The following is a 57671-nucleotide window of genomic DNA, read 5'->3' as shown; positions in this document are numbered from 1 at the left end:
CGACGGAGCAGGCGAGCGGAGCCTCGGGCAGCACGTCGACCTCAGGCGGCTCGTCGTCATCGAGCAGCGGCGGCCTGGCAGAGACCGGTGACAACAGCAATGGCGCACTGAGGGCGCTGGGTCTGGTGGCGGGAACGGCGATCCTGCTGGGCGGCGCGGTGTTCACCTTCATGCCAAAACGAAGGACGCGATGAGAAACCCAGGGGTGCGGGGAACCGCGCGCTCAGCCCCCACAGACCGTTAGCCGAAAACGCAAGAGGGCCACCGGAATCCAGGATCCCGGTGGCCCTCCGTCAGAAGACGATCAGTGAACGTCTCCCATGAGCTCCCGAACCTTCTTCCGGTACATCCACACCGCCGCACCGGCCAGCACCGCGAGCGCCGCCTGGAGTGCCACGATCCCCGTCTTGTTGAGGTCGACACCCGCGATGGACAGCAGACCGGTCGTCGCGTCACCCGCGGTCACCGCGAGGAACCACACGCCCATCATCTGGGAGGCGTACTTCGCCGGCGCCATCTTGGTCGTCACGGACAGACCCACCGGAGAGAGCAGCAGCTCACCCACGGTCTGCACGAAGTAGATCCCGACCAGCCACATCGCCGCGGCCTTGTGACCACCGTCCGCGATCGACAGTGGTGCGAGGAACAGGAAGAACGAGGCACCGATCAGCACCAGACCACCGGCGAACTTCACGGCAGTGCTCGGCTCCTTGCCGCGCCGCGCCATCGCCAGCCACGCCCAGGCGAACACCGGCGCGAACGCCATGATCATGACCGGGTTGACGGACTGGTACCAGGAGACCGGGAAGTTCCAGCCGAAGATCGTGTTCTTGGCGGACGCGTCGGCGAACAGCGAGACGGTCGAGCCGCCCTGGTCGTAGATCATCCAGAAGACGGCGGCGGCCACGAAGAACCAGATGTACGCGCTCATCTTGGACTGCTCGGCGCGGTCCAGGTCCTTGTCGCGCTTGATGCGGGCGATGACGAGGACCGGGATCAGCAGACCGGCGATGGTGATCGGGACCAGCAGCCAGTTCAGCGTGTAGACGCCGGAGACACCCACGACGACGTAGAAGACCGCGGCGACGGCGGCCCAGAAGCCGGCCTTCGTCAGCGTCGACTTCTTCTCCGCGGCGGACAGCGGCGTCGGCACGATGTCCGAGCGCGAGTTCAGGTGGCGGGTGCCGAGCAGGAACTGGGCGAGACCCAGCGCCATGCCGACCGCGGCGAGCGCGAAGCCCAGGTGCCAGTTGTAGTTCTCGCCGACCGTGCCGATGACCAGCGGCGCGGCGAACGCGCCCACGTTGATCCCGATGTAGAAGAGCGTGAAGCCACCGTCGCGGCGCGGGTCGTCCGGGCCGTCGTACAGGTGGCCGACCATCGTGGAGATGTTGGCCTTCAGCAGACCGGAACCTATGGCGACCAGGCCGAGGCCCGCGAAGAAGGTGCCGGCGCTGGGCAGCGCCAGCGTCAGGTGGCCGAGCATGATGATCGTGCCCGCGACGGCGACCGTTTTGCGGGGACCGAGCACACGGTCGGCGAACCAGCCGCCCGGCAGGGCGAGCAGGTACACGAGCGACAGGTAGACGGAGTAGATCGCCGTCGCCGTGGCCGCGCTCATGTGCAGGCCGCCGGGAGCGACCAGGTACAGCGGGAGCAGGGCCTTCATGCCGTAGTAGGAGAATCGCTCCCACATCTCGGTCATGAAGAGGGTGGCCAGTCCGCGGGGGTGGCCGAAGAAGGTCTTCTCGGAACCGGGGGTGCCCGGTCGGACCGAGTCCTTCGTCAGGCTGGACGCCATGGGGTCGTTCCTTGCTGGTCGGGACGCGCGGTGGGGCTGTGCGCGCCCGTGGGGGGAGCGGCCGGCACCGGCGGGTCGGACCGTCCACCCCACGCCCAGGGGGAGCCCGCCCCGGATCACGGGGCGGCGGACGGCGACCACCGGGATCCACGCCCCGTGACGCTGTGTCGCGTCCGGGGCCCGGCCAGAGGTCATTCCTTTCAAGGCTGGCAGGCCAGCCCGCACACAAAAGAGACCTTCAGCGTCGAGATGCCCACCAAAGGTCCCCGGGTGTACTACAGGCGTTCACGTCACTGTACGTCAGGACACTGGCGGATATGGAAGGACTTGAGACGCGGATCACAGGTGTCGGGGGAACCTCGCACCCGGTTTCGAAGGTCCCTCCTACGATCGCACCTCTCGCTCACAGGTTCGTACCACTGTGCCCCAAGGTAAGAATCCCTGGTGCCGATCACACTCCAGTACTGCGCGTAATCGGACTACCATCACCCCATGACCCGTGTACTGCTCGCCGAGGACGACGCGTCCATCTCGGAGCCGCTGGCCCGCGCACTGCGCCGGGAAGGTTACGAGGTGGAGGTGCGCGAGGACGGACCCACCGCGCTCGACGCCGGGATGCAGGGCGGCGTCGACCTGGTCGTGCTGGACCTCGGGCTGCCCGGCATGGACGGCCTGGAGGTGGCGCGCCGGCTGCGTGCCGAGGGCCACGCCGTGCCGATCCTCATCCTGACCGCGCGGGCCGACGAGGTGGACACCGTCGTCGGTCTCGACGCGGGCGCCGACGACTACGTCACCAAGCCGTTCCGCCTCGCCGAGCTGCTCGCCCGGGTGCGGGCGCTGCTGCGGCGCGGTGCCGCGGAGCCGGCGCAGCCGCCGGCCACGCACGGGGTGCGCATCGACGTCGAGTCGCACCGGGCGTGGATGGGCGACGAGGAGCTCCAGCTCACGGCGAAGGAGTTCGACCTGCTGCGGGTGCTGGTACGGGACGCCGGCCGCGTCGTCACGCGGGACCAGCTGATGCGGGAGGTCTGGGACACCACGTGGTGGTCGTCGACCAAGACGCTCGACATGCACATCTCGTGGCTGCGCAAGAAGCTCGGCGACGATGCGGCGAACCCTCGGTACATCGCCACGGTGCGTGGTGTCGGGTTCAGGTTCGAGAAGAGCTAGGTCGGCTACGCGCGTCGCGCCGTGGTGGCTCGGATAGGTTCGCGACCTGCCGTCGTGTGTGGCTGGTCGCGCAGTTCCCCGCGCCCCTGAAGGGGCGCTGAAGTCGCCGTTTTCCGGAGAGTGCTGTGCGTCGTCGTCTGATCCAGTCCACCCTCGCCGTCGTGCTCGTCGTCATCGCCGTCTTCGGTGTCTCTCTTGTCATCGTCGAGTCGCGGACCATCAGCAACAGCGCCCAGGAACGCGTCGACTCCGAGGCGCTGCGGCTCGCCAGCATCGTCGACAGCCGGATTCTCGGGGACGAGGACATCACCGCCGACATACTGCGGAGCCAGGTCGGCAGTGAGCAGTACGCCGTCATCCGGATCCCCGGCAAGGCGCCGATCGAGCTCGGGGTCAAGCCCGAGGGCGATGTCATCCACTACACGGCCGACGGTGAGGAAGGCGAGACGGTCACCGTCCAGGAGCCGCGGTCGACCGTGACCCGGGAGGTCGGCCGTACGCTGCTGATCATCGGCGCCGTCGCGCTGCTCGCCGTGATCGCCGCCGTGCTGCTCGCCATCCGGCAGGCCAACCGGCTCGCCTCCCCGCTCACCGACCTCGCGGAGACCGCGGAGCGGCTGGGGTCCGGCGACCCGCGTCCGCGGCACAAGCGGTACGGCGTCCCCGAGCTGGACCGGGTCGCCGATGTGCTGGACTCCTCCGCGGAGCGGATCGGACGGATGCTCACCGCCGAGCGGCGCCTCGCCGCCGACGCCTCCCACCAGCTGCGCACGCCCCTGACCGCGCTGTCCATGCGGCTCGAGGAGATCACCCTCACGGATGACCCGGACACCGTGAAGGAGGAGGCGAACGTGGCGCTCACGCAGGTGGAGCGGCTCACGGACGTCGTGGAACGGCTGCTGACGAACTCCAGGGACCCGCGCACCGGCTCCGCCGTCTCCTTCGACCTGGACGAGGTCATCCAGCAGCAGCTCGCCGAGTGGCGGCCCGCCTACCGCAGCGCGGGCCGGGCGATCGTCAGCTCCGGCAAGCGCCACCTGCGCGCGGTCGGCACCCCGGGTGCGGTGGCGCAGGTGCTGGCCGCGCTGATCGAGAACTCCCTGATGCACGGGGGCGGCACCGTCGCCCTGCGGACCCGGGTCACCGGCAACCAGGCCGTGGTCGAGGTGACCGACGAGGGGGCCGGGGTGCCGGCCGATCTGGGCAACCGCATCTTCGAGCGGACCATCAGCGGCCGCAACTCCACCGGGATCGGGCTGGCCGTCGCGCGGGACCTCGCGGAGGCCGACGGAGGCCGTCTGGAGCTGCTCCAGGCCCAGCCGCCGGTGTTCGGCCTGTTCCTGTCCCGCACCCCACCGCCGCACAAGCCGGAGGACGACCTGCCGACGGTCCGGTGAGGAATCGCTAGCGGACCCGCTGCGCGGGCTGCCCGGTGTCGGCGGCCCGCTCCAGGATGGCCTCCGCGTCGGCGACCGCCTCACGCGCCGGCAGCGCCTTGAACACCCACGTGCGGTACGACCAGAAACGGAACAGGGTCGCCACGCCGATGCCGACGAACTTGAAGACGTTGCTCTGCAGCGGGCTGTCCCAGCCGAAGCTGTAGGTGGCCAGGTACAGCAGACCGTTCTCGATCACCAGGCCGACCGCGCTGAACAGCAGGAACAGGGTGAGTTCCCTGGTGCGGCCGCTCTTCTCGCGGTCCCGGTACGTCCAGTAGCGGAAGCCGAGGTAGTTGAAGACGATCGCGACGACCGTCGCTATGACGCTCGCGCGCACCACCGGCAGGTCGGTGACGTGCCGGACCAGGTTGAAGACGCCGAGATTGACGAGAATGCCGGCCCCGCCGACCGCGCCGAATTTGGCGACCTCGCGTACGAGCCTTTGCAGCCCCGAGGAACCACGTTCCATGGTTGTGAGGGCTCCCGTCCGTAGGTATTGCGACCCAGCCACTCTAACGACCCAGTATCTCCGATGCCTCCGGATGGCGACACAGGACGGGAAAGGCTCGGGAAGAGCTCCGGAAAGGCGCGGGAAAAGCGGGGCAAGAGGAGCCGAAGGGGCGGGTAAGAGCGCTGGTCGCGGGCTCGGAAACCGGCCACCCCGGAGTGGCCGATACTCTAGGGGCGTGACGTTCCCGGTAGTCGGCATGGTCGGCGGGGGTCAGCTCGCGCGTATGACGCACGAGGCGGGCATCCCGCTGGGCATCAGGTTCAAGCTCCTCAGTGACACTCCCCAGGATTCCGCGGCCCAGGTGGTGAGCGATGTCGTCATCGGCGACTACCGCGACCTGGACACGCTGCGTGCGTTCGCGCGCGGCTGCGACGTGATCACCTTCGACCACGAGCACGTGCCGACCGAGCACCTGCGGGCCCTGGAGGCGGAGGGCATCCCCGTGCGCCCGGGCCCGGACGCGCTGGTGCACGCCCAGGACAAGGGCGTGATGCGGGCGAAGCTCACGGAGATCGGCGTGCCGTGCCCGCGGCACCGGATCGTGACCGACCAGGAGGACGTGGTCCGGTTCGCGGCCGAGGGCGACGGCTTCCCCGTCGTCCTGAAGACCGTGCGCGGCGGCTACGACGGCAAGGGCGTGTGGGTCGTCGAGACCGCCGAGGAGGCCACCGACCCCTTCCGGGCCGGCGTGCCGGTCCTCGCCGAGGAGAAGGTCGACTACGTCCGCGAGCTCGCCGCCAACGTCGTACGCTCCCCGCACGGCCAGGCGGTCGCCTACCCCGTCGTGGAGTCGCAGCAGGTCAACGGCGTCTGCGACACCGTGATCGCGCCCGCACCCGACCTGGACGAGTCCCTCGCCCTGCAGGCCGAGGAGATGGCCCTGCGGATCGCCAAGGAGCTGGGCGTGGTCGGCCACCTGGCCGTCGAGCTGTTCCAGACCCGCGACGGCCGCATCCTCGTCAACGAACTGGCGATGCGCCCGCACAACTCCGGCCACTGGAGCCAGGACGGCGCGATCACCAGCCAGTTCGCCAACCACGTGCGGGCCGTCCTCGACCTGCCCCTCGGCGACCCGCGCCCGCGCGCCAGGTGGACGGTCATGGTCAACGTCCTGGGCGGCGACTACCCCGACATGTACTCCGCGTACCTGCACTGCATGGCCCGCGACCCCAAACTGAAGATCCACATGTACGGCAAGGACGTGAAGCCCGGCCGAAAGGTCGGCCACGTCAACACCTACGGCGACGACCTGGACGACGTTCTCGAGCGCGCACGTCACGCTGCCGGCTACCTGAGAGGCACGATCACCGAATGAGCCCCCTTGTTGGCATCGTCATGGGTTCGGACTCCGACTGGCCCGTCATGGAGGCCGCAGCCAAGGCCCTCGACGAGTTCGAGATCGCGTACGAGGTGGACGTCGTCTCCGCGCACCGCATGCCGCGCGAGATGGTGACGTACGGCGAGCACGCCGCCGAGCGCGGTCTGAAGGTGATCATCGCGGGCGCGGGCGGTGCCGCCCACCTGCCCGGCATGCTCGCCTCCGTCACCCCCCTCCCGGTCATCGGCGTGCCCGTCCCGCTGAAGTACCTCGACGGCATGGACAGCCTCCTGTCCATCGTGCAGATGCCGGCCGGCGTCCCGGTCGCCGCCGTCTCCGTCGCCGGTGCCCGCAACGCGGGCCTGCTGGCCGCCCGCATCCTCGCCGCCCACGACGAGGACCTGCTGCAGAAGATGCGCGACTTCCAGCAGGACCTCAACGACCAGGCAACCGAGAAGGGCAAGCGGCTGCGGGCCAAGGTCGAGGGCTCGAACGGCTTCGGCTTCGGCAAGTAGGACTCCGGGAAGTAACACGCAATGACGTCCCTCGATGAAGCCCGGTCCCTGCTGCGCGAGTTCCCGGTCGTCGACGGCCACAACGACCTGCCGTACGCACTGCGCGAGCAGGTCCGCTACGACCTCGACGCCCGTGACATCGCCGCCCACCAGAACGCCCACCTGCACACCGACATCCCGCGGCTGCGCGAGGGCGGGGTCGGTGCGCAGTACTGGTCGGTGTACGTCCGCTCGGACCTGCCGGGCGCGGTCCCGGCGACCCTCGAACAGATCGACTGCGTACGGCAGCTGATCGCCCGTTACCCGGCCGACCTGCGGGCCGCGCTGACCGCCGCCGACATGGAGGCGGCGCGCGCGGAGGGCCGTATCGCCTCCCTGATGGGCGCGGAGGGCGGCCACTCCATCGACAACTCGCTGGGCACCCTGCGCGGTCTGTACGAGCTGGGCGTGCGCTACATGACGCTCACCCACAACGACAACAACGACTGGGCGGACTCGGCTACCGACGAGCCGAACGTCGGCGGCCTGTCGGCCTTCGGCCGCGAGGTCGTGCGGGAGATGAACCGGCTGGGCATGCTGGTCGACCTCTCCCACGTGGCGGCCACGACCATGCGCGCCGCCCTCGACACCACCGCCGCCCCGGTGATCTTCTCCCACTCCTCCGCCCGGGCCGTCTGCGACCACCCCCGCAACATCCCGGACGACGTCCTCGAACGCCTCCCCGGCAACGGCGGCATGGCGATGGTGACGTTCGTGCCGAAGTTCGTGCTCCAGGCGGCGGTCGACTGGACGGCGGCGGCCGACGACAACATGCGCGCCCACGGCTTCCACCACCTCGACACCACCGAGGACGCGATGAAGGTGCACCGCGCCTTCGAGGAGAGCAACCCGCGTCCGGTCGCCACCACCGCCACGGTCGCCGACCATCTCGACCACATGCGCGAGGCCGCAGGCATCGACCACCTCGGCATCGGCGGCGACTACGACGGCACCGCCTTCACCCCCGACGGCCTGAACGACGTCTCCGGCTACCCCAACCTCGTCGCCGAGCTGCTGGACCGTGGCTGGTCCAGGTCCGACCTGGCCAAGCTGACCTGGCAGAACGCGGTCCGGGTGCTGGGCGCGGCGGAGGACGTGGCCCGCGGCCTCCAGGCGACGCGGGGACCGTCCCACGCGACCATCTCCGACCTGGACGGCTGACCCGGCAAAGGCCGGTCGGACGGGCCGGGCGTTCGGGGCGTACCCCCGAACGCCCCGTCCACCAGGAACCCTCCCGGCCGGGCGTGCGACGGTGAGCTACAGCCCCTTCACGACGTAGCTCACGACGACGTACGGAGCCCTTCATGGCCGACCTCCAGCACGACATCCACACCACGACCGAGGTCGGCAGGGAGGACTACCTCCCGGACGACCCGTTCCCGATGGAGCCCGGCGCCGCGTTCCTGGAGCGGGCCCACGCGCTGCTGGAGGCGCATCCGGTCGCGGACGGCTACTGCGGGCTGCCCCGCGCGCTCGGGGCGCTGCCCTGGTACGACCTGGAGCTGGGCGAGACGGCCGTGGCCACGGACGTGCCCCGGCTGCGTGAGGGGCACGTCGGCGCGCTGTTCTGGTCGCTGGACCTGCCGGCGCAAGAGTGGGGCGACCGGGCCGTGGGCGCCACCCTGGAGCAGCTGGACCTGGTGCGCCGGGTGGTCGAGATGCACCCGGAGGGGCTCCGCCTGGTGCGCACCGCCGGGCAGGTCATCGACGCCCGCAACTGCGGCCGGGTCGCCGTCGTCCTCGGCCCGGCCTCCGCCGCCGCCGTCGGCGACTCCCTCGGCATCCTGCGGGTCCTTCAGTCCCTGGGCGTGCGCGTGCTCTCCCTGGCCGGTGCCGTCTGGGCGGGCGAGGCGGGGCTGAGCCGGTTCGGCGAGGAAGTGGTCCGCGAGATGAACCGGCTCGGGGTGCTCGCCGACCTCTCCGGCGCCCCGGAGGCCGCCCTCGCCCGGACGCTGGCGCTGTCCAAGACGCCGGTCCTGTGCACCCGCTCCGCCGCCGCGGCCGTACGCCCGCACCCCGCCAACCTCTCCGACGAGCTGCTCGGGCAGCTGGGGGAGCACAAGGGCCTCTGCATGGTGCCGCTGAGCACCGAGCAGACCGGGCCGACCGTCCCGGACGTCGCCGACCACCTCGACCACGTCCGCGATCTCGCGGGCCCCGAGTGCGTCGCCCTGTCCGGCACCTTCGACTCCGGCGCCGCCCACCCCCGGGACCTCGACGACACCTCCCGCTACCCCCACCTGATCGTCGAACTGCTCCGCCGCGGCTGGTCGGAGACCGAACTGTCCCTGCTGACCTGGGGGAACGTCCAGCGGGCGCTGCGCAGCTCCGACTTCACCGCCCGCGCCTCGCAGCGCCGCAGGGACCCGAACCCGCCCCGCCCGGCCGACACCGAGGCCTGATCAGCCGATCCGGCAGAGGCAGAAGGGGTGCCCGGCCGGGTCGGCGAACACCCGGAAGTCCTCCGCCACCGGGTCCTCCTCCCGCCGCAGCAGCCGGGCCCCGAGGGCCAGCACCTTCTTCTCCGCCGCGTCGACGTCCTCCCAGGCCGGCCCCGCGTCGAAGTCGAGATGCACCTGCTGGGAGCCGTGGTCGGCGCGCGGCCACTCGGGCGGGGTGTAGCCCTCCGCCAGCTGGAAGCACAGCCGCAGCCCGTCCGGCAGCCGCAGCACGACCCAGTCCTCCTCCTCGGCCACCGGGGTACCGCCGGCGACGGCCGCGTAGAAGGCGGCCAGCGCGTACGGGTCGGGACAGTCGAGAACCACGTTGCGCAAGCGGGCGATGGACGCCATGGATCCTCCTCGGTCAGCGGGCACAGGGCCGGTCAACGGGCACGGGAACAGTCAGCAGGTACAGGGACAGTCAGCAGGTACAGGGACAGTCAGCAGGCGCAGAGACAGAACGGGTGCCCCGCCGGGTCGGCGTACACCCGGAAGGTGCGCTCCCGGTCCGCCGCGTCCAGCGGCTTCGCGCCCAGCTCCAGCACCCCCTTCTCGGCCGCGTCCAGGTCGTCCACCATCAGGTCCAGGTGGAACTGCTGCGAGCCGTCGGGCGCGGGCCACCGCGGTGCCACGAATCCGGTTGCCCTCTGGAACGCCAGCGCCTGACCGCCGGGCAGCGCCAGGTCCACCCAGTCCCCGTCCCCCTCGGGGCTGCCGCCCAGCACGCCGGCGTAGAAACCGGCCAGCGCGGACGGGTCGGGGCAGTCCAGGACGACGACACCGAGCTTGGCGAGAGCCATGACTTCCTCCTTGAAGCGGGAGCTACCTCAAGGACTTCCTAACCAAGTTCAGCGCGCCCAATCCGACGGGCGCCGCTCTGTTGGGAGTTGGTTTCCCGCAACGCCGGAACGCGCCGGCCTCGACGACCCGGCGGCGTGTTGGCTTCGAGGGCCCGGGGGCTCGTGTGCTTATATCGTGGCGGCTCGAAGGCGAAATTAATCGGGCGGTGCGTTCTTGTAATTCACCACCGACCTCTCCCGTTCATGTCATGGCGGGGAAACAGATCTCGGCCATTCGGGCGACCGGTAATCCGATGCCGGACGACGGCTGACATCTGTTCCACAGTGAGGGAATCATGACAGACGGAAACGAGAATGAGCGTGCGGGGGGATCGCGAAGAGCCTTGAACAGGCGACGCGTTCTCCAGGGGACGGCGGGTACTTTCGGTGCCGCTCTGGCATCCGCCGGCATCTACAAGATGATCGACGCGATCGCGGAACCGCCGGACCGCCCGGCCGCCTCCGGCGGTCCGCCCGTCCAGGAGCAGTACATCCTGCCGAACGAGCGGGTGGTCATGGTCGACAACTCGGCCGTACAGAGCAGCAAGGGCACGATTGCGGTCCGGGTGCCGGCCCTGCACGATCACGTCATCACCGCGAAGCTGAACGTTCCGGCGAATGCCAAGGCCTTGCAGGAGGCGCAGCACCATCTCGAATCCGCCCTCGTGGCCCTGGAACGCGAACATCCGTCCGATCCGTCGGGAGTGGGCGTCACGGTGGCCTGGGGGATTCCCTATTTCCACCACTACATCCCGGCCCTGGGCAAGGGGTCGGAATTCTTCAAGGCGGGAACGCGTTATCCGGCCTATCTGCCGGTCGACCTGATGACCTCCAAGACGGAGGGGCGTACCGTCTACGCATTGCAGGACGCCAGGACGTTTCCCAGCGACCAGCCGCCGCCCGGTTTCGGGCCGGTCCGCCTGGAACAGAACGACGTGGCGGTGCTTCTCCGCAGCGACTCGATCGCCAATATCAAGGCGGCCACCGACGCGATCTTCGGGTCCGGAAGCAACCAGGCGGGCAGCCTGTTCACGGTGACGAGTATCCGCCAGGGCTTCTCCGGGGGCGGGTTCTACGGGCAACAGGGCCTGCCGAGCAAGCTGGCGCTGGCCGCGAACATCCCCGGCGCGCGGTCGATTCCCCCGCAGTCGCAAGGCTTCCTGGGCTTCGCCACCACCCTGGTGTCGAACATGGGACCCGACAACATCCCGAGTCTCGAGACCCTGCCCGGTCTCACCGACCAGTGGCCCAACGGTTACTTCAAACAGGGCACCACCATGCATCTCTCGCACCTGTACCAGGACCTGGAGGCCTGGTACGACAAGACCTATCCCCTGTACGCGGACCGCGTCCAGGCCATGCTCCAACCGGGCCTCAACCCCGCGCCCGCGCCGGGTACGTTCGCCCTGCAACCGCCAGGGCCGACCGAGGCCCAGGTGGCGGAAGGGGTCAAGCGGTACCACTCCTTCGGCCACACCGGGAGCATGTCGCCGGTGGACAGCACCCCCAAGCAGGAGACCACCAACTACGGGAAGTCATATCCCTCGGGGACCACCATCCCGGTGCGCGGCGACTTCGACACGCTGGACAACCCGTTCCACTACACGTCCGATCCGGCGGGCGACCACTACAGCACCAGGCCGGCGGCCGGACTGCACTTCATCATGTTCCAGCCGACGATCGGAATCTTCAATACCGTGCGGCTCGCCATGGACGGCCACTATCCCGACAAGACGCTCCCCCTCTCACCGCGCAGCATCCACGCCGGCATCAACTCGGTCCTGACCACGACCCACCGGCAGAACTACCTGATTCCGCCGCGCCGCCACCGTTCCTTCCCGCTGGCCGAGTTCCTCGCCTCCTAGCGGTGGGTGTATTCGACCGCCGCCCGTTCCGCGAAGGCGTCCAGCTCCGGCAGGTTCACCACGACGGGATCGACGCCGGAGCGCACGACGACCCAGACCGTCTCCGCGTCCGCGGAGGCGTTGATCTCCTGATGACTGACGTGCCCGGGGATGAACACGAAGTCCCCGGGGCCCGCCTCGGCCACGTTCTCCAGCCTGTCGCCCCACCGGAAGCGGGACGTGCCGCTGACGATGTAGAGAATCGTCTCCTGGTCGCCGTGATGGTGGGGGCCGGTGGCGGCGCCGGGCTGCACGGTGCTGCGGAATGCCGACAGGTGCAGCGCGCCGGGGTTCCGGCTGTCGAAGGCGGCTTCCCGGAAGAGGCCGGGAGTCTGGGGCGTATCACCGTCGAGCCGGTCCCCGTGCACGACCCTGACCTGAGCACCGGAATGCGTTTCGGCCATGAATTCTCGCCTCCAATATCTGCTTAATGCGGAGATCGGGCGGCTCTCGAAAGGCATGTCCTGTTATCGGCGTCAGAATAACAGTGGAGAAGGAAAGCGGCGAATGCGCCGGCCCGGGCGCGCTCAGGCCCCCGGACCGCGCCGGCCCCGACGCGTCGGCACCGGGCCAAGGACCGGTAAGGCACAGCCGGTTCACCGGATGTGCACGTGCCGCGTGGTGCAGAATGCAAGAAGACACCGGTTCGGCCGACTGAGCCTCGGCCGAACCGGTGTCGTTCGCGCGCAGGCTCAGGCGGTCGGACGGCCCATCGCGCGATACGTCCAGCCCGCCCGCCGCCAAAGCTCCGGCTCCAGCGCATTGCGCCCGTCGAGGATCACCTTCTCCGCGGCCGCCTCTCCCAGCGCCGCCGGGTCCAGCTCCCGGAACTCCCGCCACTCCGTCAGATGCAGCACGACATGCGCCCCCCGCACGGCTTCCACCGCAGCCTCCGCGTAGCCCAGCGTCGGGAACAGCCGCCGTGCGTTGGCCATGCCCTTCGGGTCGTACACCGTCACCTGGCCGCCCTGCAGATGGATCTGCCCGGCCACGTTCAGCGCGGGCGAGTCCCGGACGTCGTCCGAGTCCGGCTTGAACGTCGCCCCGAGCACCGCGACCCGCTTCCCGAGGAAGGACCCGCCACCCAGCGCGTCCCGGGCCATCTCGACCATCTGGCCGCGGCGCCGCATGTTGATGGAGTCGATCTCACGCAGGAACGTCAGCGCCTGGTCGGCGCCCAGCTCACCCGCACGGGCCATGAAGGCGCGGATGTCCTTCGGCAGGCAGCCGCCGCCGAACCCGATCCCGGCACGCAGGAACTTCCGCCCGATCCGGTCGTCGTACCCGATCGCCTCCGCCAGCCTGGCGACATCGCCTCCCGCGGCCTCGCACACCTCCGCCATCGCGTTGATGAAGGAGATCTTCGTGGCCAGGAAGGAGTTCGCGGAGGTCTTCACCAGCTCGGCCGTCGGGAAGTCGGTCACCACGAACGGCGTACCCTCGCCGACCGGCGTCGCGTACACCTCGCGCAGCAGCTTCTCGGCGCGTTCGCTGCGCACGCCGACCACGATCCGGTCCGGGTGCAGGGTGTCCTGGACGGCGAAGCCCTCGCGCAGGAACTCCGGGTTCCAGGCCAGCTCGGCCTCGGCGCCGGCCGGCGCGTTCTCGGCGAGATAGGCGGCCAGCCGCTCCGCCGAGCCGACCGGCACCGTCGACTTGCCGACGACCAGCGCGGGCCCGGTCAGATGCGGGGCCAGCGACGCGATCGCGGAGTCGACGTACGACATGTCGCAGGCGTACTCGCCGTGCTTCTGCGGGGTGTTCACACAGACGAAGTGGACGTCGCCGAAGGCGCCCACCTCGGCCCAGTCGGTGGTGAAGCGCAGCCGCCCGGAGGAGCCCTCGAAGCCCGCCACGTGCCGGCGCAGCAGCTCGTCGAGCCCCGGCTCGTACATCGGGGTCTCGCCGCGCTCCAGCAGCGCGATCTTCTCGGGTACGACGTCGAGCCCGAGTACCTCGAAGCCGAGCTCCGCCATGGCCGCGGCATGCGTGGCGCCGAGATAGCCGGTGCCGATCACAGTGATCTTGAGGCTCATGGAATGCTCCAGCTCGGGGACATGGGTGCTGCTGCGGGGCCGAGCATAACCGGGCCCCCTTGCGGGCAACTTTCCCGCTGTCGCGTACCTCACGTCACCGTTCCGTGGGCCGCGCTCTAAACTTTGAGTTACTTAACAGTAATTAGCGTCAGCACCACTGCGTCTGGAGTGAGAGACCTTGGCCGGATCGGCTGACTTCGACCTGTACCGCCCGTCCGAGGAGCACGACATGCTCCGGGACGTCGTTCGCGCGCTGGTCGAGGCGAAGATCGCCCCGTACGCCGCCGCGGTCGACGAGGAGGCCCGCTTCCCGCAGGAGGCGCTCGACGCCCTGGTCGCCAACGACCTCCAGGCCGTGCACGTCCCCGAGGAGTACGGCGGGGCCGGTGCCGACGCGCTCGCCACGGTCATCGTGATCGAGGAGGTCGCCCGCGCCTGCGTCTCCTCCTCCCTCATCCCGGCCGTGAACAAGCTGGGCTCGCTCCCGGTGATCCTCTCCGGCTCCGAGGACCTCAAGAAGAAGTACCTCACGCCGCTGGCCAAGGGCGACGCGATGTTCTCGTACTGCCTCTCCGAGCCGGAGGCGGGTTCCGACGCGGCCGGTATGAGGACGAAGGCGGTCCGCGACGGCGACCACTACGTCCTCAACGGCGTGAAGCGCTGGATCACCAACGCGGGCGTCTCCGAGTACTACACGGTGATGGCCGTGACCGACCCCGAGAAGCGCTCCAAGGGCATCTCCGCCTTCGTGGTCGAGAAGTCCGACGAGGGCGTCTCCTTCGGCGCGCCGGAGAAGAAGCTCGGCATCAAGGGCTCGCCGACCCGCGAGGTCTACTTCGACAACGTCCGCATTCCCGCCGACCGCATGATCGGCGCCGAGGGCACCGGCTTCGCCACCGCGATGAAGACCCTCGACCACACCCGCATCACCATCGCCGCCCAGGCCCTCGGCGTCGCCCAGGGCGCCCTCGACTACGCCAAGGGCTACGTCCAGGAGCGCAAGCAGTTCGGCAAGCCGATCGCCGACTTCCAGGGCATCCAGTTCATGCTCGCCGACATGGCCATGAAGATCGCCGCCGCCCGCGCCCTCACCTACCAGGCCGCGGCCGCCTCCGAGCGCGGCGACGCCGACCTCACCTTCCAGGGCGCGGCGGCCAAGTGCTTCGCCTCCGACGTCGCCATGGAGGTCACCACGGACGCCGTCCAGCTCCTCGGCGGCTACGGCTACACCCGCGACTACCCCGTCGAGCGCATGATGCGCGACGCGAAGATCACGCAGATCTACGAAGGCACGAACCAGGTCCAGCGCATCGTGATGGCGAGGAACCTGCCGTAGCGGGGTGTGGGCGGGCCGGCTGACCGGTCACCCGGATGCGCGGCCGGTCCGGCCGCGCATCCGGGTGCTCATGGCACTCTCCGGTCCTACCTGCCGCCGTACACCGCGAGCTCGCTGACCGCCATCTGGCCGCCGGTCTGGCCGCCGGAGTTCGGGCGGTCGGCGATGACCCGCACGTAGCGGGCGCTGACGGGCGTGTCCAGCCGGACTCCGGTCGTGCCGCCTGCGCTGTCCGTGCGGTGGGCGACCGTCCAGAACGTCGAGCCGTCGAGGGAGACGTCGATGTGGAAGGCGGTCGCGTACTTGTCGGCGGGCATCACAATGGACACCACGCCGACCGTCCGCGCCTGCTGGAGGTCGACCTGCAGGGTCCACCGGTAGCGGTTGGTGGCCTGCGCGTAGGTCGACGGGTTGCCGTCGTCGCCGAGCGCCGGGGTGGAGTTCGGCTGCATGTCGGCCTGGGTGCCGTCGATGAACAGGGCCTGGGCCGGCGCGTTCAGCGCGGTGTTGCTGCTGCCCGAGGCGGGCGGGGCGTACGCACCGAACTCGCTGATCGCCATCTGGTCCCCGCGCTGGCCCGAGTCGTTCGGCCTGTCGGCGACGACCCGCAGGTAACGGGCGGTCACCGGCGAGGGGAAGGCGACGGGGACGGTCCCCCAGCCGCTGCTGCCGACCGTGCCGACGGTGGTCCAGCTGGTGCCGTCGGTCGAGGCGTCCACGTGGAAGTCGGTGGCGAAGTGCGGCTGGGGCATGCCCACCGTGACGTAGCCCAGGCTCTGCGACTGCTGGAGATCGACCACGAGCTGCCAGCGGAACTGCCCGCTGGCCTGGATGTACGTGGCGGGATCACCGTCCGTGGCGTAGGTGAGCTGGGACTCCGGCTGGAGCTGGGCGGTGCTGCCGTCGACGAACTGCGCCACGGCCGGCTTGTGCGCCGCGAGGTTGGCCGGGGCCGTCCCGGCCGGCGGCGCCGCGATGCCCGCGTACGCCGCTTCGAGGCCGGCGCCCGTCAGCACGGACGCCGGTACGCCCACGCCGGCCGCGGTGACCTGGGTGTTGCCGCTGACGTTGGCGTTGCTGGGGTTGCCGCAGACCCAGTTGGGCGTGGTGTTCTCGAAGTAGTTGCCGGTGAAGGAGAAGTCGCCGTAGGGGGTGGTGGTGCCCTCCTTGCAGCCGCCCATGGAGGAATTGTTGTTGTTGTAGGCGGCGTTGCCGGTCATCGTCACGTACTGGCTGCCGCCGTCGGTGTAGATCGCGAACCCGCCGCCACCGGCGCCTTCGTCGTGTATGACGTTGCCGCTGATGACCAGGCCGTCGGCGAGCGAGGTGCCCTCCTGGCCGAGGACGTAGACGCCGCCGCCGTCGCTGCGCTGCTGCATGTAGTCGTAGACGAGGTTATTGGTGATCTTGTTGCCCGTGCTCTTGGTGGCGGTGCGCCCCCAGCCCCAGTTCGAGCTGATCCCGCTGTAGGGGACGTTGTTGACCTGGTTGTGCGTGATGGTGTCGTTGCGGGTGTAGCCCTGGAAGATGCCGACACCGCCGGTGTACTCGACGGCGACGTTGTGGACCCAGTTGTCGGCAATCGTGTTCCCGGAGGGCATGACGGACACGTCGGCGGGGTCGGCGTCGGTGCCGTTGCCGATCTCGACCCCGTTCGAGGAGATGTCGGTGAAGACGTTCCCGGTGATGGCGGAGTTGGCGACGCCCTGACCCAACTGGAGCCCCGCGGCGCCGAGATGCGTGAACGTGTTGCCGGTGAGCTTCAGCCCGTCGGTGTAGCGGAAGTTCACGTTGCCCGGGGTCATCGTCCAGTTGCCGTACGGGCAGGTGCCCGGGTCGGTGGTGGAGAAGCGGTCGCACGAGCCCTGGTACTGCCAGGCGCTCGCACCGGTGAGGCGCATGTTGGCCTGCACCTCGGAGAAGCCGTCGGCCGTGTTCGGGGTGGTCCAGGCGCCGTACTCGACGGTGATGCCGCTGAGGGAGAGGCCGCGCAGCGGGTTCGCCGCGGTGCCGCTGCCCTGGATCAGGTTCTGCAGGTGCGGTATCTCGGCGTCGGCGGTGCTCATCTGCTGGCCCGGGCGCGGTAGGTAGTAGAGGGTGTGGGCGGGCTTGTCGAGGTAGAACTCACCTGGTCTGTCGAGCAGTTCCCTCGCGTTCTCGACGGTCGTCGGCAGGTCCGCGTTCACGCCGTACTGCTTCTTCGTGGAGTTGTCGAAGCACGCCTGCTTCATCGTCACCGTGGTGCCCGACACCGACGCGACGCCGCAGCGCATCTGCGTCCATTCGACGCCGTACACGAACTCGACGTCGGAGATGTTCCCCCAGCCGGCCAGCGTCGTGTTGGAGGTGGTGTAGCCGGTGGCGGTACGGGTGAAGGTGGTCGCCACCGTGCCGGACGCGCGGTTGGCGCGGACCCCGTCGACGTACAGCTGCCGGGTGTCGGTGCCCGCCGGGACCGAAGCGCTCCACACCCCGCCCGCCCCCTGGGTCCACCCGGTCACCTGCTGCCCGCCGCTGAGCACCGGGTGGGCGCCGGGTGCCGCCTGGTAGCTGACCGTGTGACCGCCGGTCGCGGAGTCCCCCACCGCCGAGTCGAAGAAGAGCGGGGCGTCGAGCTGGTACTTCCCGTCGGCCAGGACGACATCGATGTCAGTGGCCATCGTGCTCGTCGCCGCCCGGACCTTGCTCTGTGCCGTCAGCAGCCCGCACGGCGCCGCGGCCGAGCAGCTGGACCCCGTGCCGTTCGGCGCCACGGAGTAGACGACGGGGTCGGTCGCGGCCGAGACGGGAGCCGCACCCACGGCGACCGCGGCGCCGGTGAGGAGTGCTGTCAGCAGGCCGATGGCCGTCCGGAACGAGGCCGGGCGCTGGAAATGTCGCTGCATGGATGCTCCGAGGCGTCGTTGGTGGAGACGGACATGCCGGCGTCGGCGGGTACGCGGTCCACGCCGTATGTCCCCCAGGAGGAAATGAATGAGGTTCATAACCTCTTTGGGGGACACGGCGAGTCACTATGACAGTGATGTGTCGTGGGGGGAAGACCTCTATCAAATCCCTTCCGGGAGCGGCACTCCGGCACTCCAATGGCCCACCAGTGGCCACCAGTTGCCATAGCCGCACTGAGGGGGCGTCGATGTATGTGCCTGATCAGGGAAGATGAATAAGACTCTTTCCGTGGCCCCGTCCAGCCGAAGGTCTCCCGCTTCGGAGCAGTGGGCAGAGGTGGTGGCCCGGGTGGCGCTACCGGGCGGTCGGGCTTAGGAACGGAAACGTACGGGGCCTGCTGCGGGCCCTCTCCCTTCCCCTGGAGGAGCCATGACCCAGACCGGACCCATGACGGCCATGTCCAAGCAGATGCAGGAGTGCGTCAACATGTGCATGACCACCCACACGATGTGCGAGGAGACCCTGAGCTCCTGCATGTCGATGGAGGGCGGCCAGGCCCACATGCGCATCATGCGCGCGCTCATGGACTGCTCCGAGGCGACCCGCATGTGCGCCGACATGATGATGCGGCGTTCGCCGCTCTCGCCCGAGATGTGTGCGATGTGTGCAAAGGCGTGTGACATGTGCGCCGAGGCGTGTATGTCCATGCCCGACGACCCGCAGCTGAAGCGCTGTGCGGAGGCGTGTCGCCGCTGCGCCGAGATGTGCCGCTCCATGGCGACCATGCCCATGTGACGCTCGTCGCGACCGAGCACGGCGATGGGGAAGGGCCCGGGCCCTTCCCCATGTGGTGCCGCTCGCCGCCGCCCCGGCCTAGTTGCCGCTGACGGTGACCTTCTGGTCGTTCTTCAACTCGTCGACCAGCGTCTTCACCTTCGCCTTGTCCCAGACGAGGTTGCCGCCGGTGGAGCCGGAGACCGGCATGTTCATCGAGGTGCCGTTGCCGCCGTTGACGTCCTTCATCGCGAAGAACATCGACGCCAGGTCCCACAGGCTCATGTCCTTGTCGACGGTGAGGGAGTCCAGGCCCGCGCCGAGGGTGGGGTAGAGCTTGAAGGGGTTCAGGATCGTCGACGGGGTGGCCACCTGGTGGGCCAGGGCGGCCAGGAACTTCTGCTGGTTCTTGGTGCGCTGCAGGTCGGACGCGGCGAAGGCGTGCCGGGTACGGACGAAGGCCAGGGCCTCCTCGCCGTTCAGGGTCTGCTTGCCCGCCTTGAAGTTCGCGCCCGAGTAGCTGTCCTTGAAGCCCTTGTCGATGGTGATCGTGACACCGCCGACCGCGTCCACTATGTCCGCGAAGCCGGCGAAGCCGATCTCCACGTAGTGGTCGATGTGCAGGCCGGTGTTGTACTCGACCGTGCGGACGAGGAGGGTCGGGCCGTCCTCGGCGTAGGCCGCGTTCAGCTTCGTCTGGCGGCCGGTGTTCGGGTAGACCTTGCCGGACGTGGACCCCTTGTAGGAGGGGATCACCACGTTCGAGTCACGGGGGAGCGAGACCAGGGTGTCGCCGTTGTCGCCGACGTGCAGGATCATCATCGAGTCGGTGCGCTGGCCCTCGGCCGACCCCGTGTGCAGCTTCTTCTTCTCGTCTGCCGACATGCCCTTGCGGCTGTCGGAACCGACGATCAGGTAGTTGGTGCCCTTGCCCGCCGCCGGCCGGTCGATCACCTTGGACAGGTCGACGTCCCGGTGCAGCTTGGAGTCGGCCCAGAAGTAGGTCGCGACGGATGTGACGACCAGCACACTCACCACGACGATCGCGGTCCACTTGATCCGCTTGCGCCAGTTGGGAGCCGGACGCGGTTCGCGCTCACGCGTGCCGGAGGGGCCACCGCCCCCCGGGCCGCCGCCGTAGACCTGGCCGGTGTTGTAGCCGCTGTCGAAGCCGTCGTACCCGCCACCGCCGTCGTACCCGTCGTTGTACGACGGCTGCTGCGGGACGCCGGCGTACCCGCCGCCGCCCTGCTGCGGGGCGCCGTACGGCGGCGCCGACGGCTCTCCGCGCCGTACCTGGCGCATCACGCGGGCGCCCTCAGGCTGCGCGCCCGCACTACCGCGGCCGTATTGGTTGCCGCGGTTGCCGTCCGACCATCCCTCGGGCCATTCGTTCATGGGCCCCAGTGTGCAGGCAGCCACTGTGCCTCTTACAAGGGCCGTAGGAAAATCAGGGCACCGCTGTTGCGAACCCGACACAAATTCCGCGATTGCCGCCTCGGCATAAGGTGGGGGCCATGACAGACCAGGCCCCCGAGGCGGAATCCGATATACCCGGCAAGCCGACGTCCGCGTCCCGGACCACGCTGAGCCACATCATGACCCACAGTGACACCAACCTCCTCGGGACGGTGCACGGCGGTGTGATCATGAAGCTCGTGGACGACGCGGCGGGCGCGGTCGCCGGGCGCCACTCGGGCGGTCCCGCCGTCACCGCGTCCATGGACGAGATGGTGTTCCTGGAGCCGGTCCGCGTCGGCGACCTCGTCCACGTCAAGGCCCAGGTCAACTGGACCGGCCGGACGTCGATGGAGGTGGGGGTCCGGGTCCTCGCCGAGCGCTGGAACGAGTCGACCCCCGCCACCCAGGTCGGCTCGGCCTACCTCGTCTTCGCGGCGGTCGACGCGGACGGCAAGCCGCGCCGGGTACCGCCGGTCCTGCCGGAGACGGACCGGGACCGCCGGCGCTACCAGGAGGCCCAGATCAGGCGCACGCACCGGCTGGCGAGGCGCCGGGAGATCCGTGAGCTGCGCGAACGCAGGGTGGCGGAGGGGTACGCGGACTAGGGCGGCGGTCGTCGGCCGGGTGCGGCGCCGTCGTGGCTGGTCGCGCAGTTCCCCGCGCCCCTGAAGGGGCGCACTGCAGCGCCCCTTCTTTTAGGGGCGCGGGGAACTGCGCGACCAGCCCCCACCGGCCGGCAGCCGAAACACGACCCCTCAGCAGACCTTCTCGTCCCCCCGGATGACAGAAGCGGCTCCCTGCGGTGCCGGCTCGTCCACCCGTACCTTCCGCACCGCCCCCTTGAAGTCCGCGCCCACCGTCACCCGCAGCACCGGGCCGAGCCCCGGCACGGCCCGCAGCTCGCTGCCCGGGAGCGCCGCCGCCAGGGACCGGGCCGAGCGGTCCCAGCGCGGGTCGAAGGAGACCACCGTCCGCTTCAGGTCGCGGTGCGCGGCCGCCACCGGCCGGTGGTTCGTCGCGAAGCCCGTCGCCGCCAGCGCCGCGTCCATCCGCCGCGCCACCCCCGCCGTGGCCGTGCCGTTCTCCACCTGCACCCGGATCGTGGCCGGCGCCACCTCCACCGTCGCCGGCGGCGGCCCCTGCGGCTTCGGCGACGCCGCGGGCGCCGGCGCCGGTGCGGGTGCGAGCGGCTGGTCGTCGCGCAGGGACCGGAACAGCCGGTCGGACCCGGCCCGGTCCCACTTCAGCGTCGAGCCGATGCCCTTCACGGGGTACGCCAGCTGCCCGATGGGGACGGTCGTGAACTCGGACGAGGACGGGGAGAAGTTGCGCATCGCCCGGCCGAGGTCCAGCAGCTCGTCCGTGCCGAACCCGGTGTCCGCCCGTACCGACCCCAGCACCGCCCGCGTCACGTCCCGGAACCGGATCGGGTTGAGCAGCACCCCGCTCGACGTCGCCCGCTCGATCAGCGACGCCAGGAACCGCTGCTGCCGCTTCATCCGGCCCAGGTCGCTCGCCGCGTCGATGTGCCGGGCGCGGACGTACTGCAGGGCCTGGCCGCCGCCCAGGGTGTGCGTGCCGGGGGAGAGGTTCAGGCCGGTGTAGGAGTCCTTCAACGGCAGGGCGGTGCAGACCTGGACCCCGCCGAGCACGTCGACGGTCCGCATGAACGTGATGAAGTCGACCTCCAGGTAGTGGTCGATCTTCAGGTGGGTCATGTCCTCGACCGTGCGGACGGTCAGCTGCGGGCCGCCCTCCGCGTAGGCCGCGTTCAGCTTGATGGGGTGGGCCGGGTAGGTGCGGTGCGTCGTCTCGTCCACACGGGCCGGGATCTCGGCGTACGAGTCGCGCGGCAGGCTGACCACGGTGGCCCGCTCCCGGTCCGCCGAGATGTGCACGATCATGATCGTGTCGGTGCAGTGGCAGGGCGCCCCGCCCAGCCGGTACTTGCGCCGCTCCCGTTCGGTGATCTTGTCGCGGCCGTCGGTGCCGACCAGCAGGACGTTCATGCCGTGGCCGGCGGCGGGCCGGTTCTTCATGTCCTTGAAGGGGTCGACCCGGGCGATGTCCGCGTCCAGGCCGGCCATCACCGAGTGTCCGATCCCGGCCGACGCCAGCACCACCACCGAGAGTGTGGTGACCGCCCGCATGGCCCAGCGCGGCCGCCGGGGCCTTGCGGGTCGTACCGGCGGCCGCGGGGCCTGACGGGTGGGCTGCGGTCTGCGCTCCGGCGGGGCGGGCCGGGCGGGGGACCGGGGCGGGCTGGCGGACAAAGGACACCTCCGGACGAGGCCGTACGTGGGATCCGTGAGCACGGTAGGCCGATACGACCTTCAGCCCGCGGTACCGCCGATGCGGCGCGCACCGGTGTCCCCCGTTCGCGGTAACGTGAGCCTCCTATGAACGCCAAGCCCGACGTGCGGCACCCCGCAGTCTCTGTGATCATGCCCGTCCTCGACGAGGAGCGGCATCTGCGCGGGGCCGTCCAAGCGATCCTCGCGCAGGAGTACGCCGGCGAGCTGGAGGTCGTCATCGCCCTCGGTCCGTCCAGGGACCGCACGGACGAGATCGCCGCCGCGCTCGTGGCCGAGGACCCGCGCGTGCACACCGTCCCGAACCCGACCGGGCGCACCCCGGCCGCGCTGAACGCCGCGATCAAGGCCTCCCGGCACCCGATCGTGGTCCGCGTCGACGGCCACGGCATGCTCTCGCCGAACTACATCGCCACCGCGGTGCGGCTCCTGGAGGAGACCGGCGCGATGAACGTCGGCGGCATCATGCACGCCGAGGGCGAGAACGACTGGGAGCACGCGGTCGCGGCGGCCATGACCTCGAAGATCGGCGTCGGGAACGCGGCCTTCCACACGGGCGGGCAGGCCGGTCCCGCCGAGACGGTCTACCTCGGTGTCTTCCGGCGCGAGGCGCTGGAGCAACAGGGTGGCTACAACGAGGAGTTCATCCGCGCCCAGGACTGGGAGCTGAACTTCCGGATCCGCGAGGCCGGCGGGCTGATCTGGTTCTCGCCGGAGCTGAAGGTGTCGTACCGGCCGCGGCCGAGCGTGCGGGCGCTCGCCAAGCAGTACAAGGACTACGGCCGTTGGCGGCACGTCGTCGCCCGCTACCACGAGGGCTCCATCAACCTGCGCTACCTCGCCCCGCCGGTGGCGGTGTGCGCGATAGCCGCGGGGATCGTCGTCGGGGCGCTGGTCACCCCGTTCGGCCTCGTGGTCCCGGGCGGCTATCTCGCGGCGATCGTCGCCGGGTCACTCCCGGCCGGCAAGGGGCTGCCGCTGAAGGCACGGCTGCGGATTCCGGTCGCCCTCGCCACCATGCACATGTCGTGGGGGTACGGCTTCCTGACCAGCCCCAGGTCGCTGGCGAAGCGGGTCATCGCGTCCCGCCGGCCCGCGGTGCTCAGCCCGTCCGCCACGAACTGAGCACCGGCATCCCGGGCTTCACCAGGTGTAGTCCGGGTCGACGTGCATGCACGCCGTGGTGTCCGCGGCGTTGAGGGCGTTCGCCGACTCCGGGGTGGTGTCGTCGTCGGCGGTGTACTTGCTGCCCGAGCGCCAGTCGGCGCCGACGACCAGCGTGACGCCGTCGACGGCGGTGGACTTCTTCACCTGGCCGGTGGGGATGCCCAGGACCTTCGCGACCCGCTGGGCGTCGCCCGCGAGGTCCGCGCTCGGATAGCGCACCAGCGTCCGGTCCTCGCTCAGCGGCGCCGAGGTGTCGGCCGCCGCCTTCGTGAAGCCCTTGCCGACGAGCAGTTCGGTGACGGCGGCGGCCCGGCCGGTGACCGCGGACCCGGTGCCGCTCTCCGTGCCGTTCTGCACCTGTACGGCGATCCTGTCGTCGGCGGCCGCCTTGTCGGTGACCTGCGTCGTGGCCGTCGTCGTCTTCTTCTTGTCCTTGCCGTCCAGCGCGACGTCCTCGCGGACCAGCCGCCACAGCTTGGCCGCGTCGGTGGGCTTGGGCAGGACGCGGTTGCCGTCGGAGGAGTACACGAACGGCATCGTCGTCATGGTGATGCGGTCGGTGGGGACCTTCTTCAGCTCCTTGCTCAGGTCGTAGAGCTTGGTGACCGAGCCGAGGCCGGTGTCGACCGTGAGCGCCTTGGTGGCGGTCTCGGCGAGCCCCAGGAGCTTGTCGGGGTTGGAGAGGGTGGCGTTGGAGCGCAGCCGGCGGACCATCGAGTTCATGTACATGTGCTGGGCCTTGGTCCGGGCAATGTCGCTGCCGTCCTCGAAGCCGTAGCGGGTGCGCAGCCACTGCAGGGCCTGCTTGCCCTTGACGGAGGTGGTGCCCTTCTTCAGCTTCAGACCGGAGCCGTGGCCGGTGGAGGTGTGCGAGTAGATGTTGGCGTCCACGCACACCGGCACCCCGCCGATCGCGTCCGCCATGGACACCACGCCCGAGAAGTCGACCATCATGAAGTGGTCGATGTGGATGCCGGTGAGCTTCTCCCAGGTGGCCACCGTGCAGCCGGGACCGCCGCGTTCCAGCGAGGCGTTGGTCATCGTGTCGTCGGTGGCCGCGTACACCTTGCCGGTCTTGGCGTCGGTGCACTTGGGGATGTCCACCAAGGTGTCGCGGGGCATGGACACCACCGACATGTTGGTGCGGTCGGCCGACACATGCAGCAGCATCTGGACGTCGGCGCGGGCCGCGGTCCCGATGTCCCGGGCGCCGCCCAGCTTCTGGTTCTCTGCGGTGTCCCGGGCGTCGGAGCCGATCAGCAGGATGTTCAGCGGGGTCTGACCGGCCGCGTTCGCCTTTGCCTTCGTGGCGCGGTCCTTGGCGTCCCCGATGTTCAGGGACTCCTTCTTGATGTTGCCGTTGAGGTGCTCGTAGTACAGGTACCCGGCGGTGGCGGTGCCGGCCAGGGCCAGCGTCAGGACCGAGGCCGACCAGCGCACGACCCGGCGTCTGCGGCGCCTGCGGTCCCCGCTCTCCGCCCCGCGTCTGCTCCGCCGGGCCCCGCCGTCCCGGGGCTCGAGAGACGTGGTGTCCTCGACCGACACCACGTCGGACACCTCCCCCCGCACACTGCTGCGCACCACCTTGCCCGCCCTCCCGCTCGCACCCGCCACCGCACCCGGAACTCCCGGGCACCGGGGCACGGCGGCAGTGTCATGCAGAGGTTTAGGAGTCAGCTGTGCCTGCCTGTGCGGACCTGTGTGCTCCCGCTACCAGCGATAGGGCGCGTACACGTCCATGCACTGCTTGGTGTCCGAACCGTTGATCGCGTCGGTGTTCTCCGGCAGGTCACCGGCCTTCGGTGCGGACTGCTTCGGGTACGCCGTCCCCTCCCGCCAGTCGGCGCCGACGACGAGCGTGACCCCTGACACATCGGTGGTCTGCTGCACCTGGCTCGTGGGGATGCCCAGCGCCTTGGCGGCCGCCTGGGCGTCGCCCTCCAGGTCCGCGCTCGGGTACTGGACCACCGTCTTCTCCACCGACTCCGCGGCTCCCGAGGTGTCCGCCGCCGCCCTGGTGTAGCCCTTGGCGGCCAGCTCCTGGGCGAGCGTCCGGGCCCGGCCGGGGACCGCGGCCTCGGTGGCGGTACCGGTGGCGTTGCGCACCTGCACGCCGAGGCTGCCCGCGGAGACGGACGGCTCCTTGGTGGGCTGGGTGCTCGCCGTGGTCTTCTTCTTGTCCTTCTCGGCGCCGCCGTTCTTGTCGAACGCCACGTCGTCGCGGAGCATCTGCCACATCTTGTCGGCGTTGGCGGTGTCCGGTACGAGGTGGTCCTTGTTCTGCGGGTCCTGGAGGTTCGGCATCGTGAGCGAGGTGATGCGGTCCGTCGGTACCGACTTGAGCTGCATGCCCAGGTCGTAGAGCTTCTTCGGGGTGCCGATCTCCTCGGAGACCGTCAGCGACTTGGTGGCCGCCTCGGCCAGGTCCATCAGCCTGCCGGTGTCGGTGAAGACGTTCTGCCCCTTCAGCGTCCGGATCATCGAGTTCAGGTACATGTGCTGGGCCTTGGCCCGCAGCGGGTCGCTGCCCCAGGCGTGCCGGGTGCGCAGCCACTGCAGGGCCTGCTCGCCCTTCACCTTGTGCGTGCCGGCCGTCATCTTCAGCCCGGAGCCGCCGGACACCGCGGCCGTCGGCCGGTCCCACACGTTCTGGTTCACACAGACGTCGACGCCGCCGATGGCGTCCGCCATCTTCACCACGCCCGCGAAGTCGATCGTGATCCAGTGGTCGATGTAGACCCCGGTGAGGTTCTCCCAGGTGGCCAGCGTGCAGCCGGCGCCGCCGCGGGCCAGCGACTCGTTGATGATGGTGTTGGTCGCCGGGTACACCTTGCCGGTCTTCGGGTCCGTGCACTTGGGAATGTCGACGCGGGTGTCCCGGGGGATGCTCACCATCGCCGCGCTCTTCCGGTCCGCCGACAGGTGGATCAGCATCTGCACGTCGCCGAGCGGCGGGCTGCCCCGGTCGTACTTGGCGCCGCCGAGCTTCACGTTCTCGTCGGAGTTACGGCTGTCGGAACCGATCAGCAGGATGTTCAGCGGCGTCTGACCGGCCGCGTTGGCCGCCGTCTTGCGCGCCTTGGCGTCGCCGATGTCGCGCCGGCCCTTCTGGATGTTGCCGTTCAGGTGCTGGTAGTAGAGGTAGCCGGCGCCGGCCGTACCGAGGATCACCACCGACAGCACGGTCGCCGACCAGCGCAGCACCCGCCGGCCGCGCTTCCCCCGGCCGCCGTTCGGGCCGCCCCTGCGAGACCCGCCGCCGGTGCCGCCAGGCGCGCCTGGTGCCTTCGGTGCCCTGTGTGCCTTCGGTGCGAGGGACATCGTGTCCTCGACCGCAGGCACCTCCCCCCGCACATCGCTCTGCGTCAACGCCCTGCCCTCCCCACCCTGCGCCCTGCGCGCACGGGCCCGCCGCCACGCCCCCCCGTCGGACGTCACACGGACCACACGGGTCCGCCCCGCGCCCGGTTAGACGCGTGACGGACCCATAGGGTTACCTGCTTATTCGCTGTTACTTGACGCACGCGCGGCGTAACTCACCGTTGCACCGACCTACTTGGCGCAGGTCACCTTGTCCGCCGTCGTCTTGCTGTCCACGTCCGGCGCCTTCGTCGGAGTGGTGAGGGAGACCCCCGCCCCCTGGAAGTCCTTGCCCAGGGTCAGGGTGATCGCGGGCAGGCCCTGGGAGTTGACCACGCTCTTGCCGGGCTTCATGGCCGACCCGGACAGCCCCATGAGACTGGCCAGTTCGCGCGCCTGATCGGCCTGGTCGGGCGCGTACTCCAGGGTGGTCTTGCTGAGTTCGGCGTCCGCGTTGCCGGCGTTCTCCGACTTGAGGACGCCCTCCTGGTTCTGCAGCCAGCTGAGGGTCTCCTGGGCGCTGCCGGGCGGGGCCCCGCCGTTGAGGATCCGCACCCGCACCGCGGAGGCCGCGGACTTGCTGCCCTCCAGGCGGGCGGCGGCCGCGTCCTTGCCGGCCTGCGCCTGCTTCTTCTTGACGGCCGTGAAGGAGACGTCGTCCTTGATCGCCTGGAAGACGGCGGGGGCCTTCGTCTCGTTGAGCACGACGGTCGCCTTCACCTTCTCCGCCGGGTTGTCCAGCACCGGGATGGTGGTGAAGGTCAGGTTCTTCGGGTTGAGCTTGCCGAGCTCCAGACCGAGGTCCTTCAGCTTGCCGATGCTGTCCAGCTGGGAGTCGACGGTGAGCGCCTTGGTGCCGACCTCGGCCAGCTTCAGCAGCTTGGTCGGGCTGGTGAGCGTCGAGTTGGAGCTGAGCTTGCGCATCAGGGCGCTCAGGAACTGCTGCTGGAGCTGGATCCGGCTCAGGTCACCGCCGAAGCCGACCGAGTGCCGGGTGCGCACGAACGCCAGCGCGGTCTCGCCGGAGATCTTGTGGGTGCCCTTGGACAGCTTCAGATGCGACTGCTTGTCGTCGATGTCCTTGCCGAGGCAGACCTCGACGCCGTCGACCGCGTCGGTCAGCGTCTTGACCGCGTTGAAGTCGGCCACCATGAAGTTGTCGGCCTGGATCCCGGTCAGCTCGGTCACCGTGCGCACGGTGCAGCTGGCCGTACGGCCGTCCTGGCCGAGGCTGGTGTTGAACCGGACGTTCTCGGTGCCCGCGATGACCTTCTCGCTCCCGTCCGACTGCTGCGTCTGGCAGTCGGGCACGTCGACGATGAGGTCGCGCGGGATGCTCAACGCGGTGGCGTTCGAGCGGTCCTTGGAGATGTGCAGCAGGATCGTGGTGTCGGCGTGCCCGACGCTGCCGGCGTCGCCGTAGCCCTCGTTGCCCGAGCCCGTCCGCTTGTCGGTGCCGATGATCAGCAGGTTGATGGCCTTGTCCTTGCTGAAGCCACCGGTGCTCGCGCCGTCGTCGGAGACGGACGTGATGTTGTCGTTGAGGTGCTTGATGTACAGGTAGCCGGCGGCCGAGGCGGCGACCAGCACGAAGGCCATCGTCCCGCCGGTCCAGAGCAGGACCTTCTTGGCCTTCGACTTCCTCTTCACCGGCTGCCGCCGCGAGCGCCGCCCCGCCGGCGGCTCGGGCTCGGCGCGCCGCCTGCGCTGCCCCGGGATCTCCGGTCCCGCGGTCTCCCGGGTGCCACGCGCGCCGGCGCCCGGCGAGTCCGGCCTGCGCGGTCCGGGCACCGGCGACTGCGGTGCGGAAGGCGTCAGTCGCAGTTCGTATTCACCGGTGTTCGGATTGAGCACCCACTGGTCTGCGGGATCGATGTTGTCCGCCCGCCCACGGCCTTGCGCGTCCACGGTTGTCCGAATCCTCCGTCGGGGCCACGCGGCGCCTTCCCCCCACCAAGACGCTCGGTCACGTTTCGCGGTGCGCGACCCCAGGACGGACCTCGCGGCCGGATGCACCGGAGCGCTCACACTATCCGCCCAGTTCAGCGTCGAGTGACGCCAGTGACAAATTCATCCTCCCTACAACCGGGCAATCCATCTCATTTAACTGACAACGAACAGCACGGAAGTTCGCCGCCTTGGCGCGTGCTTTACTCGCACCTGTCCTCGGCGGCGGTGTTGCCGCGAAACGCGGACGCCGAGGAGTCCCCGGCGGAGGAAGCGCTCTTCCTGGCGACCTTCACCGGCCGGTCCGCCCGCAGCAGCGTGAACAGCGCGTCGGCCTTGCCCGCCACCAGCTGGTCCCGGTTGGAGTCGTACACATAAGGTTCCCGCGGCACGGTGAGGAACTGCACCTGGTCGGTCGGGACGTCCCGCAACCCGCGGACCAGCTGGTACAGCCCGCGCAGACTGGCCAGCTCCGGATCGGTGGTGAGCGCGGACGTCGCGGCGTCCAGCAGCGGGTAGAGCTTCGCCGGATTCAGCAGTACGTCACTGCTCTGCACCTTGTTGACGAGCGCCCCGAGAAACTGCTGCTGGCGGTCCATCCGCCCGGTGTCACTGCCGTCCCCGAGCGACTTGCGCACCCGCACGTACCCCAGAGCCTGCTCCCCGTCGAGGGTGACCCGTCCGGCGGGCAGCCGCAGCTTCGCCGCCTTGTCGTCGATCGGCTTCTTCAGGCACACCGGAACCCCGTCGATCGCGTCGACCATGTCCTTGAACCCGCTGAAGTCGACGACGACATGGTGATCGATCCGGATGTCCGTGAGCTTCTCCACGGTACGGATGGTGCAGGCCGAACCCCCCATCTCGAAGGCCGAGTTGAACAACGTGAACGAGGGCTCGGTGCGCCGCCCGTCCGCGCGCAGGCAGCCGGGCACGTGCACCATCAGGTCCCGGGGCAGCGAGACCGCGGTGGCGCTGCGCCGGTCGCGGGCGAGGTGCAGCAGGATGGTCGTGTCGGAGCGTTCGGTGCCCGAGTCCTTGCCGTAGCGGCCGTTGCCGCCCCCGGCGCGGGTGTCCGACCCGATGAGCAGGATGTTCTGCGCGCCCCGCACCAGCGCGGTGGGCCGCTCCCGCTCGTACCGGGCGAGCTCGGCCTCGGCCGCCTCGTCGGCGGTGATGTTGTGGCTCAGCTTGGCGTACAGCGCCCAGCCGCCGCCGACGGCCCCGACCAGCACCACGCCGACCCCGAGCGCCACCCCCCGCACCCAACGCCGACGCCGCCGCCGGGCAAGCCCGGACCCGGTGGCGGATGCCCCTACGACGTCGGTCACTCCTCAACAGTGCCTTGCGACGAGAGCCGAAGCCGGGGTAACTGGTCCACGCGGGTGAGCGGTCCCACCGAGGGGTGGCGGGGGGTGATGCGGGTGGCTGACCCTGCCGGGGGGCGACAGGGCGCAGCGGCGGACAACTGACCTCGTGAAGCGGCCGGCTGCTGGCCGGGGGTGCCTGGTCTTGCCAAAGGGGGCGGCTGGTTGCTGGCCGGGGGTGCCTGGTCTTGTTAAGGGGGCGGCCGGTTGCTGGCTGGGGTGCCTGGTCTTGTTAAGGGGGTGGCCGGCTGCTGACGGGGGTGCCTGGTCCGACCTTTTTGGGGGCGCGGGGAACTGCGCGAACGGCCCCCACCCAGTCGCAGCCGAAACGCCACCTCAGCGAGCGGAAGCCGTAACCCGCTCACTCTCGATCCGCTTCGCGACCCCTTCCTCCCCCAGCTCCCCCAGATGCCGGCACAGCACCACCGACCCCCCCACCGCGAGCGGCGCGTACAACCCCGCGCTCAGCCCCTCCCACGTGTCGTACCCCAGCCCCGACAGCAACCTCGACCCCGGCCCGGTCAGATCCAGCCCCGCCGCGTCCCCGAGCGCCCGCTCCACGACCTCGGCGCCACTCAGCTCCGCCCCCGCGACGATCAGCGCGGGCTCCTCCGGATCCACCGGGGAGAACGGCACGAACCGGTCCCCCTGACTCGGCACCTCGACGGCATAGTCGACGAACCCCTCCGGCACCCGCGGGAACCGCCCGCCCAGCGGCCGCAGCGCGAGAGCGACCCGCTCCCCCCGGCACGCCCGCGCCGCCTCCAGCGAGTCCGGACCGCTGACGACCACGTCGGCCGCCGCCGGCTCCCCGGCCACGTCGGCGATCGCACCCACCGACGAACAGGCCAGCAGCCATACAGCCGTCTGCCAGTGCGCGGGCAGCAGCAGGGCGACCCGGTCGCCCGGCCCCGCCGCGAGATCGGTCTGCAACAGATTCGCCGTCTTCGCCACCCAATTGGCGAAGGTGGCCACGGACAATTCGACGCGTTCGCCCGTCGCGTCGTCGTAGAAGGTCACCAGGGGGCGTCCGGGATCCGCGGCGAGCGCGGAACGCAGCAGGTCGGCAGGGGTGCGATCGGTGGCGTTCACCCGCGCAAGGGTACGCCGCGCCCGGCGCCCGCACCGGCCGGCGGGGCCACCGGTTCGGCGTAGCGGTTGCCGACGGGCCGTCAGTTCCCCAATGGGCACTTTCATCTGACTGTGTTCAAGATCGGGGGCATGCGTGGATTCCTGACTTGCTCGATCGGCGTCACCTGCGCGGCGGCCCTCACCCTCCCGCCGGCCGTGCTGAACGTGCCGTCCGCGGTCGCCGCACCCGCGGACCGGGCCACGACGACCACTGCCCGCTCCGACACCACGGCCCTCTCCGGCAGCACCCAGTCGCTGCCCCTCACCCCCCGCACCCGCGAGCGAGTCCTCGGCCAGGCCCCCGAACAGGGCGCGTACCGCACCGACCTGCGGCGTTTCTCACTCGTCGGCGTCATCTGGGACAAGCCCGGAACCGAACTGCTCGGCCAGGTCCAGGTCCGCACCCGGTCCGCCGCCACCGGCGACTGGTCGGGCTGGCAGGACGTCGACACGCACAACGCCGACCACGGTGCCGACCCGGACACGGCGGAGGCCGCCTCCGGCCGGGTGCACGGCGCCACCGCACCTCTGTGGGTGGGCGCCTCGGACGGAGTCGACGTACGCGTACGCGCCAAGGCCGGCCCCGGCCCCGGCGTCGGACGCGACCTGCTCCCGGCCGGCCTGCGCCTCGAACTCGTCGACCCCGGCGACGAGGCCCCCTCCGAGGGCCTGCCCGGTGACAGCCCGCGCACCGACACCGGGGCCGACTCGGCGGCCGCGGTCAACGCCGACCTCGTGTCCTTCGCCGCCACCGAGATCCCCGCGCTCAGCCGGGCGGACACCGAACGCGAACTGCGCGAGCTCAACGGCGGCACCGCCCCGGTCGCGAAGCCGCACATCGGACCGCGCCCGAGGATCGTCACCCGCCGCGGCTGGGGCGCCGACGAGTCGCTGCGCGAGAAGGGGTTCGTCTACACGGGGAAGGTCAAGGCGGCCTTCGTCCACCACACCGACTCCGGCAACGGTTACCGCTGCTCCGACGCCCCGTCCGTCATCCGCAGTATCTACCGCTACCACGTCGTGAGCATGGGCTGGCGGGACATCGGCTACAACTTCCTCGTCGACAAGTGCGGAACCATCTACGAGGGCCGCGCCGGGGGAGCGGCGAAGGCCGTCAGGGGCGCCCACACCCTCGGGTTCAACAACAACAGCACGGGTATCGCGGTGATCGGCACCTTCGGTTCGCACAAGCCGCCCGCGGCCGCCGTGACCGGCATCGCCAAGCTCACCGCGTGGAAACTCGGGCTCTCCGGGGCCAATCCGAAGGGAAAGACATATCTGAAGTCCGGGGGTGGCAATCTCTACCCAAAGGGGAAGAACGTACGACTGAACGTGATCTCCGGCCACAGGGACGGGTACGCCACCGACTGCCCAGGCGCCAAGCTCTACGCCAAGCTCGGCTCGGCCCGGACCAGCTCCGCGCACCTTCAGGGGCGCTGAGTACGGGGCCGGCGGTCGACGCCGTCGGGGGCAGTCGGGGGAAAACCGCACAGCCATGCCGCGTGACACCGCGCGGCCGTCGAAGGCGCCGTCGCACGGTCTGCATACACTGGCCGGCCCACACAGAGTTCGGCCGGTCCCGGCAGGAAGCAGAGACGACAGGTGACAGAAGCGATCCTCCTGGTCGGCGGCAAAGGCACCCGGCTGCGCCCGCTCACGGTCAACACGCCCAAGCCGATGGTCCCGGCGGCCGGCGTGCCGTTCCTGACGCACCAGCTGGCCAGAGCCAGAGCGGCGGGCGTGGAGCACATCGTCCTCGCGACGAGCTACCTGGCAGAGGTCTTCGAACCGTACTTCGGCGACGGCGCGGCACTCGGCCTGCACATCGAGTACGTCACCGAGGAGGAACCCCTCGGCACCGGCGGCGCGATCCGCAACGTGGCCGCCCGCCTCCACTCCGGCCCCGACGACCCGGTCCTGATCTTCAACGGCGACATCCTGACGGGTCTGGACATCCGCGCCCTGGTGGCCGCGCACGAGGCGACGTCCGCCGACGTCTCCCTGCACCTCACGAAGGTGACGGACCCGCGGGCGTACGGCCTCGTCCCCACCGACGGGACCGGCCGCGTCCTCGCCTTCCTGGAGAAGCCGCAGACGCCCGAGGAGATCGTCACCGACCAGATCAACGCGGGGGCGTACGTCTTCCGCCGCTCGGTCATCGACACGATCCCGGCGGGCCGCCCGGTGTCGGTGGAGCGGGAGACCTTCCCGGAGCTCCTGGCGGCCGGTGCCCACCTGCAGGGCATGGTCGACTCCACGTACTGGCTCGACCTCGGCACGCCCGCGGCCTTCGTCCGCGGCTCGGCGGACCTCGTCCTCGGCCGCGCCCCGTCCCCGGCGGTCCCCGGCCGCTGCGGCGACCGCCTCGTCCTCCCCACGGCCCGGGTCGCCGCGGACGCCAAGCTGACGGGCGGCACGGTGGTGGGCGAGGGCGCGTTCGTGGCGGAGGGCGCGCGGGTCTTCGGCTCGACGATCCTCCCGGGCGCCGTGATCGAACCCGGCGCCGTCATCACCGACTCCCTCATCGGCAACCGCGCCCGCGTCGGCGAGCGCTCGATCCTCACCGGCACGGTGATCGGCGACGGCGCGGTCATCGGCGCCGACAACGAACTGCGCGACGGCGCGCGGGTGTGGTGCGACGCGATGATCCCGGCGGGGGCGGTGCGGTTCTCTTCGGACCGGTAGCTGTGCGGCGGGGTCCGGGGTGCCGTCCACGGGGGCTGCGCCCCCGGACCCCATGGGGAAGTCGTTCCCCTGCGGGCGCGTGGGGGCGGGTCGCGCAGTTCCTCCCCCAGCCTTCGGCCGGGGGGACCCCCAGTGCCCCTTACGGGGCTGCATAGCCGCGGGCAGTCGTGCCGCTGGGGCGGCACGGGTGGACCCCCAGCCAGCGCCGGTAAGCGTCCCCACCCTCCGGCCCCAGCCCACCCGCACGGCTCACAACCGGCCGATATCCCCCCTCGTCATCCGCGGTGCCCGCCGCGCCGGTGTATGCCCGCTCAGCAGGATCAACCGAGCCGCCCGATGCCGCTGCCCGGCATACGGCTCCAGCAACCGCAGCATCACCTCGTCGTCGGCATGCCGGTCCCCGGCCAGCGCGAACCCGACGATCCCCGGCAGGTGCAGGTCCCCGACCGTCACCGCGTCCGCCGCCCCGTGACTGCGCTGCACGGTCTCCGCCGACGTCCACGGCCCGATCCCCGGCACCACCTCCAGCCGCGCCTGCGCCGCCTCCGCCGCCATCCCCATGGCCTGCTCCAGGCGTGCGGCGACCCGCACCGCCCGCAGGATCGTCGAGGCCCGCTTGTCGTCGACCCCGGCCTTGTGCCACTCCCAGGAAGGGATCAGCGCCCAGGTGCGCGGCGCCGGCATCACCCACATCGGCCGCTCGCCGACCCCCGCCGGGCCCGGCGCGCGCTCCCCGAACCTGCGTACCAGCAACCGCCAGGCCCGGTACGCCTCGTCGGTGGTGACCTTCTGCTCCAGGACCGACGGGATCAACGACTCCAGCACCAGCCCGGTCCGCGTCAGCCGCAGCCCCGGCCGCCGGTGCCGGGCCGCCGCCACGACCCGGTGCCGGGGCACGAACGCGGACGGGTCGTCGGCGGCACCGAGCATGTCCGGCAACTGCTCCAGCAGCCACTCGGCCCCCGGCCCCCAGGCCTCCCCGCGCACCTCACCGCCGTACCCGGCGACTCGCAGCGTCCCCGGCCCGGCGGGCGTCAGACTGGCCCGCCACACGGACCCGTCCCGGGTGGCCCTGAACGTCGGATCCCCGGGCCCCCGCCGCAGCGGCCCCAGCACGAGCCCCAGATCAAGAACCCCTTCCGGCTTCCAGACCCGCACCCGCCCCGCCGCGACAGCCTGCCGCGGAAGACCGCCGGCAGGCACGACGACCTGCCCACCCCGCACCGTCGTGCGCGTGGGCCCAGAACCAAACCGACCAGCCATCCAAAGAATCCTAGGCCTCAAGCGCCCCGTCTTCCGGGGGCGCTGGGGGTACCGCCGAAGGCTGGGGGAGGAACTGCGCGATCAACCCCCACAACCTGTACTCGCCGACGAACCGACGGCCCCCGAACCGAGGGCGCACAGCAGCTCACCGCACTTCGATAAACGCCCCCGCCTCCCTCTCAGCCCTGGCCCGCGGCTCCTCCGCCGCCTTCCCCACCGCGACCGCCCCCATCGGATCCCACTCGGCCGGCAGCGCGAGCGCATCCCGCACCACGTCCCGGCAGAACATCGTCGACGACACCCACGCCGACCCGAGCTGCTCCCCGGCCAGCGCGACCAGCAGGTTCTGCACCGCTGCCCCCGCCGCCACCACGAACATCTCCCGTTCGGCCGCGTCCCGCCGCGCGTCCCCGTAGGTGTGCGACCCGTCCGTCACGAGGCAGGGCACGACCAGGTAGGGCGCGTTCCGCAGCACGTCCCCGCGCCGTACCCGCTTCGCGATGGACTCCTCCGACTTGCCGTCCTTCCTCAGGTCGGCGATCCACGCGTCCCGCATCGCGTCCAGCAGCCGGACGCGCGACCCGGCCGACTCCAGCAGCACGAACCGCCACGGCGTCGTGTGGTGCGGCGCCGGCGCGGTCACGGCCGCGGCGACCGCCCGCCGCACCGCCCCGGGGTCGACGGGCTCGTCGGTGAACGCCCGCACCGTCCGCCGCAGCGTCACCGCCTCCCGGACCGCCTCGGACGTGCCGAGCCGGAACATGTCGCTGCCCGCGTCCCGGACCAGCGCCCGCGCGCCGTCCCCGTCGTCGCCGGCGTCGGCCACGACATGGGCGAGGCCCCGCACCACGGCGACCGGCATCCCCGTCGCCTTGCCCTTCACCAGGTCGCCGGCGGCGGCCAGTTCGTCGGCGGTGGCGACGACCGTCGCGACCAGCGGGTTGCCGTACGCGTCCACGCCCCCGCGCAGGTCGTCGAGCACCTCCACGCCGGCGGCGCCGATGGTGACGTCCGTGAGCCCCGCGCGCCAGGGTCGCCCGAAGGTGTCCGTGACGACGACGCCGACGTTGACGCCCAGCGCGTCCCGCAGGCCCGCGCGGACGGCGCGGGCCGAGGCGTCGGGATCCTCGGGCAGCAACAGCACGGTCCCGGCTGGGGTGTTGGACGCGTCCACGCCCGCCGCGGCCATGACCAGGCCCTGCCGGTTCTCCACGATCCGCAGGGTCCCGCGCCGGGCCACCACCCGCACCGTCTCGGCGTCGATCGCCGCCTCCCGGTCGGCAGCCTCGACGATCCGTCCCTCGGCCTTGGAGACGATCTTGGAGGTGACGATCACCACGTCCCCGTCGGCCAGTCCCGGCTCGGCCGCGGCGATCAGCTTCGCCAGGTCGTCGCCCTGCTGGACCTCGGGGATCCCGGGCAGCGCCCACACCCGGTACGCGGGCACCGCGTCGGCCGCGTCGGCCGTGCCGGTCGGACCGGCCGTGTCGATCGCGTCGGTCATGCCCCGCGCACCTCCTCGGCCAGCGCCAGCGCCTCGCGGGCCATCTGCGCGGCCGCGTCCAGGTCGGTCATCATCAGCGGTACGGCCCGGCAGCGGATGCCGGCCGCCGCCACGCGCGCGACGCTGCCCGCGTCCACGGAGTCGACGAGCCAGCCGTCCAGCAGCCCGGAGCCGTAGTGCTCGGCCACCGCCGCCGCCGTCGACTCCACGCCCACCGCCGCGAGCACCTTGTCGGCCATGCCGCGCACCGGCGCGTCCCCGACGATGGGGGAGAGGCCCACCACCGGCACCCCGGCGTCAGCGATGGCCTCCCGGATGCCGGGCACCGCGAGGATCGTGCCCACCGAGACCACCGGGTTGGACGGCGGGAAGAGGATCACGTCCGCCTCGGCGATCGCCTCCAGGACGCCGGGCGCGGGCTTGGACTGCTCGGCGCCGACCGGGACGACCGCCTCGGCGGGAACGCCCGCCCGCAGCCGCACCCAGTACTCCTGGAAGTGCACGGCCTTGCGCTCGCCGTCGACCTCGACGGCGACGTGGGTCTCGACCCGGTCGTCGGTCATCGGGATCAGCTTCACGCCCGGCTTCCAGCGGTCGCACAGCGCCTCGGTGACCGCGCTCAGCGGATACCCGGCGCCCAGCATCTGGGTGCGCACGATGTGCGTCGCGAAGTCCCGGTCGCCGAGCCCGAACCAGTCCGGCCCCACCCCGTAGGCGGCGAGCTCCTCCTTGAGGTGGAAGGTCTCGTCGGCCCGCCCCCAGCCCTGCTCCTCGTTGATACCGCCACCGAGGGTGTACATCACCGTGTCGAGGTCCGGACAGACCTTCAGCCCGAAGAGGTGGATGTCGTCCCCGGTGTTGCCGATGACGGTCACGTCGGCGTCCGGCACGGCCTGCTTGAGACCGCGCAGGAACCGGGCACCGCCGATGCCGCCTGCCAGAACCACAATGCGCATGCGCCAAGTCTTGCAGGCGGGTCCGACAACGCGTCACGCAGTCACGGGACGGGCCTCGCAGGCGGCGGCCGCGGCCGTGTGCATCGGCATCTCGGTCAGCCCCGGGTAGTAGACGTGCAGGCTCACCGCGGGCTCCAGGGCGTCGTTGACGACCTCGTGCGCGTACCCCGGCGCGAACACCCGTTGCGCGCCGGCGCCCAGCGCGCGCGTGCCGCGCTCGGTGCGTTCGGTGAGCGCGCCCTCCAGGACGGTCAGCACGCCGGAGGAGCGGCCGTGGTCGTGCAGCCCGCTGCCCTGCCCGGGCACCCAGGACAGCAGCCACACCTCGTAGCCGGGGCCGGTGCGCAGCCGGTGGTACCAGCGGCTCGTCGCGTCGTACCGGACGAGGTGCTCCCACTGCGCGCGGTCCGCGGCGATCGCACGGGCCAGGCCGACGAACTCGGCCACGGTGACCGGGTGCTCGCGCGGGGGCTGCAGCAGGTGCGTGACTTCGAGGATGTCGCCGGCGATCTGGAGGTCGTTGTCGCTGTTCATGGGGGTGCGGTGGTTCCTCAGTGAAGGCGGTCAGCGGGGAACGAAATGCGAAGACCGAGTCCGGGGACTCGGTCAGCAGCTGGAGCGGGAGCGGCCGGATGCGGCTACGGCCACGGCTCAACAGCTGGAACAGCAACAGCTACAGCGAGCCCGGGCAGCACCGTGGGACCCGGCGGTGCGGGTCGAGGTGAGTGCCAAGTTCGCGAGCATGCCCACAAGGACATCGGTTCACACCTCCTGTGTCAACTCGACGCCCGGTATGTGGGACACGGTTCACCTCATCCGGTTCACCTCGCTGCCGAAAGGTTTGCTCACCGGGCACCCGGGACACATGGCGCACAACCGGGCGCGCGAGCCACTTCGGAACGCGATCGAACATCTGGGCGTCCTTCTCCGTACAAGCTCTGTATGGGGTCGGAGGCCCCGAGCGGGGCCTCGTCTGCATGTCAAGGTTTATGCCGATTTGAACACTTTCCGCACGGCCTTGGTTCCGCAGAGTGAATAACGGGCCCAATAGCAGATCTCGGCTTGACTCGCCCGGAGCAGCACACTTGTAATTTCACTCGTGTCGTTCAGCCGAAATCGGTAACGGCCGGGCACGGGGACGTGAAAGACAGACGAGGGGCGCACATGACCGAGCTGGTGCAGCAACTGCTGGTCGACGACGCGGACGAGGAACTCGGCTGGCAGGAGCGCGCGCTGTGCGCCCAGACCGACCCCGAGTCCTTCTTTCCCGAGAAGGGCGGCTCCACCAGAGAGGCCAAGAAGGTCTGCCTCGCCTGCGAGGTGCGCTCCGAGTGCCTCGAGTACGCCCTCGCCAACGACGAGCGGTTCGGTATCTGGGGCGGACTCTCCGAGCGGGAGCGCCGCCGCCTCAAGAAGGCCGCCGTCTGACCCGCGGTGGCTGCCGTCCGAAGCGGACGTCCACACAACGCACACATCCGAGCTGCGCGAACGGCCCGTCGCCCGTGGGTTATCCACAGGCGGCGGGCCGTCGACATGCCCAGCCGATAGTGTGGGCGTTCGTCCGAGACGCCTCGCCGCCACCAGCGGGCGCAGGAGTCCACCGCAGTCCATCGAACCGGGGCCCGTACCTCGATGTCCGTGCACAGCCACACGGCAGCCGAAGCAGGCGCTGCCACAGCGGGGTTTGACCCGACCCGCCCGCCCGAGTTCCCGCGTCACGTGGTGACCGCGGTGCTCGTCTCCCACGACGGCGCCCGCTGGCTGCCCGCCGCGCTCGCCGGGCTGCTCGGCCAGGAGCGCCCGGTCCAGTACGCCGTCGCGGCCGACACCGGCAGCGCGGACGACTCCGCCCAGCAGCTCACCGCCTCCCTCGGCGACGCCAACGTGCTGCACCTCGCCCGCCGCACCGGCTTCGGCCAGGCCGTCGAGGAGGCGAGTCGCACCGCGCCCGTCCTCACCCCGGACGACCTGCCGTACCTGAAGCGGCCCAGCGGCTGGGACCCGGTCACCCGCCAGTGGCGCGACGACGCCTACGACATGCCCGAGCTGCCCCACGGCGAGCCCGTCCAGTGGCTGTGGCTGCTGCACGACGACTGTGCCCCGGAACCCGACGCCCTGGCCCAGCTGCTCCGCGTCGTCGACAACGAGCTGGAGCTGGGCCGCGACGACGTGGCGGTCGTCGGCCCCAAGCTGCGCGGCTGGTACGACCGCCGGCAGCTCCTGGAGGTCGGCGTCACCATCGCCAACTCCGGCCGCCGCTGGACCGGCCTGGACCGCCGTGAGCAGGACCAGGGCCAGCACGACCACGTGCGGCCCGTCCTCTCCGTCTCCACCGCCGGCATGCTGATCCGCCGCGACGTCTTCGAGGAGCTCGGCGGCTTCGACCGCCGGCTGCCGCTGATGCGCGACGACGTCGACCTGTGCTGGCGCGCGCACAACGCCGGCCACCGCGTCCTGGTCGCTCCCGAGGCCGTCGTACGACATGCCGAGGCCGCCTCCCGGGAGCGCCGCACCGTCGACTGCGCGGGCCGCACCGCCACCTCGCCGCACAAGGTCGACAAGGCCGGCGCCATCTACACCCTGCTGGTCAACGCCCGTACGGCCGCGCTGCCCTGGATCCTGCTCCGGCTGATCCTCGGCACCCTGCTGCGCACCGTCGCCTACCTCGTCGGCAAGGTCCCCGGACAGGCGCTCGACGAGATCCGCGGCCTCCTCGGCACCCTCCTGCGGCCCGAGCGGATCATCGCCGGGCGGCGCAGGCGCGGCCGCCCCCAGCTCGACAAGGGCGAGCTGCGCCCCCTGTTCCCGCCGCCCGGCGCCACCGTCCGGGCCACCGTCGAACAGGTCGCGGGCAACCTCTTCGGCGCCGACGACGAGATCTCCGCGGCCGGCCGGCACGGCGGCGCGGTCGAGTCCGGGCCGGGCGGTGACGACGCCGACTTCCTGGAGATCGAGCAGTTCGCCCGCCTCAAGCGCATCGCCCGTAAACCGGGCCCGGTGCTCTTCCTGGTGCTGCTGCTGTTCTCGCTGGTCGCCTGCCGCGCCCTGCTCGGCTCCGGCGCCCTCTCGGGCGGCGCCCTGCTGCCCGCCCCGGGCACCGCGAGCGAGCTGTGGTCGCGCTACCTGGACGCCTGGCACGCGGTCGGCGCCGGCGGCACCCCCGCCGCGCCGCCGTACCTCGCGATCATCGCCTCGTTCGCCTCACTGCTGTTCGGCTCGACCGGGCTCGCGGTCACCGTGCTCCTGGTCGCCTCGGTGCCACTGGCCGGGTTCACCGCCTACTTCGCCTCCCGCCCGCTGGTCACCTCCCGCCTGCTGCGCGCCTGGGCGGCCATCGCCTACGCCTTCCTGCCCGCCGCCACCGGCGCCCTCGCGGGCGGCCGCATCGGCACCGCCGTCCTCGCCATCCTGCTGCCGCTGATCGCCCGCGCGGGCATCGCGGCCAGCGGCCTCACGCACGCCTCCGGGGCCCGCGGCAGCTGGCGCGCCACCTGGGCGTACGCGCTGCTGCTGACCGTCACCACCGCGTTCACGCCGATCGTCTGGCCGATCGCCCTGGTCCTCGGCCTCGCCGTGCTCGTCCTGCGCCGCTCCGACCTGGTCGCCTCCGGTCTGCGGCTGCTGGCCCAGCTCGGCACCCCGCTGCTGGTCCTCGCCCCCTGGTCGCTGACCCTGCTGCCGTCCGGCTTCTTCCGGGAGGCCGGCCTGGAGTACGGCTCCTCGGCCGCCTCCGCCCTCGACCTGCTCGGCGCCAGCCCGGGCGGCCCCGGCACCGTCGACGGGCTGCTGCTCATCGGCGTCGTCCTGGCCGCGCTCGCCGCCCTGCTGCGCTCCGAGCGCCAGTCGGCGGTCCGCACCGCCTGGGCGGTCGCCCTGGTCGGCCTGGTCTTCGCGGTCCTGTCCAACAGGTCCGCCTGGGCCGGCCCCGCGACGCTCGTCTACGGCATCGCGATCCTCGCCGCCGCCGCCCTCGGCGCCGACGGGGCGCGCTCGCGGGTCGCCGAGCAGAGCTTCGGCTGGCGCCAGCCGGTCGCCGCCCTGATCGCCTTCGCCGCCGCCGCGGGTCCGCTGCTGCTCGCCGCCGGCTGGATGATCGCGGGCGCCGACGGCCCGGTCGAGCGCCGCGATCCCACCCAGGTGCCCGCCTTCGTCGCCGAGGACAGCTCCACCACCGACCAGGTCCGCACCCTCGTCCTGGACAGCGACAGCACCGCGCGCGTGACCTACATGCTGGTACGCGGCTCCGGCGCCCGCATGGGCGACGCCGAGGTGGCCGCCGCCGACGGCGAGAACGCCAAGCTCGACAAGGTCGTCGCCAACCTGGTCGCCGGCTCCGGAGCCGACCAGGCCGATCAGCTCGGCGGGTTCGCGGTGCGTTACGTCCTGGTCCACAAGGGCGCGCCGCGCGACATCACGCGCGTGCTCGACGCCACCCCCGGCCTGTCCCGGCTCAGCCAGCAGAACGGCAGCGCCCTGTGGCGCGTCGACCAGCAGGTCTCCCGCGCGACGATCGTGGCGGCGAACGGCTCCGGTATCCCTGTGTCCGTGGCCGCCGGACCCGTCGACATCCACACCACCGTCCCGTCCGGCGCCGACGGCCGCGTCCTGCGCCTGGCCGACTCGGCCTCCCCGGACTGGACGGCCACCCTGGACGGCAAGCCGCTGACCCGCACCACGGTCGACGGCTGGGCCCAGGGCTTCGAACTCCCCTCCGGGGGCGGGAAGCTGGACGTCACCTACGACACCCCGTTCACCCACAGCCTCTGGCTGTGGGTCCAGGGCGCGCTCGCCGTCGTCCTGGTCGTCCTCGCCCTGCCCGGCCGCCGCCGTGACGTCGACGACGACCTCCCCGAGGAGCAGCCGATCCCCGCCCAGGCCATCGACGGCGAGGGCCGCCGCGCCCGCCGCCTGCGCGCCCAGGCGGAGGCCGAGGAGGAAGCCCAGGACACTCCGGAGACCCAGGAGTTCCAGGAGACCCCGGAGGGCACCGACTTCCCGGCGACGGCCCCGGCGGACGAGACCCAGGCCGCCGTCCCGCACCAGCAGCCCTACGACGAGTGGGACCCGGCGTCCTACCCGCAGGCCGACGGCTACGACACCGGCTACGCCGACCAGTACCAGGGCGCCGGCACCGGCCAGTACCAGACCGGCGGCTACGACCAGCAGACCTACGACCCCTACCAGACCGGCCAGTACGACCCGTACGCCTACGGCGGCCAGCAGGGGCAGGCGGCGTACGACCCGACGACGTACCAGCAGGGCTACGACCCGGCCTACGACCCCGCCTACGACCCGGCCGCCCAGCACCACCACGGCACCGGCGGCGAGCACCACGACGGGAGCCAGCAGTGAACCGCACCACCCTGTCCCTGCTCGCCGGTACGGCCGCCCTCGCGGCGGTCACCGGGTTCGCCGAGCTCAGCGCGCCGGCCACCACCTCCGCGCACACCGCGGAGGCGGCCGCCCAACTGCCGGTGGAGCGCTCCACGCTGCTGTGCCCGGCGCCCAGCCTGTCCGACATCGCGGAGACCTCGTACACGTCGTTCACGCCCGTCACCAAGGGCACCACGAGCGACGGCAAGGCCGGCCTCCAGGCCGCCACCGAGCAGTCGGCGGACGGGACGGGGAGCGGCGGCGGCAAGAAGAAGGCCGCCAAGCCCGTCCTCACCCCCAAGACGCCCGGCACGCCGGCCACCGGGGACACCTCCGGCGCCGACGGGCCCGCCTACGTCGGCACCGCCGAGGGCAAGTACGCCCCCGGCTGGACGGTCCAGGAGACCACCGAGGTCGCCGCGGGCACCGGGCGCGGCCTCCAGGGGGTCAACTGCACGGCGGCCGACACCGACTTCTGGTTCCCCGGCGCCAGCACCGCCGCGAGCCGCACCGACTACGTGCACCTCACCAACCCCGACGACAGCGCCGCCGTGGTCGACGTCGAGCTGTACGGCAAGGACGGCCAGCTCAAGTCCTCGGTGGGGGAGGGCATCACGGTCCCTCCGCACGCCAGCGAGCCGGTCCTGCTGTCCACGCTCACCGACGAGCGCCAGACCGACCTGACCGTGCACGTGAGCGTGCGCAGCGGCCGGGTCGGCGCGAGCGTGCAGGCCCTGGACGACAAGACCGGCGGCGACTGGCTTGCCGCCTCCGCCGACCCGTCCGGCGGCCTGGTGCTGCCCGGTATCCCCAAGGACGCCACCGACGTCCGGCTGATCGCCTTCACCACCGGCGACAACGACGCGGACCTGAAGGTGCGCCTCGCCTCCCCGGACGGCACGATCACCCCGGCAGGCAACGAGACCCTGCACGTCAAGGCGGGCATGACCACCGCGACCGACCTCGGCGACGTCACGCGCGGCGAGGCGGGCTCGCTGATCCTCACCCCCTCCGACCAGTCCGTCCCGGTGGTGGCGGCGCTGCGCGTCACCCGCGGCAAGGGCAGCAATCAGGAGACCGCGTACATCCCGGCGACCGCGCCGGTCGGCACGCGCGCGACGTCCGCCGACAACAGCGGCAAGGGCACGACCCTCTCCCTGACCGCGCCCACCGCGACCGCCCAGGTCAAGGTCACGGCGTCGGCGGGCAGCGGCGGCGGCACGGCGGTGTCCAAGACGTTCACGATCAAGTCCGGCACCACCCAGAACGTCGCCGCGCCGGTCCCGTCCGGACTGAAGGGCACCTACGCCCTGACCGTGGAGACGGTCTCCGGCGGCCCGGTCTACGGCGCCCGCACCCTGGCGGCCACCGAGGGCGGGGTTCCCGGCTTCACGATCCAGACCCTCCCGGACGACCGCGGCACCGTGGCCGTACCGGAGGCGGACCAGGACGTGGCGGTACTGCAGAAGTAGGGCGGGCTGCGGAGGACGGGGGGCTGGCGGCCGCCGGGGACTCAGTCCTCGCCGTAACGGGGGTCGACGGTCTCCGGGGTGAGGCCGAGCAGCTCGGCGACCTGCTCCACGACGACCTCGTGCACCAGCGCGGCCCGCTCGTCGCGCCCCTTGGTGCGGATCTCGACCGGCCGCCGGTAGACGACCACGCGCGCCCGGCGTCCCTCGCGCGCGGGAATGATGCCCCCCAGCGGCACCGCCTCGTCGTCCCAGCTCTCGCTGTGCCGGTCCTGCAGCCGGGGCACTTCGAGCACCAGGAAATCGATGTCGGCCAGCTGCGGCCAGCGCCGCTCCAGGCGCTCCACGGAGTCCTGCACCAGGTCCGCGAACACGTCGGCACGGCTCGCGGCCAGCGGCACCTGAGGTGGTGCGATCGGTCCGCGCATGCCCCGCCCGTGGCGGTCGCGTCGACGAGGCCCGGGGCCGGCGGCACGGGGCGGTACACGGTTGTCCATCACTGGTGAAGCGTAGTCCTCGCGGGCTCCGGCCGCGCCGTTCCACGCACCGACACCGCCCGGAACGGCATGTCACAGGATGACCATTCCGGCCAAGGTTGGGCTCGTTTCCATATCTCCACGAGACCGGCGAACTCAAGGCAATTGACGGTGTTTGTACCGACTCGTGACCGGATGAGGTGCCGACCGCGACCCCGGCCGATCCGTTCCATGCAGGTCAGCAGGGCGTGTCGGAAGGGGTGTGTGGGGCGTTTCACAGTACGACACGGTGGAGTGACCTGGGGGAGAGTCGTCGCGGCCCGCTCAAGAGTGCGGTACCGTCCAACGTCGTGAGCCCTGTACGTCGCTGTTCGCGAACCGCCTGCGGCCGACCCGCCGTCGCGACGCTGACGTACGTCTACGCCGACTCGACCGCGGTCCTCGGCCCGCTCGCCACCTACGCCGAACCCCACTGCTACGACCTGTGCGCCGAGCACTCCGAGCGCCTCACCGCGCCGCGCGGCTGGGAGGTCGTGCGGCTCCTCGACGGCTCGGCTCCCGCCCGTCCGAGCGGGGACGACCTGGAAGCGCTGGCGAACGCGGTGCGCGAGGCGGCCCGCCCCCAGGAGCGGGCGGCCGAGGCGGGCGGCGGCGGCCGCGGCGCGGACCCGATGGAGGTCGCCCGGCGCGGCCATCTGCGGGTGCTGCGGTCACCGGACAACTGACGCACGCACTCCCGTCGCCCCCCCGTGCGGGTGCGTTCCGTGGTGCACACCCATTGACGCGCACTTGTCGCAGACACGACCATTCCGGATGACCGTCGGTCGGCCTGGTCGACGGCGTGCGCGGGGTCCGCGAGACCTGGGTGGCGGCCCTGGCGTGCGGAGTCGCCCTCGCCGCAGCCCAGTTCGCCGTCTCGAACTACGTCTCCGCCCAACTCGCCGACATCTGCGCCCCCCTGGCCCCAGCGGCCGCCCTGCTCGCCGTACCGCACGCGCGCGTGCCGGCGGCCGAGGAGGTCCGCGCGGCCGTCCTCACGGGCGCCCGCGGCGCCGACCTGGACGAGCGCGACGAACGGTCTCAAGTCCTGCGCGCCCACGCCCCGTACGCCCTGATCATCGCCCTCTTCTCGGTCGCCCGGATCCCGCCGGTCAAGGACTGGCAGGCGAAGGCGAACCGGGTCTACGACTGGCCGTTCCTGAACGTCGTCAACCCGAAGGGCGAACCGGTCGGAGGAAATCTCTTCACCTGGCCGGTCGTCTCCACGGGCGGCACGCTGGTCCTGTTCGCCGGCATCGCCACGGCTGCCGTCCTGCGCGTGCACGCGCGCGTGGCGGTCGCGGAACGGGCGGCGACCGTACGCGAGTTGCGGTCCGCGATCCGCACAGTGACGTCCGTCCTCGCCCTCGCCTACGTCATGAACCTCTCCGGACAGGCGGCGACGACCGGCCACTTCGTGGCGGCGGCGGACGCGGGCCTGGCCTTCCCGTCCCCGGTCCTCGGCCGGCTGGGACCGTTCCGGATCCGATCCGCATCGGGTCACCGCAGATCACAGCCAGGTGTCCGCGACGGACCCGCTGGGGGAGCCGATGCCGGACCCGCACCCGGGACAGGTAGTTTGGGGCGACCGAAAATACTCCAGGAGGGCTGGCCTGTGGCCGCTGCAGCTGATCTGTCACAGATCGTGAAGGCGTACGACGTACGCGGAGTGGTTCCGGACCAGTGGGACGAGACGCTCGCCGAACTCTTCGGTGCCGCGTTCGTCCAGGTGACCGGTGCCGCCGCGATCGTCGTCGGCCACGACATGCGGCCCTCCTCGCCCGGTCTGTCCCGCGCCTTCGCGCGCGGTGCCGCGGCCCGGGGCGTCGACGTCACCGAGATCGGCCTGTGCTCGACCGACCAGCTGTACTACGCCTCGGGCGCCCTCGGCCTGCCCGGCGCGATGTTCACCGCCTCGCACAACCCCGCGCAGTACAACGGCATCAAGATGTGCCGCGCGGGAGCCGCGCCGGTCGGCCAGGACACGGGCCTGACGGAGATCCGGGAGCTGGCCGAGCGCTGGTCGCAGGAGGGCGCCCCGGAGCCGGCCGCCACGCCGGGAACCATCACCTCCCGCGAGACGTTGCCGGACTACGCGGCCCACCTGCTCTCACTCGTGGACCTGAGTTCCGTCCGCCCGCTGAAGGTCGTGGTCGACGCGGGCAACGGCATGGGCGGCCACACGGTCCCGACGGTCTTCGAGGGCCTGCCGCTGACCCTGGTCCCGATGTACTTCGAGCTGGACGGCACCTTCCCGAACCACGAGGCCAACCCGCTCGACCCCGCCAACATCGTGGACCTGCAGGAGCGCGTGCGCGCCGAGTCGGCCGACCTCGGCCTGGCCTTCGACGGCGACGCGGACCGCTGCTTCGTCGTGGACGAGCGCGGCGAGCCGGTCTCCCCCTCGGCGATCACGGCCCTGGTGGCCGCGCGGGAGCTGGCGAAGAACGGCGGCAAGGGCACCGTCATCCACAACCTGATCACGTCCTGGACCGTCCCCGAGGTGGTCCGGGAGAACGGCGGCACCCCGGTCCGCACGCGCGTCGGCCACTCCTTCATCAAGGCCGAGATGGCGAGGTCCGGCGCGATCTTCGGCGGCGAGCACTCGGCCCACTACTACTTCAAGGACTTCTGGAACGCCGACACGGGCATGCTGGCGGCCCTGCACGTCCTCGCCGCCCTCGGCGGCCAGCCCGGCCCCCTCTCCGCCCTCGTCGCCCAGTACGACCGCTACACCGGCTCCGGGGAGATCAACTCCACGGTCGCCGACCAGCAGGCCAGCCTCGCCGCGATCCGCGCGGCCTACGGCGACCGCGACGACGTCACCCTCGACGACCTCGACGGCCTCACCGTCAGCGCCGCCGACTGGTGGTTCAACGTCCGCCCCTCCAACACGGAACCGCTGCTCCGCCTCAACGCGGAGGCGAGGGACGAGGCGACGATGACGAAGGTGCGCGACGAGGTCCTGGCCATCATCAGGGCCTGACCCTGACTCCTCGCTTCGGCAGCGCCCCGAAGGGGCGCGGGGAACTGCGCGACCAGCCACAACGGCGCCGCAGGCGGCACACGGCACATCGCCCCCCGCCGGCCTTGCCCCGGGCCCTCTCAACCGGCCGATTCCCCTCGCCCCGCCCTCGCTTCTCGCGGCGGGTGGGCGAAGGTCCAGGGGGCCCAGGGGGCCGAGCCCCCTGGCCGCCGGTCACCCCGGCCGACGGCCGCCCGTCACCCGCGGCCAGCCCAACCCACCCCACCGGCGGTAACCTGACCGCACGCGAACATCCACCCCGAAGGGAACCCGCATGCCGCTCGAAGCCGGCCTCCTGGAGATCCTCGCCTGCCCGGCCTGCCACGCCACCCTCAAGGAGCAGGGCCCCGAGCTGATCTGCACCGGTCAGGACTGCGGCCTGGCGTACCCGGTCCGCGACGGCATCCCCGTCCTCCTCGTCGACGAGGCGCGCCGCCCGGCGTAAGCGGCGGACCCCACAACCGCGAAACACAAGGACCCCGGCAACCGGAGGCCGCTCCATGCTCGACGAAACGCTGCTCGACACCCCGGAGGCCCTCGCGGACGCCGACCGCCGAGGTCTGCTGCGCGGCGCGGCCGAGGCCGGCGCCCGCGTCCGGACCGCCGCCCGGCACGCCACCGAGGCCGGTGTCCAGGAGCTGAAGCCGGACGGCCGCCCCCGCGCCGTCCTGATCGCGGGCCCCGGCGTCGCCGCCACCCACGCCGCCGACCTCCTCGGCACGCTGGCCGGCCCCGGCAGCCCCGTCACCCGGCTCGCCCCCACCGGCGTCGCACCGGCCGCCGGCGCCCTGCGCTGGGAGCTCCCCGGCTGGGCCGGCTCCGTCGACCTGCTGCTGATCGCCACCCCGGACGGCACCGAACCCAGCCTCTCCCTCCTCGCCGACCAGGCCTACCGACGCGGCTGCTCGGTGGCCGCCGTCGCCCCCGCCGACACCCCGCTCGCCGAGGCGGTGGCCGGCGCCCACGGCCTGTTCATGCCGATGGCGACGGCCCCCTACGACCATGGCGAGCCGCTCGCCGGCTCCTCCCCGGGCGTCCTGTGGGCGCTGCTCACCCCGCTGCTCGCGCTCCTCGACCGCGTCGGCCTGCTCGCCGCCCCGCCGGAGGCCCTGGAGAAGGTCGCCGACCGCCTCGACCAGATCGCCGAGCGCTGCGGCCCGGCCATCGTGACCTACAGCAACCCGGCCAAGACCCTCGCCGCGGAACTCGCCGACGCGCTCCCCGTGGTCTGGACCGAGGGCGAGTCGGCAGGCCCGGCCGGCCGCCGTTTCGCCGCCGCCCTCGCCGAGCTGGCCGGCCGCCCCGCCCTGGTCGCCGACCTCCCCGAGGCCCTGGCCGCCCACACCGCCCTGCTCGCCGGGCCACTCGCCGCCAGCGCCGACCCCGACGACTTCTTCCGCGACCGCGTGGACGAGCCGCCCGCGCTGCACGCGCGCGTGGTGCTGCTCCGTGACCGCCCCATCGGCGGACTCACCGCCGCACCCGCCGCCCGCGACCTCGCCCTCAGTCACGACACCCCCATCAGTGAGCTGGAACCCGAGGCGGGCGACGAGCTGGAGACCCTGGCGGAACTGATCGCCGTCACGGATTTCGCCGCCGTTTACCTGGCGCTCGCTTCGGGGGCCTGAAGTGGACACCGGCACCGGACCCGCCGTACGAAGGACGACCTGAGGGCCGTACCGAAGGCGAACCGGTGGGGGACACACGGTGAACACCTGAGCCGTGCCGTGCCACGCCGGTGCCCACGCCCGCCCCCCGCCCGCAGAGAGAACCCGCAGAGAGAAGTCATGGATCTCCTCGACAACACCGTCCGCCCCTACGCCTGGGGATCCCCGACCGCCATCCCGCAGCTGCTCGGGGTCGAGCCGAGCGGCGAACCGCAGGCGGAGATGTGGATGGGCGCCCACCCGGGCGCCCCCTCGCGCACCGCGCGCGGCACGCTCGTCGAGGTCATCGACGCGGACCCGAAGGCCGAACTGGGTGAGGAGGCGGTAGCCAGGTTCGGCCCGCGGCTGCCCTTCCTGCTCAAGATCCTCGCCGCCGGCGCCCCGCTCTCCCTCCAGGTGCACCCCGACCTGGAGCAGGCCAGGGAGGGCTACGAGGACGAGGAGCGGCGCGGCATCCCGATCGACGCCCCGGACCGCAACTACAAGGACGCCAACCACAAGCCCGAGCTGATCTGCGCGCTCACCGAGTTCGACGGTCTGTGCGGCTTCCGTGCCCCGGAGCGGACGGCCGAACTCCTCGACGGCCTCGGCGTCGACTCCCTCAAGCCGTACGTCGACCTGCTGCGCGCCCACCCCGAGGAAGCGGCCCTGCGGGAGGTCCTCACCGCGATCCTGACCGCCGACCGCGAGGAGATGGCCCGCACGGTCGCCGAGGCCACGGCCGCCTGCACCCGCCTCGGTGGCGACTACCTGCCCTACGCCGACATCGCCCACCACTACCCGGGCGACCCCGGCGTGATCGCCGCCATGCTCCTCAACCACGTCCGCCTGCAGCCCGGTGAGGCACTCTTCCTCGGCGCCGGCATCCCGCACGCCTACCTCAACGGCCTCGGCGTCGAGATCATGGCCAACTCCGACAACGTCCTGCGCTGCGGCCTGACCCCCAAGCACGTCGACGTCCCCGAACTCCTGCGCATCGTCCGCTTCGAGGCCGGCGACGCCGGCGTGCTGCGTCCCGAGGCGGCCCCGGACGGCGAGGAGGTCTACGAGACACCGATCGACGAGTTCCGGCTCTCCCGGTACGTCCTGCCCGAGGGCACCGCGGCCCACGACCTGACCCTGCCCACCCCGCAGATCCTGCTCTGCACGGCCGGTGCGCTGCGCGTCGGCGAGCACGACCTGGCCCCCGGCCGTTCGGTGTTCGTCCCGGCGGCCGAGAAGGCGGAGGTGTCGGGAGCGGGCACGGTGTTCCGGGCCACGGTCATCGTCTGAGGGGGCCCGTATCTCCCGTCGCGGGGGCTGCAAGAATGGCCCACCGGCAAAGCACGGGCAAAGACGGGTCCCGGCGACGAGCACCGGTGAAGACGAGTACCGGTGAAGACGAGAACGAGAAGGGGCAACGCGAACTCATGAGCGCGTCAGGCGGCACCAGGGCGATCGTGGCGGCACTCGGCGCCAACCTCGCGATCGCGGCATCGAAGTTCGTGGCGTTCGCGTTCAGCGGCTCCTCGTCGATGCTCGCCGAGGGCGTCCACTCGCTCGCCGACTCCGGCAACCAGTTCCTGCTGCTCATCGGCGGCAAGAAGGCCCAGCGCGAGGCGACCCCGCAACACCCCTTCGGCTACGGCCGCGAGCGGTACATCTACGCCTTCCTCGTCTCCATCGTGCTCTTCTCGGTCGGCGGCATGTTCGCCATCTACGAGGGCTACGAGAAGATCAGCCACCCGCACGAGGTCGAACACTGGTACTGGCCGGTGGGCGTCCTCGTCTTCGCGGTCCTCGCCGAGGGCTTCTCCTTCAAGACGGCCATCAAGGAGTCCAACGAACTGCGCGGCAAACTGTCCTGGTCGCAGTTCATCCGCCGCGCCAAGGCCCCCGAGCTGCCCGTCGTCCTCCTGGAGGACTTCGGCGCGCTCATCGGCCTGGTCCTCGCCCTCGGCGGCGTCGGCCTCGCCGTACTCACCGGCGACGGCGTCTGGGACGGCATCGGCACCGTCTGCATCGGTGTCCTGCTCGTCCTGATCGCCCTCGTCCTGGCCGCCGAGACCAAGTCCCTCCTCCTCGGCGAGGCCGCCGGCACCGAGGAGGTCAGGAAGATCGAGGCCGCGATCGTCGACGGCGACACCGTCACCGGCATCATCCACATGCGCACGCTCCACCTCGGCCCCGAGGAACTCCTCGTCGCCGCCAAGATCGCCGTCCAGCACGACGACACCGCAGCCGAGGTCGCCAAGGCCATCAACGCCGCCGAGGCCCGCATCCGCACCGCGGTCCCCATCGCCCGCGTGATCTACCTGGAACCCGACATCTACAGCGAGGCGGAGGCCGCCAAGGGCCCCGACCCGGAGGCCACCCCGGGCGGCCCGACCCTCCACCCCGCCGGCCACTGACCCCCTCGAACGGCGTGATCTGTTCGGAGGCGGACTGGGGGCGGCCCGCTCCTCCGGTGTAGCTTGGGACGGAGCCAGACGTCGCTGCTGATGGCGGTCGGGCGGTCCCAGGCGGGCCGTCCGAGGGAGAGAGGGCCTCCGACGGACTGCGCTGCGCGTACGCGGGCATGCCTGTGTCCTCTTCTCGGGCACCCCTGTGTCCGCCGCCGCGCAGACCAGCCGTACCCACCCTCGACCCAACCCGAGGAGCAGCTCGCAATGACGACTGTCGACAACCGACAGGACTTCAAGGTCGCCGACCTCTCCCTGGCCGACTTCGGCCGCAAGGAGATCACCCTCGCCGAGCACGAGATGCCCGGCCTGATGGCGATCCGCAAGGAGTACGCCAAGACCCAGCCGCTGGCCGGCGCCCGCGTCACCGGCTCCCTGCACATGACCGTGCAGACCGCCGTCCTGATCGAGACCCTGGTCGCCCTGGGCGCGCAGGTCCGCTGGGCGTCCTGCAACATCTTCTCCACCCAGGACCACGCGGCCGCCGCCATCGCCGTCGGCCCGAACGGCACGCCCGACAACCCGCAGGGCGTCCCGGTCTTCGCCTGGAAGGGCGAGACCCTGGAGGAGTACTGGTGGTGCACCGAGCAGGCGCTGACCTGGCCGGACAGCCCCACCGGCGGCCCCAACATGATCCTCGACGACGGCGGTGACGCCACCCTCCTCGTCCACAAGGGCGTCGAGTACGAGAAGGACGGCAAGGTCCCCTCGGTCGACACCGCCGAGTCGGACGAACACCGCGTCATCCTCGAACTCCTGCACCGCACCATCACGGACGGCTCGCAGAAGTGGACCCAGCTCGCCTCCGAGATCCGCGGCGTGACCGAGGAGACCACGACCGGCGTCCACCGCCTGTACGAGATGCAGCGCGACGGCGTCCTCCTCTTCCCGGCGATCAACGTCAACGACGCCGTCACCAAGTCGAAGTTCGACAACAAGTACGGCTGCCGCCACTCGCTGATCGACGGCATCAACCGCGCCACCGACGTCCTGATCGGCGGCAAGACCGCGGTCGTCTGCGGCTACGGCGACGTGGGCAAGGGCTGCGCGGAGTCCCTGCGCGGACAGGGCGCCCGCGTGATCGTCACCGAGATCGACCCGATCTGCGCCCTCCAGGCCGCGATGGACGGCTACCAGGTCACGACCCTCGACGAGGTCATCGACAAGGCCGACATCTTCGTCACCACGACCGGCAACAAGGACATCATCATGGCCTCGGACATGGCCAAGATGAAGCACCAGGCCATCGTCGGCAACATCGGCCACTTCGACAACGAGATCGACATGGCCGGCCTCGCCAAGATCCCCGGCATCGTCAAGGACGAGGTCAAGCCGCAGGTCCACACCTGGAAGTTCCCCGACGGCAAGGTGATCATCGTCCTCTCCGAGGGCCGCCTGCTGAACCTGGGCAACGCCACCGGCCACCCCTCGTTCGTGATGTCCAACTCCTTCGCGGACCAGACCCTGGCCCAGATCGAGCTGTTCACCAAGCCCGACGAGTACCCGGTCGGCGTCTACACGCTGCCCAAGCACCTCGACGAGAAGGTCGCCCGCCTGCACCTGGACTCGCTCGGCGTGAAGCTCACGACCCTGCGCCCCGAGCAGGCCTCGTACATCGGCGTGAAGGTCGAGGGTCCGTACAAGTCGGACCACTACCGCTACTGAGTCCGGGACCCGGCCACCGGGAAGCGCACCCGTGCACCGACGCGCTCTCCCGGCGGCAGGTCCTCCGGTCCGCCGAGGCAGGCCCCCGCACCCCCGTGCCGGGGGCCTGCCCCTTTGGCCCGTCGACCGCCCGCGCGGCCGAACCGCAGGTCCGGGCGCCGGACCCACGCCCCGTCAAGCCCCAGGACCCCCATGCCCCGCGGCCGCTATTCGCTCCACGATCCGCACGATCACACCCCCCTCGGCGAAGAACACTTCCAGTGCGCCCCCGGCCCCTCCGGCTGGCGTTACGTCTCCCAAGTGACCACCCCCTCCGGTGACCACAGCGGCTCGGTCGATCTCGCCCTCGACGACCTCGGCCGCCCCATCCGCCTGGAACTCCACGCCGGGGGCTGGCAGGTCCGCGCAGCCGCCCTCGACGGCGTCACCTGGGTCCGTACGGACCCCACCGGAGCCCATGCCACCGAAGGCAATGTGCGCGCCCACGCCTTCACCGGCACGTCCCCCGCGTTCCTCGTCGCCATCGCCCGGCTCCTGCGCCTCACCCCCTCCGCCGCCGCGACCCGCGTACGCCTCGTGGCCTTCACGGACCCGGTCCTCGCGCCACGCACCGTGGACCAGTCCTGGGCCCTGCTGAAAAGAGAAGCACACGCCACTGACAACGGCCCGCTGACCGTGGACGAATACCAGGTCACAGCCCTGGACACCGGAGAACAGCACCCCGTGCACCTCGCCGGCGACGTGGTGCTGGCGGCGCCCGGAATCGAGTTGGAGGACCTGCGGTCACCGCCGACGTTCTTCACCGACCCCGAGGACTGAGCAGCAGATCCGACGGGCGGGGCGGCGCCTAGGCCGGCGGCACGAACCCGGTGGCCGGCGGCTGCGGGACAGGTGCAGTAGGCATGGGTGCGACAGGCGTAGGTGCGATAGGCGTAGGCGTAGGTGCGGGGGTCGGGGGCGCAGCGGGTGCCGGGGACGCGTACGCGTGCGGCATGCCGGCGGACGGAGCCGCATGGTCGGCGAAGGCCCGACGGGTCTCCCGGGCCTGCCGCTCCTGCACCACCGCCGCCAGATACGCGGCCGGCGGAATGTCCGTCGGCGCCGGAGTACCCGTCCGCGTCGCGAGATCCCCCGCGAGCCGTACGGCCATCGCCCACGAGACCTGCGGATCCAACTGCTGCATCCGCGTCAGGTACTGCCGGACGGCGAGCCACAGCGCGTCCGGAACGGCCGACAGGTCCAGCTCGGTGAAACGTCCCGCCAGCCAGGGCGGAGGCGGCGGAACGAAACGGGTCTGCCCGACGGGCACCCGCTCCCGCACGACCAGGGTCCCCGCGAACACGTCCCCGAGCCGCCGTCCGCGAGCCGAGATCAGCGAGGCGATACAGGCGACGACCCCGAACGTCACCAGGATCTCGACCACGCCGAGAGCACCCCGCACCAGCGCATGCCGGAACCGGATGGGCCCGCCGTCATCCCGCACGACCCGCAGGCCGCACGCCAACTTCCCGAGCGAACGCCCGTGACTCAGCGTCTCCACCGCGATCGGCGCACCGACCAGCACCAGCAGGAAGGACGCGATCGCCAGGGCGACCTGCGCGGCGTCGTCCAGCGAGGCCGCGGCGGCCGCCAGGCCGATCGACACACCGATGTAGACGGTGAAGGCCACGATCAGGTCGAGCAGTACGGCAAGCGCCCTGCTGGGCAGCCTCGCGGGACGCAGTTCGAGCGCCACCGCCTCGCCCGTCACCAGCTCACTCACGCCCGCCGCCTTCCCCTGGTCTGCCCTGTACAACGCAAGTCTGCCAAGCTGAGGGCGCATCGCGCCGCAGTACGACAAGCTGACAGCTGCGACATTGCTACGACAGGCAGTCGACGACCAGCCGAGGAGCAGGCAGACCCGATGGACCTCGACGTCTTCGTCTCCGCACACCGAGCCGAGTGGGACCGCCTCGACGCGCTCCTCCGCCGCCAGCGGCGCCTCAACGGAGCAGAGGCCGACGAACTCGTCGCGCTCTACCAGCGCACCGCCACCCACCTCTCCCTGATCCAGTCCAGCGCCCCTGATCCACAGCTCACCGGACGCCTCAGCCAGCTCGTGGCACGCGCGCGCAGTGCCGTGACAGGCACCCGCCGCGCCTCCTGGCGCGATGTCGCCCGCTTCCTAGGACAGGGATTCCCGGCCGCCGTCTACCGCTCCCGTCACTGGTGGGTGCCCACCGCGCTCATATCCACCGCCATCGCGATCGTTCTGGGCTGGTGGATCGGCACCCACCCGGACGTGCAGTCGACCATCGCGGCCCCAAGCCAGCTCCGCGAGCTGACCCGCCCCGGCGGCGAGTACGAGACCTACTACTCCAGCCATCCCGCGGCTTCCTTCGCGGCCCAGGTGTGGACCAACAACGCCAGGGCCGCCGCGATGTGCCTGGTCCTGGGCGTCTTTCTCGGTCTCCCGGTCCTCTGGATCCTCTTCGAGAACATGCTGAACCTGGCCGTCGGCTTCGGCCTGATGTCCTCGGCCGGCCGCCTCGACACCTTCCTGGGCCTGGTCCTCCCGCACGGGCTGCTGGAACTCACCGCGGTCTTCGTGGCCGCGGGAACCGGACTCCGCCTGGGCTGGACCCTCATAGATCCGGGCCCACGCAGTCGCCGAACAGCCCTGGCCGAAGAGGGCCGCGCGGCCGTGGCCATGGCGATCGGGCTGGCCCTCGTCCTCTTCGTCTCCGGCGCCATCGAAGGCTTCGTCACCCCGTCCGGCCTGCCGACCTGGGCGCGCATAAGCATCGGAGTGGCGGCTGAGCTGGCCTTCCTGGCCTACGTCTTCGTCCTCGGCGGCCGCGCCGCCCGGGCCGGTGAGACAGGTGACCTCGAGGAGGCAGAGCGCAGCGCGCTCGTTCCTACGGCCGCCTGATGTGCGGAGACCTCCCGTGAGCTGCTAGTCTCCTCTTCGCCCCGGAAGACCCGTTGACACGGGTGGGATGGGGAGGTAGATTCAAACAGTTGCCTAGAACTGGACAGGTTCGGGCCCGATCGTTAGAATCGATCCTGCTTCACAACGGAGAGTTCTCTCCGAGACATTGAAGCCACCCCCGATTTACTCAGAAATGAGTGGCCGGTCAGACCGGCCAAGAACTTCTGATAAAGTCGGACTCGCCGAAAGAGAGCCGGAAGGCAATCGATAAGGCAAAGGCCCTCCAACGGCCACTGGAAATGGATTCCGACCGGAAACGGAACGGAAAACGGATCTGGTAAGGTTGGAAACACCGAAGGGAAGCCCGGAGGAAAGCCCGAGAGGGTGAGTACAAAGGAAGCGACCGTTCCTTGAGAACTCAACAGCGTGCCAAAAGTCAACGCCAG

47 protein-coding genes and 1 pseudogene (1 of these 48 running past the window's edge) are annotated in these 57671 nt (G+C 71.1%); 27 read left to right on the top strand and 21 right to left on the bottom strand.

The genetic code is table 11. From position 1 onward, the window contains the following. Window positions 1-194 carry the end of a hypothetical protein gene (locus tag ACFY0K_RS14070; protein WP_390640046.1) on the top strand. 1108 nt of this gene lie to the left of the window's left edge, so only the last 194 of its 1302 coding nucleotides appear in the window; its start codon lies beyond the left edge, outside the window; its stop codon occupies window positions 192-194. 110 nt (window positions 195-304) lie between these two features. Here the strand turns inward: ACFY0K_RS14070 and ACFY0K_RS14065 are convergent, their stop codons facing one another. Continuing rightward, entirely contained in the window at window positions 305-1801 is a 1497-nt protein-coding gene (locus ACFY0K_RS14065) for an oligopeptide:H+ symporter (RefSeq protein ID WP_390640045.1), read from the bottom strand. Window positions 1802-2293: 492 nt separating this feature from the next. Here ACFY0K_RS14065 and ACFY0K_RS14060 point away from each other — a divergent pair, with 492 nt between their 5' ends. Continuing rightward, window positions 2294-2971, top strand: a complete 678-nt coding sequence (locus ACFY0K_RS14060; protein WP_016436346.1) for a response regulator transcription factor — start codon at window positions 2294-2296, stop codon at window positions 2969-2971. A 125-nt stretch (window positions 2972-3096) separates the two neighbouring features. Then, the gene (locus ACFY0K_RS14055) at window positions 3097-4368 is read left to right on the top strand and encodes an ATP-binding protein (RefSeq protein WP_382724480.1); all 1272 of its coding nucleotides are present in this window, start codon (window positions 3097-3099) and stop codon (window positions 4366-4368) included. A gap of 7 nt (window positions 4369-4375) precedes the next feature. Here the strand turns inward: ACFY0K_RS14055 and ACFY0K_RS14050 are convergent, their stop codons facing one another. Next, window positions 4376-4879 (bottom strand): GtrA family protein, encoded by a 504-nt coding sequence (locus ACFY0K_RS14050; RefSeq protein ID WP_351961788.1) that lies wholly within the window; start codon window positions 4877-4879, stop codon window positions 4376-4378. 217 nt (window positions 4880-5096) lie between these two features. Here ACFY0K_RS14050 and ACFY0K_RS14045 point away from each other — a divergent pair, with 217 nt between their 5' ends. From ACFY0K_RS14045 to ACFY0K_RS14030, 4 genes are all read left to right on the top strand, one after another. Beyond that, window positions 5097-6236, top strand: a complete 1140-nt coding sequence (locus ACFY0K_RS14045) for a 5-(carboxyamino)imidazole ribonucleotide synthase (RefSeq protein WP_390640044.1) — start codon at window positions 5097-5099, stop codon at window positions 6234-6236. Further along, a complete protein-coding gene (purE, locus tag ACFY0K_RS14040; RefSeq protein ID WP_390640043.1) occupies window positions 6233-6754 on the top strand; it encodes a 5-(carboxyamino)imidazole ribonucleotide mutase in 522 nt (173 codons plus the stop codon). Before ACFY0K_RS14045 ends, purE begins: the two co-directional genes overlap by 4 nt. A gap of 21 nt (window positions 6755-6775) precedes the next feature. After that, window positions 6776-7954, top strand: coding sequence for a dipeptidase (locus tag ACFY0K_RS14035; protein ID WP_390640042.1), 1179 nt, complete (start codon window positions 6776-6778; stop codon window positions 7952-7954). A gap of 143 nt (window positions 7955-8097) precedes the next feature. After that, window positions 8098-9195, top strand: a complete 1098-nt coding sequence (locus tag ACFY0K_RS14030) for a dipeptidase (protein ID WP_390640041.1) — start codon at window positions 8098-8100, stop codon at window positions 9193-9195. On the opposite strand, the gene ACFY0K_RS14025 is transcribed toward ACFY0K_RS14030, so the two are convergent. Continuing rightward, window positions 9196-9585 (bottom strand): VOC family protein, encoded by a 390-nt coding sequence (locus ACFY0K_RS14025; protein WP_382724475.1) that lies wholly within the window; start codon window positions 9583-9585, stop codon window positions 9196-9198. Window positions 9586-9674: 89 nt separating this feature from the next. Further along, the gene (locus ACFY0K_RS14020) at window positions 9675-10034 is read right to left on the bottom strand and encodes a VOC family protein (RefSeq protein WP_390640040.1); all 360 of its coding nucleotides are present in this window, start codon (window positions 10032-10034) and stop codon (window positions 9675-9677) included. 458 nt (window positions 10035-10492) lie between these two features. Between ACFY0K_RS14020 and ACFY0K_RS14015 the strand changes: the two genes are divergently transcribed. After that, window positions 10493-11938 carry a hypothetical protein gene (locus tag ACFY0K_RS14015; protein ID WP_390640039.1) on the top strand — a complete coding sequence of 482 codons (1446 nt, stop codon included), beginning with the start codon at window positions 10493-10495 and terminating at the stop codon, window positions 11936-11938. Here the strand turns inward: ACFY0K_RS14015 and ACFY0K_RS14010 are convergent. Further along, window positions 11935-12381: a cupin domain-containing protein gene (locus ACFY0K_RS14010; protein ID WP_390640038.1), complete on the bottom strand. Its 447-nt coding sequence runs from the start codon at window positions 12379-12381 to the stop codon at window positions 11935-11937. The genes ACFY0K_RS14015 and ACFY0K_RS14010 overlap by 4 nt on opposite strands. A 288-nt stretch (window positions 12382-12669) precedes the next feature. Beyond that, the gene (locus ACFY0K_RS14005; RefSeq protein ID WP_390640037.1) at window positions 12670-14013 is read right to left on the bottom strand and encodes a UDP-glucose dehydrogenase family protein; all 1344 of its coding nucleotides are present in this window, start codon (window positions 14011-14013) and stop codon (window positions 12670-12672) included. Window positions 14014-14191: 178 nt separating this feature from the next. On the opposite strand from ACFY0K_RS14005, the gene ACFY0K_RS14000 reads away from it, so the two are divergent. Next, window positions 14192-15349, top strand: coding sequence for an acyl-CoA dehydrogenase (locus tag ACFY0K_RS14000; protein WP_351961778.1), 1158 nt, complete (start codon window positions 14192-14194; stop codon window positions 15347-15349). A gap of 86 nt (window positions 15350-15435) precedes the next feature. On the opposite strand, the gene ACFY0K_RS13995 is transcribed toward ACFY0K_RS14000, so the two are convergent. Further along, the gene (locus tag ACFY0K_RS13995; RefSeq protein ID WP_390640036.1) at window positions 15436-18234 is read right to left on the bottom strand and encodes a discoidin domain-containing protein; all 2799 of its coding nucleotides are present in this window, start codon (window positions 18232-18234) and stop codon (window positions 15436-15438) included. Window positions 18235-18664: 430 nt separating this feature from the next. Between ACFY0K_RS13995 and ACFY0K_RS13990 the strand changes: the two genes are divergently transcribed. Then, on the top strand, window positions 18665-19030 hold the full coding sequence (locus ACFY0K_RS13990; RefSeq protein ID WP_390640035.1) for a four-helix bundle copper-binding protein: 366 nt from the start codon (window positions 18665-18667) through the stop codon (window positions 19028-19030). A gap of 78 nt (window positions 19031-19108) precedes the next feature. Here ACFY0K_RS13990 and ACFY0K_RS13985 read toward each other — a convergent pair whose 3' ends face one another. Continuing rightward, window positions 19109-20407, bottom strand: coding sequence for an LCP family protein (locus tag ACFY0K_RS13985; RefSeq protein ID WP_390640034.1), 1299 nt, complete (start codon window positions 20405-20407; stop codon window positions 19109-19111). 119 nt (window positions 20408-20526) lie between these two features. Here ACFY0K_RS13985 and ACFY0K_RS13980 point away from each other — a divergent pair, with 119 nt between their 5' ends. Next, entirely contained in the window at window positions 20527-21075 is a 549-nt protein-coding gene (locus ACFY0K_RS13980; protein WP_351961775.1) for an acyl-CoA thioesterase, read from the top strand. A 150-nt stretch (window positions 21076-21225) separates the two neighbouring features. Here the strand turns inward: ACFY0K_RS13980 and ACFY0K_RS13975 are convergent, their stop codons facing one another. Then, window positions 21226-22620, bottom strand: coding sequence for an LCP family protein (locus ACFY0K_RS13975; protein ID WP_390640033.1), 1395 nt, complete (start codon window positions 22618-22620; stop codon window positions 21226-21228). A gap of 249 nt (window positions 22621-22869) precedes the next feature. On the opposite strand from ACFY0K_RS13975, the gene ACFY0K_RS13970 reads away from it, so the two are divergent. Next, window positions 22870-23907: a glycosyltransferase family 2 protein gene (locus ACFY0K_RS13970; RefSeq protein ID WP_390640032.1), complete on the top strand. Its 1038-nt coding sequence runs from the start codon at window positions 22870-22872 to the stop codon at window positions 23905-23907. An 18-nt stretch (window positions 23908-23925) separates the two neighbouring features. On the opposite strand, the gene ACFY0K_RS13965 is transcribed toward ACFY0K_RS13970, so the two are convergent. The 5 genes from ACFY0K_RS13965 to ACFY0K_RS13945 form a co-directional block, all read right to left on the bottom strand. Further along, window positions 23926-25533, bottom strand: a complete 1608-nt coding sequence (locus ACFY0K_RS13965) for an LCP family protein (protein ID WP_390640031.1) — start codon at window positions 25531-25533, stop codon at window positions 23926-23928. A gap of 126 nt (window positions 25534-25659) precedes the next feature. Continuing rightward, window positions 25660-27270 carry an LCP family protein gene (locus ACFY0K_RS13960; protein ID WP_390640030.1) on the bottom strand — a complete coding sequence of 537 codons (1611 nt, stop codon included), beginning with the start codon at window positions 27268-27270 and terminating at the stop codon, window positions 25660-25662. 231 nt (window positions 27271-27501) lie between these two features. Then, window positions 27502-29217: an LCP family protein gene (locus tag ACFY0K_RS13955; protein WP_390640029.1), complete on the bottom strand. Its 1716-nt coding sequence runs from the start codon at window positions 29215-29217 to the stop codon at window positions 27502-27504. A 242-nt stretch (window positions 29218-29459) separates the two neighbouring features. Continuing rightward, window positions 29460-30584 (bottom strand): LCP family protein, encoded by a 1125-nt coding sequence (locus ACFY0K_RS13950; protein ID WP_390640028.1) that lies wholly within the window; start codon window positions 30582-30584, stop codon window positions 29460-29462. 372 nt (window positions 30585-30956) lie between these two features. Then, window positions 30957-31712, bottom strand: a complete 756-nt coding sequence (locus ACFY0K_RS13945; RefSeq protein WP_351961769.1) for a TIGR03089 family protein — start codon at window positions 31710-31712, stop codon at window positions 30957-30959. A 129-nt stretch (window positions 31713-31841) separates the two neighbouring features. Between ACFY0K_RS13945 and ACFY0K_RS13940 the strand changes: the two genes are divergently transcribed. Together ACFY0K_RS13940 and ACFY0K_RS13935 are read left to right on the top strand one after the other, a co-directional pair. After that, window positions 31842-33191, top strand: coding sequence for a peptidoglycan recognition protein (locus tag ACFY0K_RS13940; RefSeq protein WP_390640027.1), 1350 nt, complete (start codon window positions 31842-31844; stop codon window positions 33189-33191). Window positions 33192-33353: 162 nt separating this feature from the next. Further along, window positions 33354-34436: a sugar phosphate nucleotidyltransferase gene (locus ACFY0K_RS13935; RefSeq protein ID WP_390640026.1), complete on the top strand. Its 1083-nt coding sequence runs from the start codon at window positions 33354-33356 to the stop codon at window positions 34434-34436. A 249-nt stretch (window positions 34437-34685) separates the two neighbouring features. On the opposite strand, the gene ACFY0K_RS13930 is transcribed toward ACFY0K_RS13935, so the two are convergent. The 4 genes from ACFY0K_RS13930 to ACFY0K_RS13915 all read right to left on the bottom strand — a co-directional run bounded on the left by ACFY0K_RS13930 (window position 34686) and on the right by ACFY0K_RS13915 (window position 38693). Then, a complete protein-coding gene (locus ACFY0K_RS13930) occupies window positions 34686-35699 on the bottom strand; it encodes a DNA-3-methyladenine glycosylase family protein (protein ID WP_390640025.1) in 1014 nt (337 codons plus the stop codon). 145 nt (window positions 35700-35844) lie between these two features. After that, window positions 35845-37203 carry a coenzyme F420-0:L-glutamate ligase gene (locus ACFY0K_RS13925; protein WP_390640024.1) on the bottom strand — a complete coding sequence of 453 codons (1359 nt, stop codon included), beginning with the start codon at window positions 37201-37203 and terminating at the stop codon, window positions 35845-35847. Further along, on the bottom strand, window positions 37200-38159 hold the full coding sequence (cofD, locus tag ACFY0K_RS13920; protein ID WP_351961764.1) for a 2-phospho-L-lactate transferase: 960 nt from the start codon (window positions 38157-38159) through the stop codon (window positions 37200-37202). Before cofD ends, ACFY0K_RS13925 begins: the two co-directional genes overlap by 4 nt. Before the next feature lie 33 nt (window positions 38160-38192). Beyond that, window positions 38193-38693, bottom strand: a complete 501-nt coding sequence (locus ACFY0K_RS13915) for a cysteine dioxygenase (protein WP_390640023.1) — start codon at window positions 38691-38693, stop codon at window positions 38193-38195. Window positions 38694-39323: 630 nt separating this feature from the next. Between ACFY0K_RS13915 and ACFY0K_RS13910 the strand changes: the two genes are divergently transcribed. The 3 genes from ACFY0K_RS13910 (at window position 39324) to ACFY0K_RS13900 (ending at window position 45004) form a co-directional block, all read left to right on the top strand. Next, window positions 39324-39587, top strand: a complete 264-nt coding sequence (locus ACFY0K_RS13910; protein WP_003975777.1) for a WhiB family transcriptional regulator — start codon at window positions 39324-39326, stop codon at window positions 39585-39587. Between the two features lie 204 nt (window positions 39588-39791). Beyond that, window positions 39792-43511, top strand: coding sequence for a glycosyltransferase (locus ACFY0K_RS13905; protein WP_390640022.1), 3720 nt, complete (start codon window positions 39792-39794; stop codon window positions 43509-43511). Further along, window positions 43508-45004 carry a DUF5719 family protein gene (locus ACFY0K_RS13900; protein ID WP_390640021.1) on the top strand — a complete coding sequence of 499 codons (1497 nt, stop codon included), beginning with the start codon at window positions 43508-43510 and terminating at the stop codon, window positions 45002-45004. The genes ACFY0K_RS13905 and ACFY0K_RS13900 overlap by 4 nt, the downstream gene beginning before the upstream one ends. Before the next feature lie 41 nt (window positions 45005-45045). On the opposite strand, the gene ACFY0K_RS13895 is transcribed toward ACFY0K_RS13900, so the two are convergent. Continuing rightward, on the bottom strand, window positions 45046-45498 hold the full coding sequence (locus ACFY0K_RS13895) for a metallopeptidase family protein (RefSeq protein WP_351961820.1): 453 nt from the start codon (window positions 45496-45498) through the stop codon (window positions 45046-45048). A 329-nt stretch (window positions 45499-45827) separates the two neighbouring features. Between ACFY0K_RS13895 and ACFY0K_RS13890 the strand changes: the two genes are divergently transcribed. The 9 genes and pseudogenes from ACFY0K_RS13890 to ACFY0K_RS13850 all read left to right on the top strand — a co-directional run bounded on the left by ACFY0K_RS13890 (window position 45828) and on the right by ACFY0K_RS13850 (window position 55133). Next, window positions 45828-46202, top strand: a complete 375-nt coding sequence (locus ACFY0K_RS13890) for a DUF3499 domain-containing protein (protein WP_218162383.1) — start codon at window positions 45828-45830, stop codon at window positions 46200-46202. Between the two features lie 104 nt (window positions 46203-46306). Then, window positions 46307-46984, top strand: a pseudogene (locus ACFY0K_RS13885) (L-lactate permease); the annotation flags it as partial. 147 nt (window positions 46985-47131) lie between these two features. After that, window positions 47132-48502 (top strand): phosphomannomutase/phosphoglucomutase, encoded by a 1371-nt coding sequence (locus ACFY0K_RS13880; RefSeq protein ID WP_390640518.1) that lies wholly within the window; start codon window positions 47132-47134, stop codon window positions 48500-48502. Between the two features lie 313 nt (window positions 48503-48815). After that, a complete protein-coding gene (locus ACFY0K_RS13875; protein ID WP_351961759.1) occupies window positions 48816-48986 on the top strand; it encodes a Trm112 family protein in 171 nt (56 codons plus the stop codon). Between the two features lie 55 nt (window positions 48987-49041). Then, complete coding sequence (locus ACFY0K_RS13870) at window positions 49042-50169, top strand: SIS domain-containing protein (RefSeq protein WP_390640020.1); 1128 nt, start codon at window positions 49042-49044, stop codon at window positions 50167-50169. 159 nt (window positions 50170-50328) lie between these two features. Further along, window positions 50329-51480 (top strand): mannose-6-phosphate isomerase, class I, encoded by a 1152-nt coding sequence (gene manA / locus ACFY0K_RS13865; protein ID WP_390640019.1) that lies wholly within the window; start codon window positions 50329-50331, stop codon window positions 51478-51480. Window positions 51481-51617: 137 nt separating this feature from the next. Next, on the top strand, window positions 51618-52598 hold the full coding sequence (locus tag ACFY0K_RS13860; RefSeq protein WP_390640018.1) for a cation diffusion facilitator family transporter: 981 nt from the start codon (window positions 51618-51620) through the stop codon (window positions 52596-52598). A gap of 258 nt (window positions 52599-52856) precedes the next feature. Beyond that, on the top strand, window positions 52857-54314 hold the full coding sequence (ahcY, locus tag ACFY0K_RS13855; protein ID WP_390640017.1) for an adenosylhomocysteinase: 1458 nt from the start codon (window positions 52857-52859) through the stop codon (window positions 54312-54314). Window positions 54315-54506: 192 nt separating this feature from the next. After that, a complete protein-coding gene (locus tag ACFY0K_RS13850; protein ID WP_351961754.1) occupies window positions 54507-55133 on the top strand; it encodes a hypothetical protein in 627 nt (208 codons plus the stop codon). Window positions 55134-55161: 28 nt separating this feature from the next. Here the strand turns inward: ACFY0K_RS13850 and ACFY0K_RS13845 are convergent, their stop codons facing one another. Further along, the gene (locus ACFY0K_RS13845; RefSeq protein ID WP_390640016.1) at window positions 55162-56076 is read right to left on the bottom strand and encodes an RDD family protein; all 915 of its coding nucleotides are present in this window, start codon (window positions 56074-56076) and stop codon (window positions 55162-55164) included. Window positions 56077-56217: 141 nt separating this feature from the next. On the opposite strand from ACFY0K_RS13845, the gene ACFY0K_RS13840 reads away from it, so the two are divergent. Next, complete coding sequence (locus ACFY0K_RS13840) at window positions 56218-57225, top strand: stage II sporulation protein M (protein ID WP_390640015.1); 1008 nt, start codon at window positions 56218-56220, stop codon at window positions 57223-57225. Window positions 57226-57347: 122 nt separating this feature from the next. Here ACFY0K_RS13840 and ACFY0K_RS13835 read toward each other — a convergent pair. After that, on the bottom strand, window positions 57348-57671 hold a 324-nt coding region (locus ACFY0K_RS13835), incomplete at its 5' end, for a hypothetical protein (protein WP_390640014.1).

Source organism: Streptomyces sp. NPDC001507 (assembly GCF_042894765.1).
Classification (GTDB): domain Bacteria; phylum Actinomycetota; class Actinomycetes; order Streptomycetales; family Streptomycetaceae; genus Streptomyces.
This window is presented reverse-complemented; position numbering and strand designations above follow the sequence as displayed.

What these genes read in the sequence shown, in the direction of transcription:
- ACFY0K_RS14065 (WP_390640045.1), bottom strand. Translation starts at nt 1,801, where the DNA reads ATGGCGTCCAGCCTGACGAAGGACTCGGTCCGACCGGGCACCCCCGGT.
- ACFY0K_RS14060 (WP_016436346.1), top strand. Translation starts at nt 2,294, where the DNA reads ATGACCCGTGTACTGCTCGCCGAGGACGACGCGTCCATCTCGGAGCCG.
- ACFY0K_RS14050 (WP_351961788.1), bottom strand. Translation starts at nt 4,879, where the DNA reads ATGGAACGTGGTTCCTCGGGGCTGCAAAGGCTCGTACGCGAGGTCGCC.
- purE (WP_390640043.1), top strand. Translation starts at nt 6,233, where the DNA reads ATGAGCCCCCTTGTTGGCATCGTCATGGGTTCGGACTCCGACTGGCCC.
- ACFY0K_RS14035 (WP_390640042.1), top strand. Translation starts at nt 6,776, where the DNA reads ATGACGTCCCTCGATGAAGCCCGGTCCCTGCTGCGCGAGTTCCCGGTC.
- ACFY0K_RS14030 (WP_390640041.1), top strand. Translation starts at nt 8,098, where the DNA reads ATGGCCGACCTCCAGCACGACATCCACACCACGACCGAGGTCGGCAGG.
- ACFY0K_RS14025 (WP_382724475.1), bottom strand. Translation starts at nt 9,585, where the DNA reads ATGGCGTCCATCGCCCGCTTGCGCAACGTGGTTCTCGACTGTCCCGAC.
- ACFY0K_RS14020 (WP_390640040.1), bottom strand. Translation starts at nt 10,034, where the DNA reads ATGGCTCTCGCCAAGCTCGGTGTCGTCGTCCTGGACTGCCCCGACCCG.
- ACFY0K_RS14015 (WP_390640039.1), top strand. Translation starts at nt 10,493, where the DNA reads ATGATCGACGCGATCGCGGAACCGCCGGACCGCCCGGCCGCCTCCGGC.
- ACFY0K_RS14010 (WP_390640038.1), bottom strand. Translation starts at nt 12,381, where the DNA reads ATGGCCGAAACGCATTCCGGTGCTCAGGTCAGGGTCGTGCACGGGGAC.
- ACFY0K_RS14005 (WP_390640037.1), bottom strand. Translation starts at nt 14,013, where the DNA reads ATGAGCCTCAAGATCACTGTGATCGGCACCGGCTATCTCGGCGCCACG.
- ACFY0K_RS13995 (WP_390640036.1), bottom strand. Translation starts at nt 18,234, where the DNA reads ATGCAGCGACATTTCCAGCGCCCGGCCTCGTTCCGGACGGCCATCGGC.
- ACFY0K_RS13990 (WP_390640035.1), top strand. Translation starts at nt 18,665, where the DNA reads ATGACCCAGACCGGACCCATGACGGCCATGTCCAAGCAGATGCAGGAG.
- ACFY0K_RS13985 (WP_390640034.1), bottom strand. Translation starts at nt 20,407, where the DNA reads ATGAACGAATGGCCCGAGGGATGGTCGGACGGCAACCGCGGCAACCAA.
- ACFY0K_RS13980 (WP_351961775.1), top strand. Translation starts at nt 20,527, where the DNA reads ATGACAGACCAGGCCCCCGAGGCGGAATCCGATATACCCGGCAAGCCG.
- ACFY0K_RS13975 (WP_390640033.1), bottom strand. Translation starts at nt 22,620, where the DNA reads ATGCGGGCGGTCACCACACTCTCGGTGGTGGTGCTGGCGTCGGCCGGG.
- ACFY0K_RS13970 (WP_390640032.1), top strand. Translation starts at nt 22,870, where the DNA reads ATGAACGCCAAGCCCGACGTGCGGCACCCCGCAGTCTCTGTGATCATG.
- ACFY0K_RS13960 (WP_390640030.1), bottom strand. Translation starts at nt 27,270, where the DNA reads ATGTCCCTCGCACCGAAGGCACACAGGGCACCGAAGGCACCAGGCGCG.
- ACFY0K_RS13940 (WP_390640027.1), top strand. Translation starts at nt 31,842, where the DNA reads ATGCGTGGATTCCTGACTTGCTCGATCGGCGTCACCTGCGCGGCGGCC.
- ACFY0K_RS13930 (WP_390640025.1), bottom strand. Translation starts at nt 35,699, where the DNA reads ATGGCTGGTCGGTTTGGTTCTGGGCCCACGCGCACGACGGTGCGGGGT.
- ACFY0K_RS13925 (WP_390640024.1), bottom strand. Translation starts at nt 37,203, where the DNA reads ATGACCGACGCGATCGACACGGCCGGTCCGACCGGCACGGCCGACGCG.
- cofD (WP_351961764.1), bottom strand. Translation starts at nt 38,159, where the DNA reads ATGCGCATTGTGGTTCTGGCAGGCGGCATCGGCGGTGCCCGGTTCCTG.
- ACFY0K_RS13915 (WP_390640023.1), bottom strand. Translation starts at nt 38,693, where the DNA reads ATGAACAGCGACAACGACCTCCAGATCGCCGGCGACATCCTCGAAGTC.
- ACFY0K_RS13910 (WP_003975777.1), top strand. Translation starts at nt 39,324, where the DNA reads ATGACCGAGCTGGTGCAGCAACTGCTGGTCGACGACGCGGACGAGGAA.
- ACFY0K_RS13905 (WP_390640022.1), top strand. Translation starts at nt 39,792, where the DNA reads ATGTCCGTGCACAGCCACACGGCAGCCGAAGCAGGCGCTGCCACAGCG.
- ACFY0K_RS13895 (WP_351961820.1), bottom strand. Translation starts at nt 45,498, where the DNA reads ATGGACAACCGTGTACCGCCCCGTGCCGCCGGCCCCGGGCCTCGTCGA.
- ACFY0K_RS13875 (WP_351961759.1), top strand. Translation starts at nt 48,816, where the DNA reads ATGCCGCTCGAAGCCGGCCTCCTGGAGATCCTCGCCTGCCCGGCCTGC.
- ACFY0K_RS13870 (WP_390640020.1), top strand. Translation starts at nt 49,042, where the DNA reads ATGCTCGACGAAACGCTGCTCGACACCCCGGAGGCCCTCGCGGACGCC.
- manA (WP_390640019.1), top strand. Translation starts at nt 50,329, where the DNA reads ATGGATCTCCTCGACAACACCGTCCGCCCCTACGCCTGGGGATCCCCG.
- ACFY0K_RS13860 (WP_390640018.1), top strand. Translation starts at nt 51,618, where the DNA reads ATGAGCGCGTCAGGCGGCACCAGGGCGATCGTGGCGGCACTCGGCGCC.
- ahcY (WP_390640017.1), top strand. Translation starts at nt 52,857, where the DNA reads ATGACGACTGTCGACAACCGACAGGACTTCAAGGTCGCCGACCTCTCC.
- ACFY0K_RS13850 (WP_351961754.1), top strand. Translation starts at nt 54,507, where the DNA reads ATGCCCCGCGGCCGCTATTCGCTCCACGATCCGCACGATCACACCCCC.
- ACFY0K_RS13840 (WP_390640015.1), top strand. Translation starts at nt 56,218, where the DNA reads ATGGACCTCGACGTCTTCGTCTCCGCACACCGAGCCGAGTGGGACCGC.